We start from the raw sequence: 57,671 nt of genomic DNA, 5'->3' as shown, positions 1-57,671 counted from the left end.
TACTTTATGTGATTCTTTTTGTCATGGGGTATTCACTCGGACAACTTGACGATCTTGCTAGTAAATTACCCATTATTGCACTTTCAGCATTAACTTTTGCGTTTATCACTCAAGGGCTTAATTTTGTGGGGTTATTGATTTACGATAAACTTTCGCCTCGACCTTTAATTCGCTTAGGCAAAGATCTTCCCCCTCGCTGGCGATTATTACTTGATTCTTTCAAGCTATGCAGTATGGTGATTCTCGGCTTTCTAGTTGGTTTTTTTGCTAAGAATATCTTTTTATTACCATTAAATGCGAGCACATATGTCCTCATTACGCTTATCTTTTTTGTCGGTATACAATTACGCAATAATGGTATTTCACTACGTGAGGTATTTTTCAATAAACGAGGCATTTACACTGCAGTCATCGTCATTGTGACGTCTTTACTCGGGGGCGTTATCGCAGCCTTAATCTTGAATCTCCCTATTACTCAAGGTCTTGCCATCGCAGCAGGTTTTGGCTGGTATTCTTTATCTAGTGTAGTATTAAACGATGCTTGGGGAGCGGTATTCGGTAGTATCGCGTTTTTTAATGACTTGTCACGAGAAATTATTAGCTTATTTATTGTGCCATTTTTTATGCATCATTATCGCTCCACCGCTGTTGGTATTACAGGCGCTACTGCCCTTGATTGTACTCTACCTATTATTCAACGATCAGGTGGAATGGAAGTGGTACCATTGGCCATTAGCTACGGTTTTATTATTAATCTTGTTGCACCGATTTTACTGGTCTTTTTTGCTTCAATCCCAATTTAATCACGAGTATAATTTATTAAATTTTACAAAATCGACCGCACTTATAGGATAATTATGACTGAACAACATAAACTTGATCCCGATACCGCCATTGACTTGGCTTATGATATTTTTCTAGAAATGGCACCTGAAAATCTTGACCCAGCAGATATCCTCCTGTTCAATTTACAATTTGAAGAGCGAGGCGCTGTGGAAATGGTCGAAACCGCTGATGATTGGGATATGCATATCGGTACACTAATCGATCCCGATGCTTATGCTGAAGTGTGGATAGGTTTAGTAAATGATAACGATATTATGGATGATATTTTCGCTAAGTTCCTCATTTCCCATCATGAAGAAAATCGGGAATATCATGTAATTTGGAAAGAATAAAATCAGGAGACACCATGAACGGTTTACTTTCCCTTGAGCAAGCGCTTGATTTATTAGATAGCCAACTCCCTTTGCCAGAGGGTAATCACATTGAATGTTTAAATTTAACCCATGCGCAACATCGCATTTTAGCTGAAGATGTCATTTCACCGATTAATGTCCCTTCGTTTGATAATTCTGCGATGGACGGATATGCGGTTCGATTAGCTGATTTAAAGAATTCACTGACCTTATCTGTGGCGGGCAAATCTTTTGCTGGTCAACCTTTTGAACAAGAATGGCCGGCACAAAGTGTCGTACGCATCATGACAGGCGCAATGATTCCAGCCGGAACCGATGCCGTCGTTATGCAAGAAGAAGTCACGATCAATCCTGATGGTACAGTAAGCTTTAAAGCATTACCCAAAGCAAATAGCAATATTCGCCGTATTGGTGAAGATGTCAAACAAGGCGAAGTCATATTAAAAAAAGGGGCAAAATTAACCGCACTTTCTTTGCCTCTACTCGCGTCATTAGGTATTGAACAGGTTAAGGTTTTTCCACGTTTAAAAGTGGCTATATTATCCACTGGTGATGAACTCGTCCCCGTTGGACAGCCCCTGCAAACAGGACAAATTTATGACACAAACCGTTTTGCAGTAAAATTAATGTTAGAAAAATTAGACTGCGAAATCTTAGATTTTGGGATTTTGCCTGATGATGAAGCCCAATTTGAACAAACATTTTTAGCGGCACAAACCCAAGCTGATCTCGTCATTACGAGTGGTGGTGTATCTGTTGGTGAAGCTGATTTTACCAAAACGGTGCTAGAAAAAATTGGACAAATTAATTTTTGGAAATTAGCGATAAAACCGGGCAAACCTTTCGCTTTCGGCAAACTTCCCCAAGCTTGGTTCTGTGGTTTACCTGGTAATCCTGTTTCTGCACTCGTTACCTTTTATCAATTAGTTCAACCTATCATTAAAAAGTTACAAGGTCACACTGATTGGAAAAAACCGCAGAAAATAACCGCACTTACTACAACCGATCTTAAAAAAGCGCCAGGCCGCTTAGATTTCCAGCGTGGTTTTTATTCGGTCAATGAGCAAGGACAGACCGTTGTGCAATCCGTTGGTTTTCAAGGTTCGCATATGTTTAGCGCTTTTGTGGCAAGTAACTGTTTCATTGTACTTGAACGTGAACGCGGGAATGTTTCTGCGGGTGAAACAGTCACTATTGAGCCATTTAGTGATTTATTAGGATAAATATGGCAGAACTAAGTTACCAAGAAGAATTACGCTACAATCGCCAAATTGTATTAAAGTCTATTGATTTTGAGGGACAAGAAACCTTAAAAAGCTCTCGTATGTTAGTAGTGGGATTAGGGGGCTTAGGCTGTGCCGCAAGTCAATATCTCACGACTGCGGGTATAGGTCATTTAACGTTATTAGATTTTGATACCGTATCGTTATCGAATCTACAACGTCAAGTATTACATAATGACAGTCGGTTAAATATGCCAAAAGTCGAGTCAGCTAAGTTGAGTTTAACCCAATTGAATCCTCATATTGATATTCAAGCCATTCACCAACATTTAGATGAACCACAACTTATACAATTGGTCTCCGATTTTGATGTTGTGCTAGATTGTACAGATAATGTTGAAACCCGCAATCAGTTAGATCGCGCTTGCCAACTCAAAAAAATCCCATTAATTTCTGGGGCAGCGATCCGTTTAGAAGGGCAAGTTTCAGTATTTACTTATGAAGAAAATACCCCAACTTATCATTCTGTCAGCCAATTATTTGGTCAAAATACCCTAAGCTGCGTTGAAGCAGGCGTTCTCTCCCCTATTGTAGGCATAGTCGGGACGATTCAAGCCTTAGAAGCCATTAAAGTGCGGTTAAATATTGGCAAGAATTTATGTGGACGTTTATTGATGATTGACGGAATGAATATGGCTATTCGTGAAATAAAATTACCGACCTAAAAAATGGTGGGCATTTATCTGCCCACCATGCAATTTTCTTATAACGCAGATACATTCAAAGTTGAACCACCTACAATACGAACACGACGACCTACAGTCAAAGAGGCATCATATTTTTGCACGACAACGATTTCTTGACCGTTATCTTTTTTAATCACTAATTCTAATGAATTTACTTGGCTTGCCTTTTCTTCTACTTTACTACCGATTACCGCACCGGCAACAGCACCCACCGCAGTTGCAATAGCCTGACCAGTACCGCCACCGATACCAGAACCTGCGATTCCACCTAACACACCGCCACCAACAGTACCAATCACACCTTGATTGTCAGCTTGAATTTTTACTGGACGGCTAGAAACGATTGTTCCATAGCTAATAGAACGCGCTTCTTTGGCTTGATTGCCTTCATAAACATTTCCGCTATAAATATCAGTATTCGCACAGCCAACTAAACCGACACTCGTCATAATTGCTAAAGCTAATGTCATTTTTTTCATCATGATAAAACCTCAATAATTTTTTTAATAGAATAAGGGTGAACCTTAATTGTACAATGATTTTGCGGATCCATAAGGCTCACTGCTATAGATGGATTAGGTAATTGTTCCCCTTCCGCCTTTGGTTCGCTCACTTTGACCTTAAGTTGATTCAAATGGTTCCACGAATATGTCGATTTTATCCGATCCATCCATTCAACTGTTGATTCTTTGAACAAAAATGGCATTACCACTTCAATATGTTCCCAACTTTCTTTGGGGTATATTTTATTCTTAGGATAAGGCAACTCAATAATTCTAACCTGTTGTTCAAAAAATACCAATGGTTCTTCTAATTCAAATAAATAAATTGGCCGCCCATTGATTACATTCTGACTTAATACATGACCGCACTTTCCTAGCAAGGTTGTCCACTGCTCTGCGCTCACGACACTATTTACACGCAACGCGAGATGATCAATTTCATAATCAGCCAAAGATAACTTCATTGCGGTTGCTAATTGTGCTATTTTCTGTTCAAAAACGATAAAATCCTGCAAAAGCGCTGGATTTGTTTCAAATAGTTTATGGTTTTTATTCAAATTTTGCATTTTTTATCACTCTATCTTTTCTGAAAAGCAAATCCCTAGTATCATAACAGATTATTGATTTTATGTGATTTCAAACAAGGTATTTCTTTCCGTGAATATTCAAACCCTTTTATCTAACAACATTCAACAAGCTATGGTTGCGGCTGGTGCAGATGTCACATGTGATGCACTTATCCGTCAATCAGGCAAACCCCAATTTGGTGATTACCAAGCCAACGGCATTATGCCTGCGGCGAAAAAAATGGGCCTTAATCCACGTGAATTTGCTCAAAAAGTGCTTACCCATATTAACCTTTCAGGCATTGTGGAAAAATGCGAAATTGCAGGGCCGGGATTTATTAATATTTTCTTAGATAAGAACTGGTTAGCACAACAAGCTAAAATAGCATTACAAGATCCGCATTTAAATATTAAAAATAATGACAAACAAACTATTGTAGTAGATTATTCTTCGCCTAATGTCGCCAAAGAAATGCATGTCGGGCATTTACGTTCGACGATTATTGGAGACTCTGTTGTACGCACATTAGAATTTTTGAACAATCATGTTATTCGCGCCAATCATGTTGGCGACTGGGGAACGCAATTTGGCATGCTTATCGCCTATTTAGAAAAAATGGAAAATGAGCAAGCGTCCGAAATGCAATTACATGACTTAGAGGCGTTTTATCGTGATGCCAAAAAGCATTATGACGAAGACCCCGTATTCGCAGAAAAAGCCCGTAATTATGTCGTCAAGTTACAGAGTGGCGATGACTATTGTCGCCAAATGTGGCAAAAATTAGTCAAAATCACAATGGAACAAAATCAACTGAACTATAATCGCTTAAATGTCACGCTGACGGAAAAAGATGTTATGGGGGAAAGCCTATATAACCCTATGCTACCGGGTATTGTTGCCGATTTAAAAGCGCAAGGTTTAGCGACTGAAGATGATGGTGCGTTGGTTGTTTATCTTGATGAATTTAAAAATAAAGACGGTGATCCAATGGGGGTTATCGTACAGAAAAAAGACGGCGGTTTCCTTTATACGACGACAGATATTGCTGCGGCTAAATATCGTTATGAGACATTAAAAGCCGATCGTGCCTTAGTGTTTTCTGATACTCGCCAAAGCCAACATATGCAACAGGCGTGGCTAATCACACGTAAAGCCGGCTATGTGCCTGACACTTTTAGCTTAGAGCATAAAAACTTTGGCATGATGCTGGGCAAAGATGGAAAACCGTTTAAAACGCGTACTGGCGGTACGGTAAAATTAGCGGATTTACTTGATGAAGCTATTGAGCGAGCCGATAAACTTATTTCAGAAAAAAATACCGCACTTTCTGAACAAGAAAAAGCAGCCGTTGTCGAAGCTGTCGGGATTGGCGCGGTAAAATATGCAGACTTATCAAAAAATCGTACCACAGATTATGTTTTTGATTGGGATAACATGCTCAGTTTTGAAGGGAATACAGCGCCTTATATGCAATATGCTTATACGCGTATCCGTTCTATTTTTAATCGCAGTAATGTGTCAGAAGATACATTAAATCAAGCAAATATTCATCTCATTGATGAAAAAGAGCGGTCGCTTTCATTAAAATTATTACAATTTGAAGAGGCAGTTCAAGTGGTTGGCAGAGACGGTACACCACATGTCTTATGTGCTTATCTATATGAGTTGGCAGGGATTTTTTCAAGTTTTTATGAGCATTGCCCAATACTTAATCAAAGTGACGAGGCAATAAAACTTAGCCGCTTAAAATTAGCCAAACTGACTGAACGTACGTTAAAACAAGGATTAGATTTGTTAGGCATCAAAACTGTAGAAAAAATGTAATATATAGCCCCATTATTGGGGCTTTTTCATCTATAAAAGGGGTTCATATGTCAAGATTTTCACTTACTCTACTCACATCTCTTATTCTGCTTACTGCATGTAATGACAAAGAAATTAATGCGTTAACTGAAAGACTGCAACAAAGTGAACAAACTGTAATACAGTTAAAAAGTGAGTTAGATAAGAGCAATAATCAACTTATCCAACTCAAAGCCGATATGGATAAATCCAAGCAAAACGAGACCTTGCCTCGTACATTAGTCACAAAGCCTGTCGTTGTTTTTCAAAAGGAAGAACGCATTAAATTTCCCCCTCTACAAGCTCAGGAAGACGAAGACAAAAACCAAGACCAAGCTTCCGCTGAAACAGAAACAAGAGAAGCGTTTATACAATATGATATCATCGCATTAACTACCGGCGTAGAATGGCTAGATAATATTTTATACAATGATTTACTCGCCCAACTGACCCTAAACCACCGCAACGATGATCCGGATAATACGGCCCCAAAACCCAATATTCCAAAGTCATTAGCAGATAAAAAGACCGTATTACAAACCCAATTAGCGCAACATTATGCCGATGACTTAGCGGATTTAATACAAGATGAACTTATTGGTATAAGGCTAGCATATGAAATCAATTATGTTGGGCAACACCATGATCTCGCATTATTTCGAATTTTCACGGATAACTACTATGGCGGCGCTCATGGCTTATATGCTACAGAATATTTAAATGTTGATATGAAAGGGAAAACGGTTATTACGTTAAATGATTTATTGCCTCTGAAAAATATCAATGAAGTGGAAAATCAATTATGGGAGGCTTATCAAGCATATCTTGAACAGACAGAACTCGATCCTTTTATTGAGCGAGAAGATTTTGAATTACCAAAAGCATTTTATATTGATACGCTCAATCGTCGCATCGTCTTTGTCTTCCCATTATATGCTCTCGCGCCTTATGTAATGGGAGAAGTTGAGCTCGCATTGTCTTGGGAGGAAATTAAACCTTACCTCAATTCAAAATACCAAATGCTTTTTGATGATCTACCACGTTTAAATTCTACCTTTTAGGTCTTCCATTAAAAATGGGCAACTTCTGTTGCCCATTACGCGATTATATTTATTTAAAATTGGTAATTGATTCCAACTCGGAAAGTGCGACCAATACCCGGCAAAGTCTCACCACGTTGGCTATGTGGATAATAGAATTTATTAAACGCGTTATCTAATGCAAAATTAATATTTAGATTGTCATTATCTAATGGTTTCCAGTTAGCATAAAAATCATGTACTGTATAACCGTTGCGCTCTACTATTGTGCCACTATCACGCTCACGAACTAGCACTGAACCGTGCCCATCTTGTACAGTACGATTACGCCAACCAATTTCTAAATTAGGATTGGTAAAGCGATAAGCCAATCCCATTGTCCAAGTACGCCCTGCTTGTACTGCAAATTCAGGATTAGAACTTAATAAATTATCTGGGTGGGTATCATAAATACGTGGTTTACTTTCTGACACTCCTAAGCGTGCGGTAAAGCCATTTAAACGGTATGCTGCGTTAATTTCATAACCACGATTTTTAATAAAGCCTGCATTGGTTGTTTCTCTCACACCAGAAATAGGATTACCGGCGGCATCATGACGTTGTTGTGGATTCGCAACGGCATCGTTGATACGCTGCCAAAAATAACTAGCATCCAATGAGAAGCCACCATTTTCATAGTTAAATCCAATCTCGGTGTTACGCGCGCGTTCAGCGACTGTACCGTCTGCAATAGAAACAATACTTCTTGCGCCGTGTGTCATTAATGCATCATATAAACGTGGACTACGAGAAGCATAGTTGTGGTTAACACTGAAACTTAAATTTTCTGTAGGCTGATAAATCACGCCAAAGCTTGGATTCACTTTCGCATCAGAGACGGTTTTACCATCCATTGCTTTCACTTTAAAGTAATCGTAACGAAGACCCGCTGTTAATGTAAAATCCCCTACCGCGCTGATAGCTTCAAGATATGGACCAATGTCTGTTTTCTTTGGTTCATTTAAACGATGGGTTTGACTTAAGAAAGCATGCGGTGTGACTTTTTGATCTCGGTAGTTGATACCATATTTAATTAATACATGCTCGCCAAGCATAGAATCAAAATTAACGTTAGCGCCACGTGTCGTAATTTTAGTATTTGTTGGACCTGCTATACTTCCACAATAACCACAACCACTGTCATCAGCAGAATAACGTTTGTTTTTCATGATATACGCATTCGCAGTGAGTTCATTAATGAAGCCTAGATTTTTCCCAGTATATTCAAGATTCGTATTGGTTAATGTAGTTTCTCGATATGCTGGTGACTGACGTTGTAAGGAAAGTCTTCCGCCTGTTACGGTGAATTCCTCACGAACTAAACGAGTGCCTCGATGTTGATCTTGGAGATGGCTTAATACGATACGATGATCACCAAACGTCGCCCCGATTTTACCTAAAAAATTACGTTTATCTAAACCACTGTAAGGGACTTTGTTCCCACCATCAATATTTTGATAACCTTTACCTGGTTTATAGTCTTCTTCATCTGTGCGGTTATAAGAAAATAACGCATCAAAATTACCCGCTTGTCCAAAAATAGCTGCACCATAAGAATGCCCACCATTACTTGCATAGCCTGTATTTAATTTCGCGCCAAAATTTTTACCCGAATTTTCTAATAAATCTTTTGCACTTACTGTCTTCGCAATAATTGCACCATTGGTTGCACCAATACCCGCACTCGCTGATCCTGCGCCTTTTTGTACCGATATACTTTTTAGTAACGATGGATCAATAATAAAACGACCTTGATGATATAAAATTTGACTATCTGAATAAGCATTGTCCACTTTAATATCAACAGAGTTTTGCCCCATGCCACGTAAAGTTAAAAATTGCGATGTACCATTACCGCCACCAAAATCAATGGAGGCATCTTTAGATAATAAGCCACGTAAATCTGTTTCCGTGCTTTCATTTTGTTCTTTTAATGTAACAACATTACTTTGAATTTTTGTCCCTTGACGGTCTGCCGAAACAACAATTTCATCTAACATCTCCATTTTATTGGCGTTCGTATTTGCTGAAACAGAAAGGGAGCTTAATGCGCCAAGTACAACAAGGCTAATATAAGTAGGTGTGAATTTATTAGACATCTTCATGCTTTTACCTTAGGTTATTAAATTTTATTAAGAATAAAATTGACAACTCTTATAATTGTTTACAAAAGAAATCAAAAACCGATCAACACATTACAATAATATGTAAGGCAAACTATATCATTTTCTTAACACACAAAGCAAATGATATTTGTTATCATTTGCTAAAAAATATATAAAAAAATAACCGCTCTTTTTATTAAAGTGCGGTTATTTCTAAAGTATTTTATCAAGCGCTATAAGTGATTTATTCGCTTATGCGCTAAGATTTAGATATTCAAGAAAATTACTTATCCACATCTAATGGAGACACATGCCAAATTTTCTCAGCATAATCCATCACAGTACGATCAGAAGAAAAATAACTCATATTGACAATATTCTGTAAAGTACTATTAATCCATGCCTTTTGATCACGATATTTCTCATCAACTTTAGCTTGTGTGTCTACATAACTACGGAAATCCGCAAAAGCTTGGTAATAATCATGGAACTGCAAGGCGCTCAGTAAATTTTGATAACGATTAGCATCACGCGGAGAGAACCAGCCTGAATTTAATTGATCCATAACTTTACGCAATTGTTCATCTTTCTGATAATAATCAATTGGATAATAGCCATCACGACGTAATTTTTCCACTTGTTCTACCGTATTACCAAAGATGAAAATATGCTCCTCGCCCACATTTTGTAAAATTTCTACGTTAGCGCCATCAAGGGTACCAAGTGTAAGCGCACCATTCAGAGCAAACTTCATATTACTAGTCCCTGAAGCTTCTGTTCCTGCCAAAGAAATTTGTTCAGAAATGTCAGCTGCTGGAATAATTAATTGCGCCAAACTCACACTATAATTAGGAATAAAAATCACCTTTAAACGGCCTTTTAAACGTTCATCATTGTTAATTACCGTGGCGACATCATTAATCAAATTGATAGTATCTTTTGCTGCGGTATAAGCAGAAGCCGCTTTCCCTGCTAAAATAAATACTCGCGGAACCCATTCTTTTTCCGGTGCCTCTAGCATAGCATTATAGCGGGCCACAATATGTAATAAGTTCATGATTTGGCGCTTATATTCATGGATTCGCTTAATTTGTACATCAAAAAGCGCGTTAGGATCAACTTTAATTCCTAATTCTTGCCAAATGTAGTCAGCTAATTTGACTTTATTTGCATGCTTAATCTCCGCAACCGCTTTTTGTAACTCAGGCTTATCGATGTGTGCTTTTAGCTCGGTCAATAAGCTCAAATCTTTACGCCATTCAGTGCCAATGTATTGATCAAATAAAGCCGAAAGCTCTGGATTTGCCACTGCAAGCCAACGACGCGGCGTGATACCATTTGTGACATTAGTAAAACGATCCGGATAAATTCGAGCAAAATCTGCAAAGGTTGAAGACACCATCAAATCTGAATGAATTGCGGCTACTCCATTTACCTTATGTGAACCAACAACAGATAACCACCCCATACGCACTTTACGAGCATGGCCTTCACCCTCTTCAATTAATGATACTCGGCGAATAAAATCCACATCTGTAGTCACATACGTTTTTACATATTCTAAGAAATAGTCATTAATTTCAAAGATCATTTGTAAATGACGTGGCAAAATTTTACCCATCATATCAACAGACCATGTTTCTAAAGCCTCACTCATTAAGGTATGACAAGTATAGGAGAAAATACGGCGTGTCATGTCCCATGCTTTTTGCCATGCGATACCTTCTTGATCCACTAAAATATACATCAGTTCAGGAATGGCTAATGCTGGATGCGTGTCATTAAGGTGAATAGCGACCTTATCTGCTAAATTTTCGATGGAACCGCCGTTTTGCCACTTATGACGACGAATAATATCTTGTAGTGAAGCCGACACTAAAAAATATTCTTGGCGTAAACGTAACTCTCGTCCATTCCAAGTTGAATCATCTGGGTATAATACACGTGAAACATTCTCGGATTCATTACGCTCTTCAATCGCAGCAAAGTAATCGCCTTTATTGAATTTCGCCAAATCAAAGGTATCACCCGCATTTGCGCGCCATAAACGTAAGGTCGCTGATGCCGCAGTATCATAACCTGGAACGATTTGATCATATGCTAATGCTGTAATTTCCTCAGCGCTTTCCCAGACACATTTACGACCTTCAAAATGGATATGTCCCCCAAATCGAATCGCATAACGCTTTGAAGGGCGTTCGAATTCCCAAGGTGTGCCTTTTTCTAACCATGCATCTGGCTTTTCAACTTGACGGCCATTTTCAATGTGCTGTTGAAACATGCCATATTCGTAGCGAATACCATACCCCATACCAGGCAAGCCTAACGTTGCAATGGAATCCATAAAACAAGCGGCTAAACGGCCTAATCCCCCATTACCTAATCCGGGATCCACTTCTTTTTCTAATACATCTTCTAAGTTGACACCAAGTTCGTTTAAAGCTTCTTTTGCTAAATCATACACACCTTCAGCAATTAACGCATTAGACAAAGTTCGTCCCATCAAAAATTCCATAGAAAGATAATAGACACGACGTGCTTTGGTATCTCTAGCTTCTTTTGCGGTTGAAATCCATCCTTCTGTCACTAAATCACGCACCGCATACAGTGTCGCATTTAACCAATCACGTTGGCTTGCTTCTTCTGGTGAACGTCCAATTAAAAAAATCAATTTATAAACGATAGATTTTTTAAAAGCATCAACGGACTCTTCTGGTCTGTTATACACGAATGGTGAGTGGTTTGAACTGCTCATTAGCATTAAACTCCTATGTGTGTCTTAATTAATATAAAATCTTTTACATTCAAGCTATTTTTAATAGCGCTGATATTTCCTTACAAGGAAATATCCTTCTTTTGTTTATTTATATAAAGCTTAGCCTTTCATATAAACGCTGATAATTTTCCGCAGAGATTCGCCAACTAAAATCCTGTTCCATTGCAACCGTGCGAACACTAAACCATAAGCGTTGCTTATGCCATAAAGCGAAAGCTTCTTTAATCGCACCACTTAGCGCTTCGGGACTTGCATGCTCAAATACAAACCCTGTTGCTTGACGAGCTTTAATATTTTCTGCCGTGCTATTTACCACAGTATCCGCTAGCCCACCTGTTGATCTCACTAAAGGCAATGTGCCGTATTTTAAACCATATAGTTGTGTTAATCCACAAGGCTCAAAACGGCTTGGCACCAAAATAACATCTCCTCCGGCGATTAATAAATGGGATAGCGCTTCATCATAACCAATACGTACACCAATATGCTGTGGATGTTGCTCCGCTAAGTATTGTAACCATGCTTCTAAATGCGGTGCACCAGAACCTAAAATAATCAGCTGTCCATTTTGCTGTATAATTTCGCCGACACTTTCTAGCAATAAATCCACGCCTTTTTGTTCTGTCAATCGGGTAACCATGACAAAAACCAATCTATCTGGATCTTGTGGTAAATGAAATTCAGCTTGTAATTTTGCCTTATTTTTTTTCTTACCCGCCATAGATTTTAATTTGTAATGGTCTTGAATGTAGTTATCCACCTCTGGATTCCAAATCCCATCATCAACCCCATTTAAAATACCGACTAAACGCCCTTCATAGGCTCTAGTTTGCAACAACCCTTCTAAACCATAACCAAACATCTCTGTTGTAATCTCTTTAGCATAGGTTGGGCTCACTGCTGTTACGGCATGTGAATAATATAGACCCGCTTTTAAATAAGAAATTTGTCCATATAATTCCAATCCATTCACATGAAAAAGCTCAGTGGACAGACCAATTTCAAATAAATGGTGATAAGAGAATTGCCCTTGATAAGCTAAATTATGAATCGTAAACACCGCTTTCGCTGGATATCCCTTTTGATATAAATATGCCGCAGTTAATCCAGCATGCCAATCATGAGCATGTACAATCTCAGCCCGCCACCAATTATCTAGCCCTGTAGATAACTCTGCGCCAATCCATGCTAATAAAGCAAAACGTTTATAGTTATCGCCATAGTCCTGATAATTGCTATCATGGTAAGGGTTGCCATGTCGATAATATAGATGAGGCGCATCAATAATATACACGCCTAATCCATTGTAATAACCAAAACGTAATGTGACAAAGCCTGCAGAAGTATTAAACGCATTAACAATAACCGTTTCAGGGATCCCCTCTAAAATCGCAGGATATCCTGGAATTAATACACGAGCATCCATGCCAATTTCATTTTGCGCAAAAGGTAAGGCTCCCATCACATCAGCCAACCCACCTGTTTTAATCAGAGGATACATTTCTGAACAAACATGTAATACTTTCATTTAATGATTTTTTCCTTGCATAATAATAACTGAATTCTGACCGCACTTTTAGGCGCTCTCTAATACGAATTGGGAGATAATGCCATCTGACTACTCAAAATTAGACTTGGGCGCATGTATACGCCCATGCCTACTATAAGATGCCAATATCTGTTTTAAACCGCCATTAATCTAAATGCTCTTCTTTTTCCACAATTTCACCACGTAGCGCTTTCAACATCGCTGGAGTCACTAATGTAATACGCCCTGAACTACTTACACGAAAACGCTTACGATCTTCTTCAATATCGACGCCAATTTGCATACCATCAGGAATAATACAATGACGATCAATAATACAATTTTTTAAAACACAATTTTTGCCAATGGTGACTTGTGGCAATACCACTGCATATTCAATATTCGAACCTTCGTTCACTTTAATATGATCGAATAATACAGAATTGCTAATTCCGGCATCTGTAATCACGCATCCCCCACCAATTAGAGAATTATCTACGCTTTTCTTGTGTTTTTTATAGAAAAATTTCGATGGATAAGTTTGAGTTGGATTACCTCTAATCGGCCAAGTTTGATCATAAATATCTAATTGAGGCTCTTCAGATACTAAATCAATATTCGATTGCCAATAACTATCTAATGTTCCCACATCTCGCCAATAAATCGCCCCTTCAGTATTACGTCCCATACAAGAACGTTCAAATGGGTGGGCATAAAGTACACCATCTTCTAAAGCCATAGGCAGCACGTCTTTACCAAAATCATGGGACGTATTTTCATTATTGACCGTGCGTTCCAAAGCTTCATACAAATATTCTGAATCAAATACATAAATTCCCATTGAAGCAAGAGAAGAATTCGGCTTACCAATCATCGCCGGTGGATCTTTAGGCTTTTCAACAAATGCTTTCACTTTCAAATTTTCATTAACCGCCATTACACCGAACTCAGTGGCTTCTTTACGTGGTACTTCAATAGAACCAACCGTACATTTGGCACCACTTGTCACATGATCTAATAACATTTGGCCATAATCCATTTTATAAATATGATCACCAGCTAAAATTAATACATATTTAGGACGATAATGGTCTCGAATAATAGCCATGTTTTGATAAACAGCATCCGCCGTGCCACGATACCAAGTTGAGTCATCAATTTGCTGGCGCGCTGGTAACATATCAATAAATTCATTGCGCTCTTGCGGCAAGAAAGACCACCCTGTCTGCAAGTGGCGCAAAAGTGAATGCGCAGCATATTGCGTAACAACGCCAATGCGATTTAAATTAGAGTTAATACAATTTGATAATGCAAAATCAATAATACGACGATTTCCGCCAAAATATACCGCAGGCTTCGCGCGTTTATCTGTTAATTCATGTAGACGTGAACCTCGTCCCCCAGCAAGAATTAAAACGAGAGTGTCTTTTGCAATGTCATACTTATTGATTTGTTTAGATACTACGCTATTCATACATTTCTCCAATAAAATAAAAAAATAAAATTTAGAAGCCTGTGTATCTTTGCTCATGCTCCCACGAACAATAACGCTGAAAAATCATCGCCTCCTTACATTTAAGTTATGCCATAGCCTGACATAAGATACGAACGCCTACCCCCTTAAACATATAATAGCCGTTAATCACATTATGATATTTTGACTCGCAATATTCTCGCCAACTACCTGGCGGCAAATGAAATTCTTGCTCCTGATCTTTTCCATTGATTAACAACAACCACTGCTGATCTAGCTGGACCTGTAAGGCTTTGGTGTAATAATTTTGCCAATCCGCAGTTTCCATCAATTTGCCCTGCACACTCAACCATGTGACATTGTCACTAGACCACCATTTATCCGTCTGCAAACTTTGAATTTTTTTACGTAACGCAATCGTTTGCTTTGTTAAAAATAACAATTTTTCATTTTGATTTTGCCAATCTAACCAAGCGATTTCATTATCTTGACAATACGCATTATTATTACCGTATTGTGTATTACCAAACTCATCACCGGCTAATAGCATTGGCGTACCATTTGATAATAACAAGGTTTGCAATAAGCTTACAGAACTAAAAAATCGCTGATTTTCTACCGCGCTTGGAATATTCTCAATCCCTTCAATGCCGTGATTGTAACTATAATTCTCATTACGTCCGTCACGATTTTGTTCACCATTCGCTTCATTATGTTTTTGGTTATAGCTGACTAAATCACGTAAAGTAAAACCATCATGAGCTGTAATAAAATTAATAGAATGATGCGGCAATCGATTTGCACCAAATATGTCACTGGAGCCAGCCAAACGATCCGCAAATGCACCAAGCTCCCCGCTTTTCCATAACCAAAAACGACACATGTCATCACGATAACGATCATTCCATTCCGCAAAATACGGTGGAAATTGGCCAAGTTGATAACCATATTCACCAATATCCCAAGGCTCAGCAATAAACTTACACCCTTGCAAACTGGATTCTTGAGCAATATCTGCAAAAAGCTGAGCTTGCGGGTTAAAATAAGGTTCTCGCCCTAAATTTGTCCCTAAATCAAAACGAAAACCGTCTACATGACACTCTTCAACCCAATATTTCAAGCAATCAATCACCCAACGGCGACCATTTTCATTGGCAATATTCAACATATTGCCACAACCCGTCCAATTGACATAATGGCCCTGTTCGTCATGCCAATAATACTGATGTTCATCAATCCCGCGATGGCAATAAGTTGGATGATGTTTTTCTGATTCCGCTGTATGATTAAACACGACATCCAAAATCACTTCTATCCCAGCTTGATGTAAGGCCTTCACCATCGATTTAAATTCAGTCAATGGTGTTGTTCCTGGCTCACCTGACCAGTAATCAGCCTCCACCGCAAACATGGTGACTGGGTTATAACCCCAATAATTTTTTAATCCTAATTGTTGCAGATGAATTTCATCTAAATGGTAAAAAACAGGTAATAATTCCACCGCACTTATTCCTAACTCCTTAAGATAGGCTATTGTTGTCGGATGAGCTAATCCTGCATAGGTTCCCCGCATGTTTTCAGGCAAATCCTCTCTTAATTGAGTAAAGCCCTTAACATGCAATTCATAAATAATGGTATTGGCCCAAGGTGTCTGTAAGGGTTTATCATCTTGCCAATCAAAACTTAAATCCATGACTACCGATTTTGGTGCAATCTCCGCATTATCTCGTTCATCTTGTAAGGAAAACCAAGCCTGTTTCTCTGCTGTACTACAATCAGGTTTGCCCATTACCCCTTTGGCATAAGGATCCAATAATAATTTTTGAGGATTACTGCCTTCACCATACACTCTAAAACCATAAGCCGTATTCAACGGGAGATCTTGAATCCAAATATGCCAATAATTATCGGTACGATACAACGGAAAACGTAATTCCTCTTCTTGTATAAACAAACACAAATCAACGGCTTGCGCTTGTGTTGAAAAAAGCGAAAAGTTTATCCCTTGTCGTTCTTGGTGATTCTGTATTGAATAACCAAGCGGAAACGCTACACCTTCAGTAAATTCAAATTTCATAGTCTGAGCATACCATATTAAAAAGAAAGAAAACTTGCGCTACTTAACACTTTTATCCAAAACATCAAGATATTTCAAATAAATTGTGGCCAATGGTGGCACACTGATAGAAATTGATTGAGCTTTACCATGAGACTCAATGTCTTCCGTTAATATCTCGGCTAAATTACTCACATTACTCCCGGCATAAACATCCGCATCCGTATTTAAAATTTCTTGGTAACGCCCTACTTTATTCACCCCAAATCGATATTCATGATGAACCACCGGAGTAAAATTACTCACCACAATAATGCGTTCTCCATTACGATCACGACGTTCAAATACAAAAATAGAACGTTGATAATCATCTACAACCAACCATTCAAATCCTTTAGGATCTGTATCTAGCTGATAAAGTGCGGTATGTTTTTGATAAGTTTTATTTAAATCTTTAACTAGCTGATGTACTCCTTTGTGCCATACACCACCGATATATTCATCAAGCAAGAACCAATCCAGGCTTTCTTTGTAATTCCATTCGCGCCCTTGAGCAAATTCATTTCCCATAAACAATAATTTTTTGCCTGGATATGCCCACATATAACCATAATAAGCTCGCAAATTGGCAAATTTTTGCCATGCATCCCCTGGCATCTTATCGAGTAACGATCCTTTACCATGCACAACCTCATCATGAGATAGTGGCAATACGAAATTTTCACTATAGTTATACATCATGCCAAATGTCATTTGGTCATGGTGATATTGGCGATAAATAGGATCCCGTTTCATATAAGCAAGGGTATCGTTCATCCACCCCATATTCCATTTAAAGTGGAAGCCTAATCCCCCCTTTTCAGGCGGCAAAGTCACTCCCGCAAATGACGTCGATTCTTCTGCAATCGTTATCGCCCCTTGCATTTCTGAACCTATTTTCCAGTTAGTATGTTTTAAAAATTCTATCGCCTCTAAATTTTCTCTTCCACCGTACTGATTCGCAATCCACTCACCATCTTTACGGCTGTAATCACGGTAGATCATAGAGGCTACGGCATCAACCCTTAAACCATCTAAACCAAAACGCTCAATCCAATACAACGCATTACTTGATAAGAAATTACGCACCTCATGACGGCCATAGTTGTAAATTAAAGTATTCCAATCTTGATGATAACCTTCACGTGGATCCGCGTGTTCATATAACGCGGTTCCATCAAAAGAGGCTAAACCATGCGTGTCACTTGGAAAATGTCCAGGTACCCAGTCTAAAATCACATTAATACCGGCTTCGTGTGCTTTGTCGATAAAACGCTTAAAACCATCTGCTGTACCAAAACGGCTTGTAGGCGCATAAAGACCCAAAGGTTGATAACCCCATGAGCCATCAAACGGAAATTCTGAGATAGGCAGTAATTCGATATGGGTAAAGCCCATTTCTTTGACATAAGGAATCAACTCATCAGCTAATTCATCATAATTCAACCAATAATTATTTTCTAAATTACGTCGCCACGAACCTAAATGCACCTCATAAATGGAAATCGGCTGATCGACTTGATTCGCTTTTGCACGCTTTTGAGTCATTTCTACCACCTCAGGCAACGCGCTAATTTGTGAGGCGGTGTCTGGGCGAAGTTGTGCGGAAAAAGCATAAGGATCAGATTTAAGACGTAATTGATTATTACAATCGACTAGCTCAAATTTATATAATTGCCCCAGCGCGACTTTAGGTAAAAACAGTTCCCAAATGCCACTTTCAATATGTAAACGCATAGGGTGACGACGACCGTCCCAATAATTGAAATCACCAACAACAGAGACACGTTTAGCATTCGGAGCCCATAATCGAAAAGTAACACCAGACACATTATCACACTCCGTAAAATGAGCGCCGAGTTTTTCATAAGGTCGCAAATAGGAACCTTCGGCAAATAACCAATTGTCTAATTCATTTAACATGGGGTGAAAACGATAAGGATCTTCTACTAATTGTGACTCATGTCCCCAAAAAACCTGTAACTGATAAACAAAAAATTCGCGTTTTTCAGGTATGACAGAAGCAAAAAAACCCCGTTCATCTAAACAATCTAATTCACAGATAACTTGATGGCTTTCTTTATCCAATATCAATACACGTTGCGCATCTGGCATTAACACACGTACTTCAATCCCTTTTTCCGTTTCATGCATGCCCAATACAGAAAAAGGATCACCATGCCAACCATCAAAAAATTGTTCAATAATGTCTTGTGAAACAAGCTTATCCATTTTCTTACTCCTTATTCCGACTTTGATTAATAGTATGTAACATGTGCTGGATACGAGAGTCTGCAAAAATTTGTTCTAACGATAATGTTAATTTATTCCGCCAGTTTGGATATTCTGTTCCAGTACCCGGTAAGTTAAAAGAAACCTCTTGATTCAATAAATTTTCTAATTGCACGCCGATTAATCGACTACGACTTTCCGCTAAATATTGATGAATCACTAAATTTAAATGATCATGCATGGCCATACTTAATGCATCACCTTCATAATGAGGGGGTAAATAGCCATCACGATGTAATGAATCTAATAATGCTTGCTTATCCTCTACTCGCTGAGCATATTTCTGTGCAAGTATTTCGCCTTGTAAAATGCCTAACTGAGCAAACAACTCTAAATCACGACAATGCCAAAAGCTTTGTAATGATGGAACATCATGTGTACCAACAGTCGCAAAAGCATGTTGAGGATAATGATTACCATGAGGAAATTGACCATTGCGTTGCTCAAAATACAGCACAAAATAAGAGAAAATTTGCAACTCAAATAATTTTGAGCGAACTTCATCGGGTACCGTTCCCAAATCTTCTCCTACAATTAAGCATTGGTTACGTTGGCTTTCTATCGCCAACACGGCCATCATGGCATCAAAAGGATAATGGACATACACGCCATCAGACGCCGTTTTATCTTCAGGAATCAACCACAAACGAAATAATCCCATAACATGATCAATGCGCAATACTCCAACATGCTGCATATTTGCACGTAATAAATCAATCCACGGTTGAAAACCACGACGTTGTAATTCACGTGGGTTCATGGGCGGTAAATTCCAATTTTGTCCAATAGGCCCTAATGGATCGGGAGGCGCACCTACAGAGGCATTAACACAATAAAGCTCAGGATCACACCAAACATCCGCCCCGCCTCGAGAGACACTCACCGCCAAATCACCATACAGCCCCAATTCTAGGCCAATCATTTGACAATACTGCTTAAGCTCAATCAGTTGACAATGTGTTAACCATTGCAACCAAACATAAAAATCCACTGAAGTGCGGTGCGTTTTTAACAAGTTTTTACGCTGCGTTTTATTTACATACTGCCATTTTTCAGGCCAGCCTAACCAACCTATATTTTGTTCGTTAACTTCCTGTTGCAAGGTTTGATGAACTTCCCTATCTAACACATCAAATAGACCTTGATAAATCAAATCATCACCTTGTTCACGAACAAATTGAGCAAAGTCCTGGCGACGTTGAACAATTTCGGCAGATTTGCCCGTTAAAAAATAGCGATAGAGCTTTTCCAATGCAATAAGTTTTAATGCGCTAACACCTTGATAATCTACTTGCTCTGCTTGGCGTAAGTGTGCTAATTGCTCTTGAGTTTCTGTGGATTTCCACCAATTTTGTACGGCTCGACTTAACCTAAATTCCGGCAATGCGTTAATATCTAAATATACATAATTCAGCCAACGACGAGAGGCCGAACTATAGGGACTCGCCCATTGAGGTACTGCGCCAAACATGGCGTGTAACGGATTAACCCCAACAAAACTTGCGCCATACTTGACAGCTTGTTCAATAAGAGCGCGTAAATCTCCTAAATCCCCCATTCCCCAATTATTTGCCGAACGTAAACTGTATAATTGCGTATTAATCCCCCAAGCTTTATGTTGCTGTAAAGAGGTGGGCTGATAACTTGTTTTTGGGGTAACGAATAAACGAATAAAATAAGATTGTTTTGCACCACAAAGTTGAAGTGAATAATAACCAAAAGGCAAAGGATCTAAACGAAGTGAGGAAGAGGAAGAAGATAAGGATTTTGAAAAAAGCAATTGTCCAATTTCATCAAAAAGTTGATATTGTATAATCGGCTCAGACAGGGAAAGATGGGTAAAAGTATAATCAATAGGCTCATTTTCCCGATAAACAGCTGTATCCCGAAAATCCGTTTTACTGGGTTTCCCTATAGGATCAAACAGCTTGACAAAATACGCCAAACTCTCTTCTTTAGCATAAACTAATTGCCCATCAATACTATAATGAGAAGGAGAAATGCCTAATCGTTCAGCGCTTTGATATAAATCATTTAGTTCATTCATAGTATCCCTAATAATTGAGTATCTATTGATCTAATCTATTATTGTATGTTTATTAGATTGTACTCGAAAGCGACAGGAAAACAAGGGCGTTTTTTCAGCTTTTTTCGGTAATTTTTTGTCCTCTGAAACCTTTTAAGATTAAAATTGATTTTAATTGGTTTGAAACGGTATAATGCCCACCAAATGTCATTATAGAGAATCATTATGTCTACAGAATTATCTACTAAACAGAAGCAATTTTTAAAAGGTCTTGCCCACCATTTGAACCCTGTCGTTATGCTTGGGAGTAATGGGCTTACAGAGGGAGTACTTGCGGAAATCGATCATGCCCTATCTCACCATGAATTAATCAAAGTGAAAATTGCGGGGGCTGAGCGTGAAACAAAACAGCTGATTATTAACGCTATTGCGCGTGAAACCGAAGCTTGTATAGTGCAAACTATTGGACATATTCTCGTATTATATCGCCCTAGCGAAGAAAAGAAAATTCAGCTCCCACGCCGATAAAAAAGAATCTGCACCAAAATTCCGTATTATCCTATTTTGCGTGCAGATCCCAATTCATTATCTCTTATTGTCTTTACAGACAGTTCTTTTCGCCTCTTGATAAACTAATCAAACCCGAACGAACAATTTCAATAATAGATGTTTCTTGTTTCACAGCCTCAATAAATGCATCAAGTTTATCTTTGGTACCCGCTAACTGTACAGTATAAGATTTCGTTGTTACATCAACAATTTGTCCACGAAAAATATCCGCTAAGCGTTTTATTTCATCGCGAGTTGCACCTTGTGCTCTAATTTTCAATAACATCACTTCACGTTCAACATGTTCGCAATCACTTAAATTAATGACCTTAAAAACATCCACTAATTTATGTAATTGTTTCTCAATCTGCTCTAGTACTTGTTCTTCTCCATAAGCCTCAATAGTCATACGAGACAAAGTCGGATCATCAGTTGGAGCAACTGTTAAGCTATCAATATTAAAAGCGCGCTGAGAGAATAACCCCACAACTCGAGACAAAGCCCCAGATTCATTTTCTAATAAAACTGATAAAATTCTACGCATTATACTCTCTCCGTTTTGCTTAAAAACATTTCATTCATTGCCCCACCACGCACTAACATTGGATATACATGTTCTGTTTCATCAACATTAATATCCACAAAAACCAATTTATCTTTAATAGAAAAAGCCTGAGTGAGTTTTTCTTCCAATTCATCTAAGGTGTTGATTTGGATCCCTACATGCCCATAAGCTTCAGCTAATTTGACAAAATCTGGCAAAGAATCCATATAAGAATGAGAGTGACGGCCTGAATAAATCATATCTTGCCACTGTTTTACCATTCCTAAAAAGCGGTTATTTAAACTGATAATCACAACTGGAATACCATATTGCTGCGCGGTGGATAATTCTTGAATATTCATTTGAATACTCCCATCTCCCGTAACACACACAACCGTTGCGTCAGGATAAGCAAGTTTTACCCCTAATGCCGCAGGCAAACCAAATCCCATTGTTCCCAAACCACCAGAGTTAATCCAGCGACGTGGCTTATCAAACGGATAATGTAATGCAGCAAACATTTGATGTTGTCCTACATCAGAAGCGACATATGCCTCACCATCGGTGATACGGTAAACGGTTTCGATAACCTGTTGTGGCTTAATCACTGATGAAGTGCGGTCGAATTCCAAACATTTTTTCGCTTTCCAGCCGTCAATTTGTTTCCACCAATCTTCTAAAGAAGACTGAGATTTACTTAAGTTCTCTTCTTCTAGTAATGCTAAAAATTCCGTTAAAACGCTCTCTGCACTCCCTACAATCGGAATAGAGGCTGGAACATTTTTAGAAATGGAGGTAGGATCAATATCCACATGGATAACTTTTGCATTTGGACAATATTTCGCTAAGTTATTCGTTGTACGATCATCAAAACGTACACCAATCCCCAAAATTAAATCACTGTGATGCATTGCTGTGTTTGCTTCAAAAGTACCATGCATACCAAGCATACCTAAAAACTGCTTATCTGTTCCAGGATATGCGCCTAACCCCATCAATGATGACGTCACCGGCAAATTTAATTGTTTCGCGAGCTGGATGAGTTTATCACTACAGTTTGCTGTAATGACACCGCCACCCACAAATAACACCGGTTTTTCAGCCACTAACAACGCTTTTAACGCTTTCTTAATTTGACCTTTATGTCCATGCACCGTAGGATTATAAGAACGCAAACTAATCTCTTCCGGATAATGATAAGGAACTTTGATTGCCGGATTCATCACATCTTTTGGAAGATCAATGACTACCGGTCCAGGGCGTCCAGTTGAAGCGATATAAAACGCTTTTTTCACAATAGCCGGAATATCTTCTGCATTTTTAACAAGGAAACTATGCTTAACCACCGGACGAGAAATCCCCACCATATCACATTCTTGGAAAGCATCACTTCCAATAAGGTTACTCATAACTTGTCCTGAGAAAATAACAAGGGGAATGGAATCCATATATGCCGTTGCAATACCTGTGATTGCATTCGTCGCACCAGGACCAGAAGTAACAAGCACACACCCAACTTCTCCCGTAGCTCTTGCATAGCCATCAGCCATATGCACTGCACCTTGTTCATGGCGAACTAAAATATGCTCAATTCCGCCTAAAGTATGAATAGCATCATAAATATCTAAGACAGACCCACCTGGATAACCAAATACAAATTTTACGCCCTGATCACGCAAGGACTGTACCACCATTTCTGCACCAGATAATTTTTTCATTATTTTCTCCTTACCCCACTTTTTCCTTTAATATTTTCCAGAAAGTGCGGTCTATTTTTCGCAATTTTTATTTGCTGTAGTTTTACCTAAAGTCATTTGATTTGTCTAGCTAAATTTTTAGCTAGCAAAATGAAATAAATAGAATAAAACACTAAAAATAAAATTTATTTAGATTTTTATAAACAATAACCAAGATAAAAAACAAAAAATGCGACAATATGTCGCATTTTATAAATATAACAAAATTAAATTTTTTCTTAAAATTTGTGCATTACATCACATATTTCTCATTAGTTTGTGCTTTCTTTCTAAAAATCACAATTAATATAGCCAACACAACGGCTGTTGTAATAAAGCCTAAAATCCCTGAACGCGTAAATCCTAACACAATATATCCACAGACAGTTGCCGCTGCCACACTCATGGCATAAGGTAACTGTGTGGTCACGTGATCCATTAAACCGCATTTTGCGCCAGTAGAAGATAAAATCGTTGTATCAGAAATAGGTGAGCAATGATCGCCACAAACAGCACCCGCCATGACTGCAGATAGACATGGTAAAAGTAACTCAGGCGCTGCGTTGGCTGCAATTGCCGCAGCAATAGGCAACATGATCCCAAACGTTCCCCAGCTGGTTCCTGTTGAAAACGCCATAGCCGCACCCAACACGAACAATAATGCAGGCAATAATTCAATACTCAAATTACCTGAAACTAATGTAGAAAGATACTCCCCTGTTTTCATATCGCCAACCACGTTGTTAATCGTCCACGCAAACAACAGAATAAGTATGGCTCCTAACATAGATTTCATACCTAATAGCCAAGCTTTAAAATACGTTGGAATATCTACGTGACGACCAGCAATAATACACAATGTTAATACCACAATGGCCGACACGCCACCCACAACTAAAGATATCCCAACAGTCGTATTTTCAAATGCGCCCAACACACTAAATGGCAGTCCTTCTTCTGCTAAAGCTTGATTACCCGTATACATCATCATAAAAACGGTTGCAGCAATCAAGGTCACGATTGGAAAAACCAAATTACGCATACGGCCATTCACAATAATAGTTTCCGCTTCTTCATCCGGTTTAGCTAAGGCTGCGGCTTCGTGACGAGACATTGAACCAAGATCTAACGAAAAATATGCCACACAAAATACCATAATGATAGAAAAAATAGCATAAAAATTCATCGCACTCATGGCCATAAAAGCGCCAATAGGTGAATAACCAGTGATGGAATGTGTTGCTAATAAACCTGCAATCAGGGTAATAATATAGGCTCCCCAACTGGAAATTGGCATAATGACACACATAGGTGCAGCCGTAGAGTCTAAAATATACGCTAATTTGGCACGTGACACTTTAAATTTGTCCGTAACAGGGCGCGCAATCGCTCCAACCGCAAGACTATGAAAATAATCATCAATGAAGGTAAAAAAGACTAATCCGGCGGCCATCATTTTGGCTCCACGACGCCCTTTAATTCTTTTTTGTGCCCAATTAGCAAATGCTTGATTGCTACCTGATGCCGTTAATAACGCAGTTAAGGCGCCTAATAATAATAAGAATAATAAAATATTCACATTATTTGTATTTAATTCATGTGCTTGTGTATCGTAAACTAAGGAAAATACATTATCTTTAAGATAAACGAATGATGTTGCAATGTCGCCTCCTCCTAGCATTAAAGCACCGATGATGATCCCCACACTAAGTGATAATAATACTTTGCGCGTAATCACGGCTAATACTAATGCCAAAATTGGCGGTAAAATTGACCAAGCTGATGTGGAATAATTAATAAGTTCCATGACCTCTACCAAAAATTAAGGGAGATCTACTGAATTAAAATAATCGAAAGAGATTGATTTAAGAGGTTGATTAAAGTGAAACAACCTAACAGTAGCGCTCCATAGTGAATAATAAGTAATACTATGGCAGTGACGTACCTTTTCGATAACGCCCCCAACCAATTAGAATGACTTCTAACTGATTTCGGCAAACATTCCTTTCTTTTCTCCTCATCGCTATCCACTCAGAAAAAATACTTATAATGCTTGCGCCTCTACATATGTAGGAGAAGTGCAAGATTACAATAATCCGCTAAGCTTGCCAATAGCACGCCCCCATATTTCATAAAAAAATACTCTCTATAGCTAAAGTGCGGTTATTTTTTCTCTATTTTTTGTCTATTTAAAGATATAAGTTAAATAATTTATTATTATTTTACTTTTTCATACTGATATTTTTTCATTACTTATTGCTTCAATGAAACATTCTATTTATACTAAACTGGCTTTTCATTTAATATATGATTGAACTTGAGGAATAAAATGAACAATATCGCGAAAGTATTAAATAATCTTCGTAGTTTACGTACAATGGCAAAAGATCTTTCTCTTGAAGAATTAAAATCAATGCTAGAAAAATTAACGCTTGTTGTTAAAGAAAAACATCAAGAAGCTGAAGCTCAACAATTAGCTCAAAAAGAGCGTTTAGCTCGTCTTGAAAAATATCGCGCATTATTAAAAGAACAAGGTATTACGCCAGAAGAACTTGCGGAATTACTCGACTCAACATCAGAACAAAATAAAAAACGCGCACCTCGTCCACCAAAATACCAATATACTGTGAATGGCCAAGTAAAAACATGGACAGGACAAGGGAGAACGCCTCTCGCGTTACAAGCAGAATTAGATGCGGGTAAAACATTAGCTGATTTTGAAATTTAATTATCCATTTTCATTAGTATAAAACCCATCTTTCATGGGTTTTATTTATTTTAGGTATTTATATTATATGATTGAAAATAAAATTTTATTAACCGACTGTCCTGATGATAAAGGATTAATATCAAAAATAACCAATATCTGTTATAAACACCAACTCAATATTAATCATAATAATGAGTTTGTCGATTTTGAAACAAAACATTTCTTCATGCGTACTGAATTAGAAGGTATATTTAATGAAGAAACCTTACTCACTGATCTAAAATCTGCTTTACCGCAAGGTGCAAATTGTCGTTTAATTAGTTCTAAAAGAAAACGTATTGTTATTTTAGTGACAAAAGAAGCACATTGTATTGGCGATATTTTGATGAAAACTTATTATGGTGGATTAAATGTTGAAATTGCAGCCGTAATCGGTAATCATGATTCATTAAGATCACTCGTAGAACGTTTTGATGTTCCTTTTCATTGTATTAGTCACGAAAACTTAACACGTGTTGAGCATGATAAACGATTAGCAGACAAAATTGATGAATATCAACCTGATTATATTGTGCTTGCAAAATATATGCGTGTCTTAAACCCGGAATTTGTTGAACGTTATCCAAATCGTGTTATCAACATTCACCATTCATTCCTACCCGCATTTATTGGCGCGCGCCCTTATCAACAAGCTTATGAGCGTGGTGTAAAAATTATTGGTGCTACTGCACATTTTATTAATAATGAGCTAGATCAAGGACCAATTATTATGCAGAATGTTATCAATGTGGATCATACTTACAGTGCTGAAGCCATGATGAAAGCGGGGCGAGATGTAGAAAAAACCGTTCTTAGTCGTGCCTTAGATTTAGCCTTACACGATCGTATTTTTGTATTTCAAAATAAAACTATTATTCTGTAAAACAGATAAAAAAAAACACTGCTTGAGCTATTTAAGCAGTGTTTTAACTTTCCCTCTTAGACATACTTTATTCATAGCATATTTATCTTATTATATTCCTCTGCTAAAAAACGCATAAAAAATCTCAATAGCATGATCTAAATCACAAAATTTACTTTTATCCCTTTTCTCCGATTTTCTTTCTACCTATCGAGTGTTAGAATTTATCCAGTTATTCATATTTAGCTGAGGTAAATATATGGCATTTCGTATTGAAAAAGACACTATGGGCGAAGTTCAAGTTCCAGCAGACAAATACTGGGCTGCGCAAACTGAGCGTTCTCGTAATAATTTTAAAATTGGCCCTGAGGCTTCTATGCCACACGAAATCATTGAAGCATTCGGCTTTTTGAAAAAAGCAGCAGCTTATGCTAACCACGATTTAGGTGTATTATCGGCAGAAAAACGTGATTTAATCGCGCAAGCCTGTGATGAAATTCTAGCGCATAAACTTGATGATCAATTCCCATTGGTCATTTGGCAAACGGGGTCAGGTACACAATCTAATATGAATCTCAATGAGGTTATCGCAAACCGTGCTCACGTTTTGAATGGGGGTAAGTTAGGTGAGAAATCGATTATTCACCCAAATGATGATGTGAATAAATCTCAATCATCGAATGATACTTATCCTACCGCCATGCATATTGCCGCCTATAAAAAGGTTGTTAAAGTCACTATTCCGGCGATTGAACGTTTACAAAAAACGTTTTCTGCCAAAGCGGAAGCGTTTTCTGATGTGGTCAAAATTGGGCGTACTCATTTGATGGATGCAACTCCCCTCACATTAGGACAAGAATTTTCTGCTTATGCCGCTCAATTACGATTCGGCTTAATTGCGCTGAAAAATACCTTACCACACTTAGGCCAACTTGCCTTAGGTGGCACAGCTGTTGGTACTGGGTTAAATACTCCAAAAGGCTATGATGTAAAAGTCGCTGACTATATTGCAAAATTCACTGGATTACCATTTATCACCGCTGAAAATAAATTTGAAGCGTTGGCAACTCACGATGCTGTAGTAGAAACTCATGGAGCATTAAAACAGCTAGCCGTCTCTTTATATAAAATCGCCAATGATATTCGTTTATTAGCTTCGGGTCCTCGCTCTGGTATCGGTGAAATTTTAATCCCAGAAAACGAACCGGGTTCTTCTATTATGCCAGGTAAAGTGAATCCGACACAATGTGAAGCATTAACTATGGTATGTGCGCAAGTATTAGGAAATGATACAACTATTTCTTTCGCAGGCTCTCAAGGCCATTTCCAGTTAAATGTATTCAAACCTGTTATGGCTGCAAACTTCTTACAATCAGCCCAACTGCTTGCGGATGCTTGCATTTCTTTTGATGAACATTGTGCGGCAGGAATTGAACCAAATTATGCTCGGATTAAACAACAATTGGATCAATCTCTCATGTTAGTTACGGCATTAAATACCCATATTGGATATGAAAATGCGGCTAAAATTGCCAAAACTGCTCATAAAAATGGCACGACATTGAAAGAGGAAGCTATCAATTTAGGCCTAGTGACTGCTGAACAATTTGATGAATGGGTTAGACCTGAAGATATGGTTGGTAGTTTAAAATAAAATTTGTTGAGATAAATCAAAAGAGTGGTTAAAAAGCCACTCTTTTTTATTTTCTTGAGTTTAATCAGTAAAATAACTTAAAACAATGTTATATAATACCAAAAGTAAAAACACTTTTTATTTTTTCACTTAGGAGCTATCTATGTTTCTTATTCAATTTGCTATCGTGCTGCTTTGTATTTTAATTGGTGCACGGGTTGGGGGTATTGGTCTCGGTGTATGGGGCGGTGTCGGTCTTGCTATTTTATCTTTCGGATTTGGTCTAAAGCCTGCTGGACTGCCTATCGATGTCATGTTTATGATTATGGCTGTTGTCGCAGCAGCAGCTGCAATGCAAGCTGCGGGCGGTTTAGATTATATGATCAAAATTGCGACAAAAGTATTGCGCAAAAATCCTAAATATATCACATTCATCGCACCGGCTGTCACTTGGACTTTTACAGTATTAGCTGGGACAGGCCATGTTGCTTATTCTGTCCTTCCTGTGATTGCTGAAGTATCACGAGTCAATGGAATTCGTCCTGAACGCCCATTATCTATGGCGGTAATCGCTTCACAATTCGCCATCGTAGCAAGCCCAATTGCTGCAGCAGTTGTTGCCGTTGTTGCATTTCTTGAACCACAAGGCATTCATTTAGGTGATATTCTATCTGTCACTATACCTGCCACATTACTTGGCATTGGTTTAGCTTGTGTATTTGTGAATAAAATGGGTAAAGAATTAAAAGATGACCCAACCTATCAACAGCTATTAAAAGATCCTGACTATATTCGCACAAGTAGCGTCACTTCCGTAGAAGATGAAAAAGAAATCGGTCCCAAAGCTAGAATTTCTGTAGGCTTATTCCTATCCGGTGCTTTACTTGTTGTCTTAATGGGTGCGATGCCAAGCGTACACCCTCAGTTTACCGAAATTGTTAACGGTGTAGAGAAAACCTCTCCAATGGGTATGGCCCATACCATTGAAATCGTCATGCTTTCTATTGGTGCTTTAATTATTTTATTCTGTAAACCAGATGGTAATGCGATTACAAAAGGTTCGGTATTCCATGCAGGTATGCGCGCTGTTATTGCTATCTTTGGTATAGCTTGGCTGGGCGATACGCTTATGCAAGCGCATACCACAGAAATTAAAGAAATGGTTTCTGGTTTAGTTGAAGTGGCTCCATGGGCATTTGCTTTAGCACTGTTTATTCTCTCTATTCTTGTAAACAGTCAGGGGGCGACGGTTGCTACCCTATTCCCATTAGGTATTGCCATTGGTATTCCACCTGAAGTATTAATTGGGGTATTTGTCGCCGTAAATGGTTATTTCTTTATTCCAAATTACGGCCCGATTATTGCCTCTATTGATTTTGATACCACAGGCACAACACGTATTGGTAAATTCATTTTTAACCATAGTTTTATGATTCCAGGATTATTAAGCATGGTGTTTAGCTTAATCTTTGGTCTTCTTTTCGCTAGCTTTATTATTGCTTAGCATTACAATACGGACAAAGTCTACTTTGTCCGTATTTTCACATAAAATACAAGATTTCTTTCCCTAACTTAGCACGTATTGATCTAACTTATAACTAAAAAGCATTTTAACTTTTTTGATTTCCCGATAAGATGGCAAATCTTCACTTATCATATATAAAACTGGGAAAATCCATGCTTTTTATTAATTTAATTATTTTTGTTGCCACTCTCTTCATATTGAATGCAATTTTTCGCCGTAGCCAAAAACTTGGCATGACTGTTTTTATCGCCTTGCTACTTGGGCTGGCTAGCGGTGCATTATTACAACAATTCAGTGACAAACCTATTCTTGATACTACATTAGATTGGATCAACCTAGTGGGTAATGGTTATGTTCGTTTATTACAAATGATCGTTATGCCGCTTGTTTTTGTCTCTATCCTATCAGCCGTGACACGTTTAAACCAAGCTGGCGCATTAGGTAAAATTAGCTTTAGTGTCTTATCGGTTTTATTAATTACCACTGCTATTTCTGCGGCTATCGGTATAGCAATGGTTTATTTATTTGATTTATCTGCTGAAGGATTAGTTGCTGGAGAACGCGAAATCGCAGCACAAGCCCGTGTTGAAGGCCGAGTTGAACAAGTAAGTAATTTAAGCATTCCAGCTATGCTACTCTCTTTCATTCCGCGCAATCCATTTGCTGAACTGACCGGCGCAAATCCAACATCCATAATCAGCACCGTTATTTTTGCTGCTCTTTTAGGTGTCGCAGCATTAAGTTTACGCAAAGAGAACGAAGAATTAGGTGAGCGTATTGCACAAGGTGTGGACAGCTTAAATAAACTGATTATGCGTTTAGTCCGTTTCGTTATTCGTCTCACCCCCTACGGCGTATTCGCACTAATGATCAAGATGGCTGCGACATCAAAATGGGCCGATATTATCAACTTAGGTAATTTCATCGTGGCTTCATATTTAGCAATTATCCTAATGTTTATTGTGCATGGTTTATTATTAGCCCTTTCAGGGATCAACCCATTTAATTATTTTAAACAAACTCTACCGACTTTAAGTTTTGCGTTTACATCGCGTTCAAGCGCGGCAACGATTCCATTGAACATTGAAACGCAAACCAATAAACTCGGAGTCAACCCAACAATCGCTAACTTTTCAGCCACATTTGGCGCAACTATCGGACAAAACGGTTGTGCAGGAATTTACCCAGCCATGTTAGCCGCAATGATTGCTCCAACTGTCGGCATCGACCCATTTAGTATGGAATATATTTTAACCCTTATTCTTATCGTCGCGATTTCTTCATTTGGCATTGCGGGAGTAGGCGGTGGAGCAACCTTTGCAGCTATCGTCGTTCTTTCTACGTTGAATTTGCCATTAGCATTAGTGGGATTATTAATCTCTATTGAACCACTCATTGATATGGGACGTACCGCGCTAAATGTTAACGGAGCAATGGTCTCTGGCACATTAAGTAATAAATGGTTAAAAACAAACTAACCATTTAAATATAATTAAAGGGTGGCTAAATCCTATCTGCCACCCAAATTTTTCTTATTAAATCTGCTTAATTCGACCAAATAACTCATCATTTTCTTTCGACATTTGCAGATAAAACCCATGTTGTCGAATATGATCTAACACAACATCATTATCGACTTGTGCCAATTGCTTTTCGCCAAGCAAATTAAATAACATCACAAATTTAGGGCGACCAAATGCCTCCATTAGTTCATGAGGCACACAGTCAAATTGCTCTCGTTTCGCTATATATAAATACATTCCTGCTTTTTTATTACTTTTATAAATTGCGCATAACATAAAATTGTCTATAATCTCCAATTTTTCAAAAATTTTATTGCTGATCTTACCTGATTTTACTAATATAAACAGTATTTCATCTCGTTTATTTTATAATTATGGCTAACGATATTGTAGAACTCCGCACGGGACAATTTTCTTCAGTGTTTCTCACCTTGAACAGTTCAAGTTTAACTGTGATTAAGCGAGCTTTGGCAAAAAAAGTGAAAAAATCCCCATCTTTTTTCCAAAATGTGCCTGTGATTTTACAACTCACAGATGTCTTACATAAAGTCAATCTTAATGACTTACAGCATTTACTTGATGAATTTGGTATTCGCTTAATTGGCGTCAGTGATTGGCAAAATAGTTTACAGAAAGAGCTTATTTTGACAGCGAATCTGCCAATCGTCGGTAAAAGCCAGCAATTCGATGAAATATTGCCAGAATATGGTTATTTACCACCTAAAATTATTGAAACGAATATTGAAGCAAACCAATCTATTTATGCGAAAAATTGCGATTTAATTATTCATGGCGATGTTCATTCTGGAGCTGAAGTTGCTGCAGAAGGAAATATCCATATTTATGGTAAATTGCAAGGACGCGCAATGGCTGGTGTGAATAGCTTAATTGGGTCCATTTATACTCAATCCCTAGAAGCCGAGTTTTTGTCTGTATGCAAACGCTCCTTATATAAAGAAAAAATTCCAACAGAATATCTGTTCAAAGCAGTAAAAATTACCCATAATAAAGACAATTTAATCATTTCACCTTTTTAAGTTCGGTATCGTTATGGATAAACTTAATGCTATTTCTGTATTCTGTCGCGTAGTGGAGAGCCAAAGTTTTACCCAAGCGGCTGCTCAGCAAAATATTTCTGTGGCAATGGCAAGTAAATTAGTCTCACAACTAGAAGAGCAGCTGAAAACCCGCTTGCTTCAGCGTACCACACGAAAAATAGTTCCCACTGAAGCTGGTCTGATTTATTATCAACGTTGCCAAGTTATTTTAACCGAACTTGACGAAGCCGATTCAAGCATCAGTAATCATGCCACTTCGTTACAAGGTAACTTAACCGTGTCTGTACCTCGTGATTTTGGTTTATTATTTATCACCCCAAATCTATCTCAATTTGTAAAAACACATCCCAATTTACATGTTAATATTGAGTTCACCGATCGCAAAGTCGATCTTGTTGCAGAAGGCTACGATCTAGCTTTACGAATCGGACAGCTTACAGAAAGCTCACTAGTTGCCAAAAAAGTGGCCAGTTCAACTATGCATGTTGTCGCCTCCCCTGCATATTTAGCTGAAAACGGCATACCTGAATTTCCCGAAGCTCTCCAGAAGCACCAATGTTTAATCTATAACTCCCCTCACAATTTTACTTGGGAGCTCACGAAAAATAAGCACACTCACCGTGTAAAATTACAATCTAAATTAGTGAGTAATAATGGCTTAACTTTGACAGAACTTGCAAAGTCAGGGATTGGAATTATCAACTCCCCACGTTTTCTGATTGAAAAAGAACTCCAATCAGGAGAACTTGTAGAAATTTTTGCCGATTATCAACAAAACAAAATCGATCTTAATGTACTTTACCCACACCGCCGCTATTTAGCAGCTAAAGTGCGAGCATTTATTGATTTTCTCTCCGAGTTAGATCTATGCAAAAATTAAAATCCTGGATCCTAATCACTGGTGCTGGCAAACGCATTGGCTTTGAATTAGCTAAGCATTTAGCCTCTCATGGACAAAATGTGCTAATTTCCTACCGCACTTTCTATCCACAAATAGAAGAGCTGACAAAACTCGGTATCATCGCGGTTATGGCTGATTTTAGCACTGAACAAGGCATTGTAAATTTTGCAGAACAAATACATCACCACTGCCCTAAACTTCGAGCAATTATTCATAACGCCTCTGATTGGCAAAGTGAAAGCACTGAAAATTTAACCGCGCTTTCAACACTTTTTGATAACATGATGCAAATCCATGCTAAAGTTCCTTATCTGCTCAACCAGGCTTTATTACCTTTATTGCTTAAAAATGACGAAATACCAAGTGATATAATCCATATTAGCGATTATATTGTTCAAAAAGGTAGTGACAAACATCTCGCCTATACAGCCAGCAAAGCCGCAATGGAAAGCTTAACTCTCAGTTTTGCTAAAAAATATGCGCCTCATGTTAAAGTCAATACTATTGCCCCAGCACTGATTGCCTTTAATGAGCAAGATGATGAAACTTATCGCCTTCAAGCACAACAAAAATCTCTCATGGCCAAATGTGGCGGTTATCCAGAAATGCTCGCTGCAGTGGATTACTTGCTTCAAAGCAAGTATGTCACAGGAAGCTGCCTCACCGTTAATGGCGGTCGCCACTTAAAATAAACACAAAAAGGAAAGAAAATGAAAAAAGAAGAAGCTATTTTTGCCGGTGGTTGCTTTTGGTGCATCGAAGCCGTTTTTAATCAAATTCAAGGTGTAGAAAGTGCAATCTCAGGCTACATCGGAGGCATGCGCCCAAACCCTAGTTATGAACAAGTATGTACTGGTGCAACAGGTCACGCAGAAGCGGTAAAAGTGCGGTTCGATTCAGAAAAAATTTCCTATGAACAACTACTAAACATTTTTTTCGCCATTCATGATCCAACTCAATTGAATCGTCAAGGGAATGACATCGGTACACAATATCGCAGCGCAATTTTTTATTTGAATGCACAACAAAAACAACAAGCAACCCAAAAACTCATCGAAATTCAACCGCACTTTATAGAAAAAGTAGTGACAGAACTTACTGAAGCCACAACATTTTATCCAGCGGAAAATTACCACCAGGGTTATTTTTTACAAAATCCTAATAAAGGCTACTGCCAACTTGTTGTCGCACCAAAATTCTTAAAAGCCAAACTGCAATTTGAGACACTATGGAAATCATAATCTACACAAAGCAAATAACCATTGATAAAACGTCTCCCATAAAAAACGGCCTACGTAAAATCATGATTTACTTTGATGATTTTCATAGTTTTTTATCGTATTTTGAGATTAAATAAGTATATGTTTATTACTTATCCCCCAAAAGCCGCCGAAAAATCCCCCTATACTGCTCAAACACAGGCGGATTGGTTTGTGTTTTGGCTTGCGTTAAAGCCACAAATAGCTCAAACATACCGTATAAATCCAACGTAATATGCGGATTGACTTGCTGTTTGCCCTGCTCGTTCAAACCAAGATAATGCCCTGCAATATTTTTTAAAGACGCCATTGCCAAAAGCAAGGCATCGGCGCGCATTTGTGGACTAAAATCATGGGACAAAATATAACGCAGCAAGGCATTCTTGGCATCTATAAACGCCAGCACCGCCCTGCTGTCGCTTGATTTATGGAACACGCTGTCTGAGCGATGGCGATAAAAATAAAACACTTCACTGCTTTCAGCCATTTTGCAATCTTGACAAGAAAGCGCCTTGACGAGAAATAACAAATCTTCGGCATAGGCAAGTGTTTCATCAAAAAAGATCTGATTGGCTCGCAGATAGTCTGTTTGGAAAATATAGGTCCATAATTCCACACCAAAATGCTCACGGTTTAAGGCGTCCATATACTTTGATGATGTGGTGAATTGCACATGATGGCTGCGCTGAACTTTGTTTTGATAAATGTTATAAAACGCTTGCTTAGGTTTATCCAAAACAGGCGGCAACACCTTATACGGCAAGCGTTCCCAATAGGCGCAGCCTTTTAGCAAAGCAAGATTGTTGTTTTTTAAAATGGATACATAGGTAGCAAACGGCACATTTTGAATCAGCATATCGTCCGAATCAACAAAATAGACATACGCGCCTTTCGCCAAGCGCAGTCCTGCATTGCGTGCGGCAGATACCCCTTTGTTTTCTTGAGTAACGATACGGATAAAATCATGCTGTGCGGCATAGTCTTTTAAAATGGCAAGACTATTATCGGTGGAGCCGTCATCAATCACAATAATTTCTTTATTGATTTTTTGATTGATTATGCTGCCCAAACATTGCGGCAAATATTGAACGGTGTTATAGACAGGCACAATAAAGGTTATATCATAATTTGCTTGCTTGCTTGCTTGCTGGAGATTGTCATGTTTTTCTAATCCTTGATACAAGTGGAAATTTTATGATAAAGCAGCGTATTCTAGCAAAAAGGCAAGCCATATGAAAGCAAATTCAAACGGCTTTCCATCATCACCCATCAAAACTATCCCCGCTCCCGTCTCACCCCATCTTTGACAATCGTCCACAGCGTTTTGTACGCCGAATAATTTGGATTGGCGGGTTTGCCTTGTCCCAACAGGTGCAGCTGCTTGGTGTACCAATAAATTTCCAAAAGTCCGCCAAGTCGTTTATCAATCGCCTTAATGCCGGTGCGTACAGGCGGTGTGGCGATGTGCGTTAAGCTGCCTGATGTGAGTTTGTCTGCCACATCCGGCATGACGGCATAAGGTTTTGCCATGCCGATCATGTCCGTGCTGCCATCTGCTAAGGCGTCGTTCATCGCCGCCATACTTCTAAAGCCGCCGGTGATGACAAGCGGCACATCGCCAATCACCGCACGGGCTTTGTCAGCATAGTCCAAAAAGTACGCTTCACGCTTTTTGGTGCTATCTTTGACACCTTCCATCATCGCAGGGCTTTCGTAATTACCGCCTGAAATTTCCAGCAAATCCACGCCAAGCGCCGCCATTTTTGCCAGCACCTGCACCGATTCGTCTTCGCCAAAGCCGCCTTTTTGAAAATCGGCGGAGTTAAGTTTTAACGCCACGATAAATCCATCTGACGTTTGGCGGCGGATTTCGTGATAAATTTCCACCAAAATACGCATACGGTTTTCAAGGCTGCCGCCCCAGTTGTCCGTGCGGCGGTTATGGTGCGGCGATAAAAACTGGCTGAGCAGATAGCCGTGTGCTGCGTGGATTTGCACGCCTGAAAAGCCTGCTTTTTCGGCGATTTTGGCACTTTGCCTAAAGCGGCGGATGATGTCAAAAATCTCATCTTCAGACAGCACACGCGGCGGATTAAACAGCGCCGATAATTCTTTGGACAGCGGCACGGCACTTGGGGCGACAGGCTGTTTATTGACATTTTTGGGAATTTGCTTGCCCGGGTGGTTAAGCTGCATGAGCAGTTTCGTACCGTTTTGTGTGCCTGCCTGTGCCCACGCCTGCAGTATCGGCAAATCACGCTCATCGTCCACCGCCGTGGTGTCAAAATTGGCACTAAAACGGCGGTCAATCATCACATGACCCGTTACCAGCACCGCCGCACCGCCCTTTGCCCAGGTGTCGTACAGGTGCACCAGCACTTGGCTGGGCGTGTTGTTGGGCGCAAGCTGCTCGTCCATCGCCGCTTTGTACAGGCGGTTTTTTAACACCGCACCGTTTGATAGGGTGAGCGGCGTGGAGATGTTTGGAGCTGGGTTTGATGGGTTCATGGGATATTCCTAAGCAAAATTAAAGTATGTAAGTTGGGTAAAATCAATCCTTGGTAAGCGGCGGAAAATACGCTTCTAACGCTTCTGTCAAGGCTTTTAGCCGCTGAATTGGACAAGGATTTTGCTCGTTATAATCACGGTTAATCGCATAAAAACGCTCATTGCCCGCCTGCGCCACACGAACGATGTCCGCCTGCTTCATCAGCTTTAAATGGTGCGATACGGCAGGACGAGACAGCGGCATAAGCTCGGTAATACGGTTGACATTAAGCTGTCCATGCTTAGCAAGCAGCAGCAAAATCGTCTGGCGGTGCGGATCGCCCAAGGCGTTAAACAGCGGCAGGCAGGCGGCAAGCTCATTTTGGATAGATGGTGTGTTCATAGGTTTAAAAGTTTGAATGTTTAAAAACTTAAACATAGTTTATAGCGTTAATGGGAATTTAGCAAATTGGTTTTTGTGGTGGGTTTGTAAAGGGAAGTTGTGGTGGGTTGTTGTAATTTTTAGACAAGGGAATGCTGTTTGAAAGATTTTTCAGACGGCTTTAAATTTCCTTTTTGCACACTATAATAATTAAACCACCATCTAAAACACAAGGATACACAATGAAAACCATCAGACTGCTATACCCCGATTTCGTCAGCGGCGGGCTGGAAACCTACCATTTCGGGGCGAATTTGCTCGCCCACATCCTGCCTAAAAACCCCAACCAACCGCTAATTAAAGTGGATGTTGCCGCACCAAGCGGGCAGCAATATTCCGTTACCGACGGCATTTACGCCAAAGAACAAGTGATTGCCGGCATTCAAAATGCGATGGCGGCGATTGAAACGGAAGCCCCCGATAAAATCATCACCATCGGCGGCAACTGTATCGTTTCGCAAGCCCCGTTTGATTATCTGCACGGGCGTTATGAAAACGTCGGTATTATTTGGATTGACACCCACCCCGACGTATCCGCACCGAAAGACGGCTACCCGAACGCCCATGCGATGGTACTGGCTTCCCTGATGGGCGGCGGCGATGAATCGCTGACTTCCCTGATGAAAAACAAAAGATTCTCTGCCGACCAAATCTTGTATGTCGGCTTGCAGCCGCTGCACGACTACCAAACGCAATTTTTAAACGAACACGGCGTGCAGTACAAAATCCAAGACCAAGCATTTTTATCCGATGAAGAAATCAAAGCCTTCACCGACCGTTTCGATCATATCTTGGTGCATTTGGATATTGATGTGTTAGACGAACATTTCTTCCATTCTACTTATTTTGCCAATCCAGAGCTAAAAGGCGACGGAAGCGGCGGCGGCAAGATGACGATGGCTAAATTAACCGAAATTCTTACCGCTCTTTCCGCCAACGCCGATATTGTCGGTTTCACTGTCGCAGAATATTTGCCGTTTGACGAACATCGCCTGCATAAGATGTTTAAACAAATTCCGTTGTTTAATGAATAGTGCTTTGTAAAAAAAAAATGCCGTCTGAAAGTTAAGTTTCAGACGGCGTTTTTATATCCGCAAGCGATTGGGTTTTGCGAAAAATCTGCAAATTTTTTCTTCAACTGACACCTATGTGTCAGGTCGTTTTTAAAAACTCCCGTTAAACTGACCGCACTTTCACCCAAAACCCACAGGAGAACATGATAAACCTTATCAAAAAAGCCGCTTTAACCGCCGTGTTTGCCGCCTTAGCCGCCACCGCTTCTGCCGAAAATTTCGTGCATACGGTCAAGCTCACCGTCGATCCGGCACAAGCCGCAGTCTTTCAGACGGCATTGGCGGCGGAAATCAAGGAAGCGGTACGCACCGAGCCGGATTTTTTGGCGGCGTTCGCTTCGCAAGACAAAGCCAATCTGAACCAGATTTATCTGTTTGAAATTTTTAAAAGTGCCGAAGCGATGAATGCTTACCATGCCAAACCCCGTTTTGCCGCCTTTTTAAACGCCCATCTGCCCAAGGTGCAAAACCGTGAAGCGGTGGAATTAACCCCGATTGAGTTCCAAACCCAAAAGGATTTTTTAAAGAAAATGGATAAATAAGTGGAAGCCGTCTGAAATTCATTTTTCAGACGGCTTTTTCACACCTTCAACCGCTCACCAATTCCCGTTTTTTCAATACCAGCGACACGGCAAAAAATACCACAGCCAACAAGGCAAATCCCCAGCCTGCCCACAGGCTGCTTTGTATGCCGAAGTTTGAGATGAACCAACCGCCCGACGCTGCGCCGACGGTTACGCCGACATTGGCAGCCGAGACAAACAGACTGGTGGCAAATTCCGGAGCTTCTTCGGCAGATGACGACACCCAAAACTGGCTGACCACCAAGCCGCTGATGTGTGCAGCACCCCACACGGCGCACAGCAGCGCCATCACGGCAATGTTTGGGCTGGCGAAGGCATACAAGGCGGCATAGGCTAAAGCAAGCACAAAGGGATAGGCGACGGCAGTCAGCTTGATATTTTTTGCCAATGCGCGCCCTGCGATGACATTGCCTGCTAAACCGCCGATACCGAACACCATCATCAAAAGGCTCACGGTGTTTGCATTCATGCCCAGGCCCAGCAGATATTCGGTGGCATAGCTGTACACGCCGAACATGGACGACAGCACCGCCACGGTTGCCAGCAAACCCAGCCACAAAAGCGGCTTTTTCAAAATCACCAAAGCGTCCGCCGTTTTGCCCTGCTCGTTCTGCTTGCTGTCGGGCAAACGCAAAAGCCCTGCCGCTGCAATCACGCAGACCGCCGCACAAAATAAAAATGCCGTTTCATAAGAAAAAGTATGGGCAAAAAACAAAATCAGCGGCAAACCGAACACCAGTCCGACACTCTCGCCCATCAGCGCCATAGACGTGGCAAAAGCGGCTTTTTGCGGCGGATACAATGCCACCGCTGCTGCAAACGCCAACGAGAAAAACACCGTCAACATCAAGCCCGGCAAGGCTCGCAGCACCATCAGGGTTTGATAGTCGGGCGCCCATGCCGACAACACACAGCACAGCGCAAAAATCATCAGCGAGCCGATCAGCACCCGCTTGCGTGAGTATTTCGCCAGCCACAGCACCATTAGCGGCCCACCGATGGCGGCAAACAGCGCAAATACGCTCACCAGCATACCCGCCTGCGCAACGCTCACGCCATAACGCTCCACCACCATCGGCAGCAGCCCAATGACGCTAAATTCAACCGTAAAGACGCCAAATAATCCCAAAGCGATAAAAAAGAGTATCAAATTCGGATGTTTCATGGTTTTGTTCATTGATAAATTCACTCCAACTGATGGGGTTGCCCGATTGTTTATGACGCTTTTAGCAAAAATTAGCAAAAATTCGGACAAATCCCAGACAAATCAAATAGGTGGCTATGTTAATTGATTTATCAATAATGAAAAATAGGCTATAATTCATTTTTAAAGTGAATAAATTTCATCAATAACGAGAATATACGATGGACATATTAAGCGGCGTTCAAGCCTTTGTGCTGGTTGCCGAAAACAAAAGTTTTGCCGCTGCCGCTCGCCATTTGGCATTGTCGCCGTCTGCCATCAGCAAGCTGATTGCCCGCTTAGAAGATCATCTGGGCGTCAAACTGCTGCACCGCAACACCCGCAGTATCAGCCTGACCGCCGAAGGTACGCAGTTTTTGGTGCGCTGCCGCCATATCCTTGGCGAATGGGACAATGCCAAAAACGAGCTTTCTCAAACCCACGCCGCCCCCAGCGGCAAATTGCGTGTCAGCCTGCCGGATTTGGACGGATTTTTCCTGCCGGTCATCAGCGGATTTACCGACCAATTTCCCGACATCTGCTTGGAAGTGGATTTTAGCGACCGCTTGGTGGATATTATTGAAGAAGGTTTTGATGTCGTGGTGCGCACTGGCAAAGCCGCCGACAGCAGGTTGACTGCCAAATTTCTCACCCATTACCGTATGCACCTGGTCGGCTCGCCTGCGTATTTTGCCAAGCACGGCGTGCCGATGACGCCGTCTGACCTAAGATACCACCAATGTATCCAATACCGCTTCGCCCACAGCGGCAAAACCGAAATCTGGCCGCTCACCGACAGCGAACGCACGCCGCCTTTGACCCAAAGCGTCATCTGCAACAACACCGAAGCCCGCCTGCAACTGGCTTTGATGGGCAAAGGCATAGCCTGTATCCCCGACTTTCTTGCCGAACCCCACATCCGCCAAGGACGGCTCGTCAGCGTGCTGCCTGAATATCTCAACTGGCAAGGCACTTACCAGCTCCTATGGGCGGCAAATCCCCACCAAAGCCCCAAACTTCGGGCGTTTATTGATTATTTTGCCCAATATGCTTTTAGGCGGGCGGATTGATGTGATGGTAAAAAGTTTGAGAAAATTGACCGCTTTTTTATGAGAAGTTGAAGAAATGCCGTCTGAAAACCCAATTTTCAGACGGCATTCCCCCTTTCTCAATCCCCCACACTCCCCACCACCAGCTGCCGAAACCACGCTAAGGCTTTGTCCGTTTGTTTGCGTTCGTGCCAGAGCATAAGGTACGCCACTGTCGGCAAGTCGGCAGGCGGTGCGAATGTCGCCAATGTCGGATAGGCGGATAAGTCGTCCGCCATACGCGACGATACGGTCAAGAGCAAATCGCTGTGCACCAGCAAGGCGAGCGCGGCATTCCAGTGCGGCAGGGCAATCACGCTGCGCCATTTTAGTCCGGATTTTTGCAGATGATTGGCGATTTCTTCACGGCTGTCCGCCTGCAGCGACAGCGAAATGTGCGGCAGCTTCGCCCAATCTGCAAGCCTAAGCGTTTGATAATTAGGCAGGTTTTGCTTGTCGGTCATGCAGACAAAATGTTCGTCAAACAAGGTTTGCCTGCACACTTCGGCAGGCAGGTTTTCAAACACGCCGAACGCCATATCAATCTCGCCGCTGGCAAGCTGCGCCAGCAAATGCGCACGGCTGGACGGCTGATTGACGAGCAGGCGGATATTGGGTGCGGTATGCCGCAGGCGGCGGACGATTTTGGGCAAGACGACACGACTGGCGTAATCGCTCATTGCCAAGCGGATATTTTGTTTATGACTGGCAGGGTCAAACTCCGTACCGCCGAGCAGCTCGTCCAAACCGCCCAAAAGCTCGCCCAGCGGCGTATGCAGGCTTTGGGCGGTGGCGGTCAGCGTCATACGTCCGTGTTGGCGGAACAATAACGGGTCGGCAAAAAACGTCCGCAGCTGGCTTAGGGCGTGGCTGACGGCAGGCTGGCTTTTGTGCAGGCGTTTTGCGGCACGGGAAACGTGTTTTTCTTCCAACAGCACATATAACACCAGCAATAAGTTCAAATCCAGTTGGCGAAGTTTATTCATATCACGAATAATCCATATACTGATAAACGATTGGTATTATTATAATAAATAACCTAAAATAGCGCCAATTGGATTTGCCAAAGAGAGAAAAAACATGAATACCAACTTTATTTTCGCCCTGCTCGTGGGCATGATTGTTCCTTTGCAAGCGCCGCTCAACGCCTATGTCGCCCGTTCGCTCGGCTCGCCGCTGTGGGCGACTTTGGTGTCGCTGTCGGTGAGCGTGATTGCCACCGTGCCGCTGCTTATGCTGTTTAAGGTTTCTGCGCCGCAGTTTGGCAATCTGGGGCAAGTGCCTTGGTACGGCTGGTTGGGCGGCTTGTGCGGCGTGGTGTTTGTGGCAAGCTCGGTCATTCTTGCGCCCAAAATCGGCATTGCCAACTTTGCCGTACTCGCCATTGCAGGGCAAATCATCGGCGCATTGGTGCTTGACCATTTCGGCTTGTTCGGTCTTGCCGTCAAACCGATCAACTGGTTTAAAATCGCAGGCGTTGCCGTGATGGTCGGCGGCATTTTATTGGTGCAATACGGCAACAAAGTGCCGGCAGGAGTATCGTCATGAATTTATATGTCTTGGCAGCGTGTCCGTTTTGCCATCGGGTGCTGCTTGCGATGTTGTGGGCAAAACGCAGCGACATCAATGTGGTTTATGTCAATGATTTAAAAGATGAAAATGGTCATTTGACCTTAGATGACGAGCCGCTGTTCGGTGCAAAAACCATGCCCGAATTGTACGAAAAAGTCGGACAAAACGGCTCTAGCGTACCGCTGCTTTTGGATAAAGATGGCACATTTGTCAGCAATTCGTCCAAACAGATGACGATGGATTTATTAAATCAAGAGCCGCAACTGTGGGCAGGCTTGGACAATCGGCAAATGAGCGAGGTGTTAGACGGCATTCACGACAAGCTAAACCGTGCCGTTTACGGTGTGATACAGGCGGCAGATCAAGACGAATACGAACGCAAAGCAGGCGCAATCTTTGCCTATCTGGACAATTTAGACGGCAAATTGGCGACACAAAAATTCGTACTGGGCGACGAGCCAAGCCTTGCCGATCTGTTCGTGCTGCCGACCCTTATGCGATTTGACAAAGTGTACCACCGCATTTTCGGGTGCAGCCAAAAACGCCTTGCCGATTACGCCCACCTGTCCGCCTACCTAAACCGCATGAGCGGCATTGCAGGCGTGGCGGGCACCTTTGACGGGCACAAAACGCTGACCCATTATTACCTGAGCACCTTTGCCGTACACGGCGTACAGACCAGATTGCACCCGCTGCCGTTTTTGCCGGTGTTTGGGTAGGAAGTTGGGGGAATTGACCGCTGTTTTATGAGAAGTTAAACAAAAGCCGTCTGAAAGATTTTTCAGACGGCATTTTTATGTTTTATAAGCGGTCCAATCTTCCGAAAAATTTGCAAACCGCTCTTTTGCCCAATCCACGCAAAACTCAATATAAGTCCGTACAATCGCCGACGGGTTACGGTGGGCAGCATACAGCAAATGCACAGGCATGGCGGTGTGTTGGTTTGGCTTAGAATGCGGCTATTATAGCACATTTAGCTATAGCTTATGAGACTTTAAAAAGCAGGGCAAGTGGCGTATAATCGGATAAATTTGTGCTGTTTTTAACAAAATTATCAAGTGGTACTGGCAATTTGCCGAACAATACAATCAGCGCACTGCACACACTCGGATTTAAATCACGTATGAAAAAAGTCTTATTTCTCTCCCATGAGCTGTCCGCCACAGGTGCGCCAAAAATGCTGTATTATGCAGCACTTGCGGTTAAAAACAGCGGCGGCTTTCCCACGGTGTTCTCACCCATAGATGGTGTCATGCGCCAAAAATTGACGCAAGCGGATATTCCTGTCGTGATTAACCAGCGTATCAGCTTGGAACTTGTGCAAAATTTTGAGGTGGTGGTTGTCAATACCGTCATACAGGCTGCAATGGTGCGGGCTTTGGTGAAAATCCCCGGCCTAACCGTTGTGTGGTGGCTGCATGAAAGCCAGCTTTTGACAAGTGTCTTGGGCAATAACAAAGATTTGGCGGACAGCAATGTGCGGATTATCTGTGTCAGCGAATATGCCAAATCGTTTATGCCTGTTGGCTTTCATGCCGAAGTTTTGTTAAACGGCATTCCTGATGATGTGCCGCCTGCCGCCCCTGATAAATCATGGCTGGGCGTTTATTGCAAGCAAATACCGCCTTCTGGGAAGCGGCATACGCCCCTGTTCGGGATTTTAAAGAGGTCAGCTATGTAGGGTCGCTGCACCCTGATGAAGTCTCTGCCGTCATTGGCGCATCTGATGTCATCGTTTGCTGCTCACGAGACGAATCATTTTCTTTGGTATGCGTTGAGGCAGCAAAATATCAACGTGCTGTTTTGTTAAACGATCATGTCGGCGTGGCAAATATCTTTATGCAAGAAGGCAGCTGCCTGGCATTTGATGTTGGCAATGCCCAATCTTTGGCAAATGCGATGTGTTTTGCTTATGAAAATCCTGAAAAGGTGGAAATGTTGGGCGTAAAGGCAAGAAACACTTTTGAGCAGTATTTTAGCTTTGAGCAATTTGCAAAATCATTTTTAGCGCAGCTGGATTGATTTTTAAAAAAAGCAGTGCGGCGCAATTAGAGCGTGTTGAACTTTTGTTCGCCGGTCTCGGCTTGGGCGAATACAAAAACCACGAAACCACGCTCAAACAATGCAAAGAATGGCACGCCTGCATTGATATTCACGGCAAAGAGTTCCGCTTAAATCCGAATTTGGACGAAGGATTTTTGCAAAAAGTTGGTCAAAATCAACCGCTCTTTTATGAAAAGTTAAACAAATGCCGTCTGAAAATTTTCAGACGGCTTTTTTACACCCCATAAAAATGCTAAAATCATCAACAATCTGATTTAAAAACAAATCATTGGAATAATCAAATGACACAAAGCGAGCTAATTCGGGCTTCTGCGGTGGAATATCTCACTTTTATCGCCGCCACCGGCGAAGGCGGGGTGAATGCGGTCTATGCCGATGAAAACATTTGGCTGTCGCAAAAGATGATGGCGGCGTTGTACGGCATTGATGTCCGTACGATAAATTATCATTTAAAACAAATTTTTGCAGATAGTGAGCTGGAAGAAAATTCAGTTATCCGAAAATTTCGGATAACTGCCGATGACGGCAAAAACTACCAAACCAACCACTACAACCTTTCCGCCATTATTGCCGTCGGTTACAAAACCAACTCCGAGCGGGCGGTGCAGTTTCGCAAATGGGCAACGCAAATCATCCAAACCTTTACCATTAAAGGTTTTGCGATGGATGACGAACGCCTGAAAAACGACGGCACGATTTTGGGCAAAAAATACTTTGAAGAACAACTCGCCCGCATTCGTGAAATCCGCCTGTCTGAACGCAAGTTCTACCAAAAAATCACCGACATTTACGCCACTTCCCTCGACTACGACCGCAACGCTAGCACCACCAAACGCTTTTTCGCCACCGTGCAAAACAAGCTGCACTGGGCAATCCACGGACAAACCGCCGCCGAAGTCATCTACCACCGAGCCGACGCCGAGCAGCAAAATATGGGCTTAACCAGTTGGAAAGACGCACCGCACGGCAAAATCCAGCAATTTGATGTGGTTGTCGCCAAAAACTACCTGACCGAAAGCGAAATGGCGCAGCTGCAACGTCTCGTCTCCGCCTATCTGGACATCGCCGAAGATATGGCAACCCGCCAAATCCCCATGACCATGGCAGACTGGGAAAACCGATTGAACCGTTTTTTAGAATTTACCGACCGTAAAGTGCTGCAAGACGCAGGACAAATCACCGCCGAAATCGCCAAAGCCCACGCCTTAAGCGAGTTTGAGAAATATCGGGTGGTGCAGGATAAGCTGTTTGAAAGTGATTTTGACCGGTTTTTGGGTGGAAAATAAAACTACATGGAGAACAGTATGTATAGTGAAATTATTGAAAGCATTAATACTGATATTAGTGCTTATACAGATCCCTATGAATTAATGCACTATTTTTTCCGAAATAAAGAAAAACATGCCATATACCAATTATTAGCAAATGTTTGCTCATATCAAATCAATGCCGATGCTGCAAGTTTATCTGATTCTTTAAGTAAAGGCGTATTATCTAATGATCTAAAAGATGAAGACATAGCTTTGTTAGATAATATTATTGTTTTACTCAAACATAAAGAGCTAAAAGCCAAGATTTATCACTTATTATATTTAAATAGAAATATTAGAAAAATAAGCGACTTAACTCAAGCGATGGAATGTTACTTTGTTGATTTGTCGGACGATGACTCCTTTTATTTTTCATTAGAAAAACTTTCATTAATACTGCTATTAGGCAATTTAATCCGTCAAACAAGTCATGTTAGCTATATAAATTCAAAAGAATTGTTAGTGCGTTTACTACAAGAAAATAAAGATAATAATCCATCTAATGCGCTTAACATATTACACATTATCAATAAAAGAAGGGTTGAATCAAAAAATAATGTGATTTTATGGGCTGAGGAAATATCTGATAGCCTGATTAGTAAAAAAGAATATTTACAAGCAACTTTATCACTAGGCATTGCTTTAGATAACCTACATTCTTCGAAAAAAGAAAAAATTAGTAATATTAATAGGATAATTGCAGATTGCTATATAAAAACAGCAAGAACTGATAAAGGCTTTAGAGCTGCTCATTTTTTACTTAGTGCAATAAACACTCTTGCAAAAATAAAAGATACACGACAGGAAAGATTAGAGCTATATGAAGAAATGAGAGATTATCAAATTGAGTCAATTCTAGATTTAGAATTAGTTGAAACTAAACCTGTTAATATTACACCCTTGCATCAAAGGGTTGAAGCTGTACTTAACAATAGCAAAGACTGGTTTGATATGCTTTTTAGAACAGCTTGTTGTATTGCTAATATTGCTAAATTTGATGAATTGAAGCAGCAGACAATAAGTGAAGGTCAAAGTTTATCAGATATACTTTTTGGTAATAGGGTCTATATTGATCATGATGGTATGAGCACGGCTGTGGGAGATGTACCTAGCATTGCTGATTTAGGTAATATTCCTGAGCAAGAAAAACAACGGTTATGGTCAAAAATTATAGAAAGAATGAAAATCCATCATCAAATATCATGTGTTTCAATTGTTAAAGCTATTGATATTTTAAATATAACTTATTCTATATCTTATGCTGAAATCTTGAGCTTGTGTACAAATAATCCATTTATCCCCCAAGGACACGAAGAGTTTTTTGCCAAAGGTATTTACAATGGTTTAAAAGGCGATTTTTTGACAGCAAATCATCTTTTAGTGCCACAAATAGAAAATTCATTAAGACATTTACTTAAGCTTCGTGCAGAAGAACCGACCACTCTGCATGGTAATAATGAACAAGAAAGAGATGGGTTAAGTTCATTATTGGATAATACAGAAATTATTGAAATGCTGGGAATTGACGGTGTTATTCATATCAGGACAATTTTACTTGATAAACGATATCCGAGTTTAAGACATTCTATTGCACATGGTTTTGTAGATTCTAATTTATTTTTAGGAACGGGATCTATATATATGTGGTGGTTAATCCTTCGGTTTGTGATGATTTCTTATAAGGATTATTGGGAAAATAAATATATGAATTGATGGTTTATTTAAGCCGTCTGAAAAATCTTTCAGACGGCTTCTCCTCCCCCTCCCATACACCTTCCCGTAAATACTCCGCCGTAACAGACTCTTCACCCACCAACATCTCCTGCGCCGTGCCGCTGAATATCACCCATCCACCTTGGCTGCCGCCGCTTTCGCCCATTTCGATGATGTAATCGGCGGCGACGATGAGTTCAAGGTGGTGTTCGATGATGATGACGGTGTTGCCGCGTGCGGTTATTTGTTGCAGGAGTGCGAGCAGGCGGGCGATGTCTTGGTAGTGCAGGATAAGGTGTTTGAGAGTGATTTTGATCGGTTTTTGGGCGGTCAAGATAGCGTTTAGGCTAGTAAAAAGCCCGCCAAAATCAACCGCTCTTTTATGAAAAGTTAAAGAAATGCCGTCTGAAAACACAACTTTCAGACGGCATTTTTACCCACACCCTTAACTGATTTTATGTTTAACCGCCGCATAGCACCCTAAGGCAAGCAGGCTGCCGATGACGATCGCTACGCTCGTGGCGATAAAAATGTTGCCGATACCCACCAGCGGCGAGACCACCGCACCGAATACGAACATCAAAAAGCCTAACAGTGCCGAAGCACTGCCCGCCTGCTCACGCTCTGCGTCCATCGCCAAGGCGGACAAGGCAGGCAGCATAAGCCCAAGGGTAAACAATTGGATTAAAAATCCCGCTTCCACCAGCCAAACGCTGCTTTGCGTTACCAAATTCACCGTCAGATACACCGCCGACAGCAGCGTGCCGAATACGCCCAGTTTTACCGCCAAGCGGTTGTTCAATCGTCCGCCAATGTTGGTGCCGACAATCAGCGCCAGACCGTTTGACGCAAAAATCAAACTGAAGGTCAAGCTGTCCAAGCCGTAAAACGATTGGAAAATAAACGGCGACGCAGCGATATAGGCAAACATACCTGTGGTGGCAAAGGCTTCAATCAGCACAAACAGCATAAAGTTGCGGTTTTTCATCACGCTAAGCAAACCTGCAAAACTGGCGGCAACTGGCACATTCAGGCGTTTTGCCACAGGCAGCGACTCGCGGAAACGGACTGTGGCAAACAATACCGCCCCGCCAAGCAGTGCCAAAAAGACGAACAGCCCACGCCAATCTGTCCATTTGAGTAATACGCCGCCCAGCACGATGGATAAAATCGGTGCCAGCGTGTTAATCGTCATCAACGCCCCAAAAAAGCGGGTCATCTCTTGACCGTGATACAAATCCGCCACCACCGCACGGGAAATCACCACGCCTGCCGCCGCCATAAAGCCTTGCACCAGACGCAGCGCAATCAGCGTTTCAATATTTGGCGAAAACACAATCAGCACCGTTGAAAGCAAATAGACGATAAACGCCAAGAGCAGCGGCATTCTGCGGCCGTATTTGTCGCTCAGCGGCCCGAAAAACAACTGCCCGACCGCAAGTCCGAGCATACCGGTGGTCAAGGTCATCTGCACCATTGATGTGGACGAGTTAAAAAACTGACTAAGCTGGGGCAGCGCCGGCAGATACAAATCCACCACAAACGGGCCGAACGCCGACAAAATCCCCAAAAACAAAATTAAAAATACACGGCTGTTTTGTTGCATACCATTTTCCTACTTAAATAATGACAAATACCATCAAGGCAAGCCTTGAAAATTAATATGAGCTTATTATAATAAACACAAAACAGCGTAAGCAGCCCCGAAAACTGTTTTGAAGATTAAGTTAAACTAATGCGAGAGTGCCATGATAGATGTCAAACCCTTTATCGCCTTTGCCGAAGTGCTGGAAAAAGGCTCAATGAACCTTGCCGCCCAATCGCTGGACATTACGCCCTCTGCCGTCAGCCAGCACATCAGCCGCTTGGAGCGGGACTACCAAGTCAAATTGCTCAGCCGCCACGCCCGCAAAATCACCCCCACCGACGCAGGGCTTGCCCTAGCCGAGCATTGCCAGCGGCTACGGCACAGCCTAAAAGACATCACCCAAACCCTTGAAAACCTAAAAACCGAAGCCGTGGGCGAGCTGCACATCGCCTTGCCGTCAGGTTTTGCCACATCGCCCAAGTTCACCCAAGCCCTAAACCTTTTGGCGGCACGCCACCCCAATATCCGCTTGCAGCTGCATTTTGACGACACCGCCCAAGATTTAATCGAGCGGCAAATCGATCTGGCGATTTTGCCCCAGTACGAGCTGGACAAAGCCAGACATCTCATCGCCCGCCGCCTCGCCCGCTGGCAACAGCAAATTTGTGCCAGCCCCCGCTACTTAAGCCGACACACGCCGATTGCCAGCCCTGACGATTTGTACCACCACAACTGGATTTACGACGAACCCATTCATCTTACCCTGCAAAAAGGCAGCCACACCCACGCCCTACGCATAACCGACACCACCCACTGCAACCAAGCCGCCGCCGTGCAAGCCCTGACCGTCGCAGGCTTGGGGCTGTCGGTGCAATTAAGCGGTGAAATCGCCGGCAAAGTCGCAGACGGACAACTGCAAATCGTCCTGCCCGACTGGCAACTGCCGTCCATGGATTTTTATCTGGTTACCCCTTATCGGGTGCAATCGGCAAAAACCGAAGCGATGATTAAAATCCTGATGGAGTGTTTTTTGGAAAGTTAGAGATAATAAATGGATTGATGTGATGGTAAAAAGTTTGGGGAAATTAACCGCTCTTTTATGAGAAGTGAAAGAAAAGCCGTCTGAAAATCAAACTTTCAGACGGCTTTTTCATCACTTAAATCAAGCTTATTTCAACATTTTTGCAATCTGCTCGTCCAATTCTTGACGATACGCCACCGACTGTGGCAAATCAGGAGCAAGCTCATCAAAGCCGTGATGGACGTTTGGCATAACGCTAAGACGGATTGGCACGCCTGCCTGTATCAGGCGGTTGGCATAATCAATGTCTTCATTGACGAACAAATCCAAATCGCCCACCATCATATAAGTGCGTGGCAAACCACTCACATCTTTGGCAAAGGCCGGCGAAAAATACGGCATATCGCTGTCTTGGATAGATTGTCCGCCACGCAATTTGTTCCAACCAAATTGATTGCTGATTGGTGTCCACACAAATTCGCCTGCATAAGGATTGTTATAAGGCGACTGCGGTGAACCTGTGCGGTAATCCAGCATAGGATAAACCAAAATCTGACCGACAATCGGCACATCGCCTTTATCACGATTATACAGGGCAAGACGCGCTGCCAAGCCACCACCTGCACTGTGTCCCATCACGATGATTTTATCAGGATTGATACCCAATTTGTCTGCATTGGCGTGAATGTATTTTAAGCCGTGATAGGCATCTTGCACATCGGCAGGAAATGGAGCTTTGGTGGCAAGGCGGTATTCTACACTCACCACTTTTACATTATTACGCTCGGCAAGCGCTTGCAAGGTTTTGCCATACTCGGTGGCACTGCCCTGCACATAACCACCGCCGTGTGTGTAATAAACCGTCGGCAAAGTTTGATTGTCCGTGCCTTTTGGGGCATAAACATACAAATCCACCGCAGGTTGGTTGTCTTGGGCAGGGGCTGTCCATTTGTCGGTATAAGGAAAGCTAAACCCTGCCAACAGTTCGGCTTGCTGTTTGTTGATTTCGGCAAGTTTTTGGTCGCTGTCAATGTCAAAACTGACCATTTTGGCGTAGCTTTGCAAGGCCGGTGGCAAACGGTCATAAGTTTTAAATTCGCCAGCTTGGGCAAACGCCGTGCCAGTCGCATCATTCATTACTTTTTTCATAATTCTCTGTATTATTCATTAATAATTTTAATCATCTGTTCTATCGCCGCTTTGCCCTCGGGGATAGGCAGCTGCGGATAGACGTGTATCATATTTTCGCCGACAATAAAATTGTGTTCCAGCCCCAAAGCGGTCAGCTTGTCAGACAGCAGCTTGTTGTCAGGATACAGGATTTCCCGTGTGCCAATAAACTGAGTGATTTTACCCATTTTGGCAAAGTGCGGACTATGAATTGGGCTGACCTGTGGATTTTTATAATTGCTCTCGTCCACCGCCCAATATTTCGCCAAGGTTTTGAGCAGCAAAATCGTCAAAATATCTTTGTCGGCATACTTTTGCATATCGGGATTATTAGAGGCAATATCCAGCCATGGCGAACTTAAAATAATATCCTTCGGCTGTGGTAAATCACACTCCACAAGGCTATGAGCAAGCCCCAGCGCCATACCGCCACCAGCACTATCGCCCATGATGGTGATTTGGCGTGGGTCATTGACTGATTTCACGGTATCTTCATAAATTTTTAGCAATTTGAAAAAGCTGTGCGTATAGTTAAATGTAGGCAACAAGGGATACATCGGGGCGATGATTTTAGCGTCCAAACGCTCGGCAAGGGTTGTAAGCAGGTTAATTTGAAAATTATCCAGCTGGGCAATATAACCGCCACCGTGCGTATAGAAAATCACACGCTGATTTTTGTCCTGCTTGTCGTTCCACGCAATCACTTGCATACCGTGAGCGTAATAATTTTGCACATTTTGTCCGTCAATTACAGGCGGCGTAACAGGGGCGGTGTTGCCTTGCCCCATTTTGGCAATCATGGCGTGCATTTCATCTTGATTGTCTTTTGGAATGTTTACCAAAAGACTTGCCGCTTTTGCCAATAGTTTGCTTTGGATAGATTGTGTCATGGCGTTCTCGTGTGGGTTGATTGGGTTTATCGTTTTAAAAACGCTTAAAGCAAGGAGGTTTTTCTAATTGATAAGCTTAAAATCGTTTTTATTAAACAATGAAAGAATACGATTTATTTTAATGTTTTTTATTTCAGATACAACCAATAATATCCAAAAATCTGTGTTAATATACATACGATTTTTAATTTTTGTATGCTTATCAGTACAAATCAGGCTAAATCAGTTAGCTGCCAGTTGGGAGAAAATATGGATACCAAAACCGATTTGCGTGTGGTCAGAACCCACAATGCCATTCGTCAGGCGTTTGTCAGGCTGCTTGGCGAGCAGGATTATGCCAACATCAGCATACAGGCGATTTGCGAGCTTGCGCCGGTCAATCGGGCGACTTTTTATAAATATTATTCGGGCAAAAGTGATTTGGCAGGCAAGATGATTGCCGATTTTAAGCAGCAATTCACCCAGATCATGAGCGAGCGCCGAAAAGGCATGAGCGTGCGGCAATTTATGCAAGAATGTGTGCCACAAATCGAACGCCAAAGCGAGCTGCTGCTGGCACTGTGGAAAATCCGCACCCCACGCCACCACCTGTACAATGATATGCAAAACATCGTCAAGCAGGCAATGACGGCATTTGCTGCCAAGCACGGCGGCGTGTCCGATTATCAGGCGCATATGTTTGCCGTCATCGGTATGGAAAGCCTACGCTACCATTTTGAACGCCGCCTCGCCCTGCCAAAAAACGGTATCGCCAAGGATATTTGTGAAGTGATGGAGATGGGGGAGTTGGAGGGATAATTTTTCAAAGACAACCCATCATTAAGAGAAATTATTTTTTGACATCAAATATAACACATTGATAGATAATAAATTTTTATTGCTAAAAATTAGTCTATTATCCACAAAATTAGAGAGAAAAATGGTAATATATCTATATAATTAGCATTAACAGGATTAAGTATGGGAAACAGAATCAGCATTCTTGAATTAAACCATGAAGCGGCAAAGCAGTTTTTCTTAAAGCATGAAAGTTACTGCAATATTGATTTGCCAAAATACTTTTCATTTTCTAAGCTGCTGCAAGAATTGTCTGATTTTTTAGAAACTCGAAAGCCATCCGAGCTAATCAACTCCAAAACAATGAATTCTCTGGAAAATTTAAACCATTTTATTTATGCAAATAAAGACGGCAAACTATCTTGGCGTCCTTTTCAGCTTATTCATCCATTCTCTTATGTTATACTAATTAAAGAAATTACCCAGCAGGACAACTGGAATAAAATAAAAGACAGATTTAAAGTATTCCAAAGTAACAAGCAAATACGTTGTTTAAGCATTCCTGTAGAATCCACAAATCAGCAAACGGACAAAGCCCAGCAAATTTCACAATGGTGGGAAAATGTTGAACAAGAGTCCATCTTATTATCTTTAGAATATAATTATATTTTTGACACCGATATTGCTGATTGCTATGGTTCTATTTATACCCATTCTATCGCTTGGGCTTTAGAAGACAAGGGTACAGCCAAAAATAAGCCGCGTGATCAAAGTTTGCTCGGCAATAAAATTGATAAACAACTTCAAGAATTACAAAACAAGCAAACAAATGGTATTCCTCAAGGCTCTGTGGTTATGGACTTTATCGCAGAAATATTATTGGGATATATCGACAAACTACTATCAGAAAAACTAACGGCAGATGATATAACAGAATATCAGATTTTAAGATATAGAGACGATTATAGAATTTTTGTTCAGGACAATATTACCGGTGAAAAAATCTTAAAAACACTTTCGGAGATTATGATTCCTTTTGGGCTAAAAATTAACTCCAGCAAGACTTCAGAAAGTTCAGATATTATTACAAAATCTATAAAAGCAGATAAGCTATCTTGGTTAAAAATATCTCAACCAAGTCCAAGTTTACAAAAACAATTGTTGCTAATTAGAGAACATTCAATTAAACACCCCAATTCAGGAAGTCTAAATACAGCATTGAATAAATTTGATAAAAAAGTAGCTAAATCCAAAAGAATTATGCATCCAAATCAGTTGATTGCCATTTTAACCGATATAGCTTATAAAAATCCAAAGACAATTTCTATTTGTTGCTCCGTAATAAGTAAGCTTATTGATAGATCGGATAAGCCGGAGGATATATCAAGGAAAGTTTTTGATAAACTAAATAATATGCCCAACTCTGGATTTGCCCAAATTTGGCTTCAAAGAATGCTAAAAAAAGATGTTGACAACTATACATTTAAAGAAAAATTATGTTTGATAGTTACCGACCCCAAAGAAGAGATTTGGGATAATTCCTGGATAACCAGTTCCAAAGTTAAGAAAATATTTAAAACAAATAAAGTTTACGATAAGGAAATTTTCGATTCATTGGATTCAATTATATCCAACGATGAAATAGACTTATTTGCATATTAGGCGCAAAAAAGCCGTCTGAAAAGTGGTCAGTTTTCAAACGGCTTTGCGCTTAATCGTCAGGTCTTACTTCAAATTCGCCTTATAAAACGCTTCAAATTTATCAAACGGAATTTTACCAGATTGTTTGTCGTATAAATCCACGTGGGTCGCACCGGGCACAATCACCAATTTTTTGTTTTTACTGCCCAATGCACCAAACGCATCTTCGCCGAAGTAGCGTGAATGGGCTTTTTCGCCATGTACGACCAACACCGAGGTTTGCAGTTCATCGGCATATTTTAAAATTGGTATAGTAATGAACGAAAGTGCGTTGGTCGTGGTCCATGCGCTGTTTGAGTTCACGCTGCGTGGGTGGAAACCACGTTTTGTTTTATAAAAATCGGCATATTCACGCACAAATTGCGGCGTGTCGGCGTTGTGGGCAGATGGCGGCGGCAAATGATCGCTCGGATTGCCCAATGCAATGTGTCCTTCTTTTGCCGCTTCGGTACGGGCTTGATTTAAAGTTTTTCGCATTTCATAACGAGCGTTTTTATCCACGCTATCATTGTAGCCGTTTGCCATCACACGGGTCATATCGTACATCGTGCTGACCGCCACGGCTTTGACACGAGTGTCCATAATGGCATTGTTCAAAGCAAAACCGCCCCAGCCGCAGATGCCTAAAATGCCGATTTTTTCACGATCGACAAACGACTGCAAACCTAAAAAATCTACTGCCGCACTAAAATCTTCAGTATTGATTTCAGGGCTTGCCACGTTGCGCACTTCGCCGCCGCTCTCGCCGGTAAACGAGCCGTCAAATGCCAAAGTTACAAATCCACGCTCTGCCAATTCTTGAGCATAAATACCGCTTGTTTGTTCTTTTACCGCACCGAAGGGACCGCTCACCGCAATCGCAGGCAGCTTGCCTTTAGCGTTTTTCGGCACATACAAATCGCCAACCAAGGTAATGCCGTAGCGGTTTTTAAACTGCACCTTTTGGTGGTCAACTTTATCGGATTTTGGGAAGATTTTGTCCCATTCTTGGGTGACGGTTACGGTTTGGATATTGTTCATCGGTGTTACCTTAATTTGTGCAAATGTGGAAGTTGATGCGGCAAGCAGTGCTGCAAGTGCGGTCATTTTGAGCAATTTTTTCATCATTCCTCCAAGTGAATGAACGTTTGTTGAACGGGTGTATTGTAAGGAGAAGATTGTTTCTATACAATTTGTAATATTGGATTTTAGAATTTCTGATTTGGAAATAATCA

Annotated in this window: 53 protein-coding genes and 1 riboswitch (1 of these 54 only partly in view); of the genes, 30 read left to right on the top strand and 23 right to left on the bottom strand. The window is 41.0% G+C overall.

What is annotated here, in order from left to right; translation table 11 throughout:
* The 4 genes in view from CVP05_RS00825 to moeB are tightly spaced (at most 54 nt apart) and all read left to right on the top strand, a layout consistent with a single transcriptional unit that may run on beyond the window.
* Positions 1-803 carry the 3' portion of a LysO family transporter gene (locus tag CVP05_RS00825; protein ID WP_100287662.1) on the top strand. The gene continues 106 nt to the left of window position 1, outside the view, so the window shows 803 of its 909 coding nt (coding positions 107-909); its start codon lies beyond the left edge, outside the window; the stop codon is at positions 801-803.
* A gap of 54 nt (positions 804-857) precedes the next feature.
* Positions 858-1,178: an HI1450 family dsDNA-mimic protein gene (locus CVP05_RS00820; RefSeq protein ID WP_100287661.1), complete on the top strand. Its 321-nt coding sequence runs from the start codon at positions 858-860 to the stop codon at positions 1,176-1,178.
* Between the two features lie 14 nt (positions 1,179-1,192).
* Positions 1,193-2,422, top strand: a complete 1,230-nt coding sequence (moeA, locus tag CVP05_RS00815) for a molybdopterin molybdotransferase MoeA (RefSeq protein ID WP_100287660.1) — start codon at positions 1,193-1,195, stop codon at positions 2,420-2,422.
* Positions 2,423-2,424: 2 nt separating this feature from the next.
* Positions 2,425-3,147: a molybdopterin-synthase adenylyltransferase MoeB gene (gene moeB / locus CVP05_RS00810; RefSeq protein WP_100287659.1), complete on the top strand. Its 723-nt coding sequence runs from the start codon at positions 2,425-2,427 to the stop codon at positions 3,145-3,147.
* Positions 3,148-3,185: 38 nt separating this feature from the next.
* Here the strand turns inward: moeB and CVP05_RS00805 are convergent, their stop codons facing one another.
* The gene (locus CVP05_RS00805; RefSeq protein ID WP_100287888.1) at positions 3,186-3,647 is read right to left on the bottom strand and encodes an outer membrane lipoprotein; all 462 of its coding nucleotides are present in this window, start codon (positions 3,645-3,647) and stop codon (positions 3,186-3,188) included.
* Positions 3,647-4,237: a VOC family protein gene (locus CVP05_RS00800; protein ID WP_100287658.1), complete on the bottom strand. Its 591-nt coding sequence runs from the start codon at positions 4,235-4,237 to the stop codon at positions 3,647-3,649. Before CVP05_RS00800 ends, CVP05_RS00805 begins: the two co-directional genes overlap by 1 nt.
* Positions 4,238-4,328: 91 nt before the next feature.
* On the opposite strand from CVP05_RS00800, the gene argS reads away from it, so the two are divergent.
* Together argS and CVP05_RS00790 are read left to right on the top strand one after the other, a co-directional pair.
* Positions 4,329-6,062, top strand: a complete 1,734-nt coding sequence (gene argS, locus CVP05_RS00795; RefSeq protein WP_100287657.1) for an arginine--tRNA ligase — start codon at positions 4,329-4,331, stop codon at positions 6,060-6,062.
* A gap of 47 nt (positions 6,063-6,109) precedes the next feature.
* Positions 6,110-7,141, top strand: coding sequence for a DUF3298 domain-containing protein (locus CVP05_RS00790; protein WP_100287656.1), 1,032 nt, complete (start codon positions 6,110-6,112; stop codon positions 7,139-7,141).
* Between the two features lie 53 nt (positions 7,142-7,194).
* Here CVP05_RS00790 and CVP05_RS00785 read toward each other — a convergent pair whose 3' ends face one another.
* From CVP05_RS00785 to malQ, 7 genes are all read right to left on the bottom strand, one after another.
* Complete coding sequence (locus CVP05_RS00785; RefSeq protein WP_207761336.1) at positions 7,195-9,264, bottom strand: TonB-dependent siderophore receptor; 2,070 nt, start codon at positions 9,262-9,264, stop codon at positions 7,195-7,197.
* Positions 9,265-9,547: 283 nt separating this feature from the next.
* Positions 9,548-12,019: a glycogen/starch/alpha-glucan family phosphorylase gene (gene glgP / locus CVP05_RS00780; protein ID WP_423739117.1), complete on the bottom strand. Its 2,472-nt coding sequence runs from the start codon at positions 12,017-12,019 to the stop codon at positions 9,548-9,550.
* Positions 12,020-12,128: 109 nt separating this feature from the next.
* Positions 12,129-13,568, bottom strand: coding sequence for a glycogen synthase GlgA (glgA, locus tag CVP05_RS00775; RefSeq protein ID WP_100287654.1), 1,440 nt, complete (start codon positions 13,566-13,568; stop codon positions 12,129-12,131).
* 166 nt (positions 13,569-13,734) lie between these two features.
* Entirely contained in the window at positions 13,735-15,042 is a 1,308-nt protein-coding gene (gene glgC, locus CVP05_RS00770) for a glucose-1-phosphate adenylyltransferase (protein WP_100287886.1), read from the bottom strand.
* 106 nt (positions 15,043-15,148) lie between these two features.
* The gene (glgX, locus tag CVP05_RS00765; RefSeq protein WP_100287653.1) at positions 15,149-17,119 is read right to left on the bottom strand and encodes a glycogen debranching protein GlgX; all 1,971 of its coding nucleotides are present in this window, start codon (positions 17,117-17,119) and stop codon (positions 15,149-15,151) included.
* Positions 17,120-17,158: 39 nt separating this feature from the next.
* A complete protein-coding gene (glgB, locus tag CVP05_RS00760; RefSeq protein ID WP_100287652.1) occupies positions 17,159-19,369 on the bottom strand; it encodes a 1,4-alpha-glucan branching protein GlgB in 2,211 nt (736 codons plus the stop codon).
* A 4-nt stretch (positions 19,370-19,373) separates the two neighbouring features.
* Positions 19,374-21,476, bottom strand: coding sequence for a 4-alpha-glucanotransferase (gene malQ, locus CVP05_RS00755; protein WP_100287651.1), 2,103 nt, complete (start codon positions 21,474-21,476; stop codon positions 19,374-19,376).
* A gap of 204 nt (positions 21,477-21,680) precedes the next feature.
* Between malQ and yhbY the strand changes: the two genes are divergently transcribed.
* Positions 21,681-21,983, top strand: a complete 303-nt coding sequence (gene yhbY, locus CVP05_RS00750) for a ribosome assembly RNA-binding protein YhbY (protein ID WP_100287650.1) — start codon at positions 21,681-21,683, stop codon at positions 21,981-21,983.
* Between the two features lie 73 nt (positions 21,984-22,056).
* Here the strand turns inward: yhbY and ilvN are convergent, their stop codons facing one another.
* The 3 genes from ilvN to CVP05_RS00735 all read right to left on the bottom strand — a co-directional run bounded on the left by ilvN (position 22,057) and on the right by CVP05_RS00735 (position 26,091).
* Positions 22,057-22,548, bottom strand: coding sequence for an acetolactate synthase small subunit (ilvN, locus tag CVP05_RS00745; RefSeq protein WP_100287649.1), 492 nt, complete (start codon positions 22,546-22,548; stop codon positions 22,057-22,059).
* Positions 22,548-24,266: an acetolactate synthase 3 large subunit gene (locus CVP05_RS00740; RefSeq protein ID WP_100287648.1), complete on the bottom strand. Its 1,719-nt coding sequence runs from the start codon at positions 24,264-24,266 to the stop codon at positions 22,548-22,550. Before CVP05_RS00740 ends, ilvN begins: the two co-directional genes overlap by 1 nt.
* 271 nt (positions 24,267-24,537) lie before the next feature.
* Positions 24,538-26,091 carry a Na+/H+ antiporter NhaC family protein gene (locus tag CVP05_RS00735; RefSeq protein ID WP_100287647.1) on the bottom strand — a complete coding sequence of 518 codons (1,554 nt, stop codon included), beginning with the start codon at positions 26,089-26,091 and terminating at the stop codon, positions 24,538-24,540.
* Between the two features lie 84 nt (positions 26,092-26,175).
* Positions 26,176-26,356: riboswitch (Lysine riboswitch) on the bottom strand.
* 257 nt (positions 26,357-26,613) lie between these two features.
* On the opposite strand from CVP05_RS00735, the gene CVP05_RS00725 reads away from it, so the two are divergent.
* The 5 genes from CVP05_RS00725 to CVP05_RS00705 all read left to right on the top strand — a co-directional run bounded on the left by CVP05_RS00725 (position 26,614) and on the right by CVP05_RS00705 (position 32,531).
* Positions 26,614-27,012, top strand: coding sequence for an H-NS family histone-like protein (locus CVP05_RS00725; protein WP_100287646.1), 399 nt, complete (start codon positions 26,614-26,616; stop codon positions 27,010-27,012).
* A gap of 67 nt (positions 27,013-27,079) precedes the next feature.
* On the top strand, positions 27,080-27,916 hold the full coding sequence (gene purU / locus CVP05_RS00720; RefSeq protein WP_100287645.1) for a formyltetrahydrofolate deformylase: 837 nt from the start codon (positions 27,080-27,082) through the stop codon (positions 27,914-27,916).
* A 238-nt stretch (positions 27,917-28,154) separates the two neighbouring features.
* Positions 28,155-29,549, top strand: coding sequence for a class II fumarate hydratase (fumC, locus tag CVP05_RS00715; protein ID WP_100287644.1), 1,395 nt, complete (start codon positions 28,155-28,157; stop codon positions 29,547-29,549).
* Positions 29,550-29,691: 142 nt separating this feature from the next.
* Positions 29,692-31,032 carry an anaerobic C4-dicarboxylate transporter gene (locus CVP05_RS00710; RefSeq protein WP_100287643.1) on the top strand — a complete coding sequence of 447 codons (1,341 nt, stop codon included), beginning with the start codon at positions 29,692-29,694 and terminating at the stop codon, positions 31,030-31,032.
* Between the two features lie 173 nt (positions 31,033-31,205).
* Positions 31,206-32,531, top strand: coding sequence for an L-cystine transporter (locus tag CVP05_RS00705; protein ID WP_100287642.1), 1,326 nt, complete (start codon positions 31,206-31,208; stop codon positions 32,529-32,531).
* 57 nt (positions 32,532-32,588) lie between these two features.
* On the opposite strand, the gene CVP05_RS00700 is transcribed toward CVP05_RS00705, so the two are convergent.
* On the bottom strand, positions 32,589-32,852 hold the full coding sequence (locus tag CVP05_RS00700; RefSeq protein WP_100287641.1) for a YcgL domain-containing protein: 264 nt from the start codon (positions 32,850-32,852) through the stop codon (positions 32,589-32,591).
* Between the two features lie 98 nt (positions 32,853-32,950).
* Here CVP05_RS00700 and minC point away from each other — a divergent pair, with 98 nt between their 5' ends.
* Genes minC through msrA form a run of 4 tightly spaced genes read left to right on the top strand, consistent with a single transcriptional unit; the run spans position 32,951 to position 35,776 of the window.
* Positions 32,951-33,613 carry a septum site-determining protein MinC gene (gene minC, locus CVP05_RS00695; protein ID WP_100287640.1) on the top strand — a complete coding sequence of 221 codons (663 nt, stop codon included), beginning with the start codon at positions 32,951-32,953 and terminating at the stop codon, positions 33,611-33,613.
* 13 nt (positions 33,614-33,626) lie between these two features.
* Positions 33,627-34,514, top strand: a complete 888-nt coding sequence (locus CVP05_RS00690; protein WP_100287639.1) for a LysR family transcriptional regulator — start codon at positions 33,627-33,629, stop codon at positions 34,512-34,514.
* The gene (gene folM, locus CVP05_RS00685) at positions 34,502-35,227 is read left to right on the top strand and encodes a dihydromonapterin reductase (protein WP_100287638.1); all 726 of its coding nucleotides are present in this window, start codon (positions 34,502-34,504) and stop codon (positions 35,225-35,227) included. The genes CVP05_RS00690 and folM overlap by 13 nt, the downstream gene beginning before the upstream one ends.
* Before the next feature lie 18 nt (positions 35,228-35,245).
* On the top strand, positions 35,246-35,776 hold the full coding sequence (gene msrA / locus CVP05_RS00680; RefSeq protein ID WP_100287637.1) for a peptide-methionine (S)-S-oxide reductase MsrA: 531 nt from the start codon (positions 35,246-35,248) through the stop codon (positions 35,774-35,776).
* A gap of 127 nt (positions 35,777-35,903) precedes the next feature.
* Here msrA and CVP05_RS00675 read toward each other — a convergent pair whose 3' ends face one another.
* The 3 genes from CVP05_RS00675 to CVP05_RS00665 form a co-directional block, all read right to left on the bottom strand.
* Positions 35,904-36,977 (bottom strand): glycosyltransferase, encoded by a 1,074-nt coding sequence (locus CVP05_RS00675; protein WP_100287636.1) that lies wholly within the window; start codon positions 36,975-36,977, stop codon positions 35,904-35,906.
* Positions 36,978-37,069: 92 nt separating this feature from the next.
* Positions 37,070-38,302: an NADH:flavin oxidoreductase/NADH oxidase family protein gene (locus CVP05_RS00670; protein ID WP_100287635.1), complete on the bottom strand. Its 1,233-nt coding sequence runs from the start codon at positions 38,300-38,302 to the stop codon at positions 37,070-37,072.
* A gap of 43 nt (positions 38,303-38,345) precedes the next feature.
* A complete protein-coding gene (locus CVP05_RS00665; RefSeq protein ID WP_243389182.1) occupies positions 38,346-38,720 on the bottom strand; it encodes an ArsR/SmtB family transcription factor in 375 nt (124 codons plus the stop codon).
* A 185-nt stretch (positions 38,721-38,905) separates the two neighbouring features.
* Between CVP05_RS00665 and CVP05_RS00660 the strand changes: the two genes are divergently transcribed.
* Both CVP05_RS00660 and CVP05_RS00655 read left to right on the top strand, forming a co-directional pair.
* Positions 38,906-39,757, top strand: a complete 852-nt coding sequence (locus CVP05_RS00660; RefSeq protein ID WP_100287634.1) for an arginase family protein — start codon at positions 38,906-38,908, stop codon at positions 39,755-39,757.
* A gap of 182 nt (positions 39,758-39,939) precedes the next feature.
* Positions 39,940-40,338: a putative quinol monooxygenase gene (locus tag CVP05_RS00655; protein ID WP_100287633.1), complete on the top strand. Its 399-nt coding sequence runs from the start codon at positions 39,940-39,942 to the stop codon at positions 40,336-40,338.
* A gap of 46 nt (positions 40,339-40,384) precedes the next feature.
* On the opposite strand, the gene CVP05_RS00650 is transcribed toward CVP05_RS00655, so the two are convergent.
* On the bottom strand, positions 40,385-41,557 hold the full coding sequence (locus CVP05_RS00650; RefSeq protein WP_207761335.1) for an MFS transporter: 1,173 nt from the start codon (positions 41,555-41,557) through the stop codon (positions 40,385-40,387).
* A 188-nt stretch (positions 41,558-41,745) separates the two neighbouring features.
* On the opposite strand from CVP05_RS00650, the gene CVP05_RS00645 reads away from it, so the two are divergent.
* On the top strand, positions 41,746-42,633 hold the full coding sequence (locus CVP05_RS00645; protein ID WP_100287631.1) for a LysR family transcriptional regulator: 888 nt from the start codon (positions 41,746-41,748) through the stop codon (positions 42,631-42,633).
* 98 nt (positions 42,634-42,731) lie between these two features.
* On the opposite strand, the gene CVP05_RS00640 is transcribed toward CVP05_RS00645, so the two are convergent.
* On the bottom strand, positions 42,732-43,637 hold the full coding sequence (locus tag CVP05_RS00640) for a LysR family transcriptional regulator (RefSeq protein WP_100287630.1): 906 nt from the start codon (positions 43,635-43,637) through the stop codon (positions 42,732-42,734).
* A 94-nt stretch (positions 43,638-43,731) separates the two neighbouring features.
* On the opposite strand from CVP05_RS00640, the gene CVP05_RS00635 reads away from it, so the two are divergent.
* The 8 genes from CVP05_RS00635 (at position 43,732) to CVP05_RS00605 (ending at position 49,310) form a co-directional block, all read left to right on the top strand.
* Positions 43,732-44,199, top strand: a complete 468-nt coding sequence (locus tag CVP05_RS00635; RefSeq protein ID WP_100287629.1) for a DMT family transporter — start codon at positions 43,732-43,734, stop codon at positions 44,197-44,199.
* On the top strand, positions 44,196-44,942 hold the full coding sequence (locus CVP05_RS00630; RefSeq protein ID WP_100287628.1) for a glutathione S-transferase C-terminal domain-containing protein: 747 nt from the start codon (positions 44,196-44,198) through the stop codon (positions 44,940-44,942). The genes CVP05_RS00635 and CVP05_RS00630 overlap by 4 nt, the downstream gene beginning before the upstream one ends.
* Positions 44,943-45,019: 77 nt before the next feature.
* On the top strand, positions 45,020-45,175 hold the full coding sequence (locus CVP05_RS12550; protein ID WP_165773103.1) for a hypothetical protein: 156 nt from the start codon (positions 45,020-45,022) through the stop codon (positions 45,173-45,175).
* 81 nt (positions 45,176-45,256) lie between these two features.
* Entirely contained in the window at positions 45,257-45,904 is a 648-nt protein-coding gene (locus tag CVP05_RS00625) for a hypothetical protein (RefSeq protein ID WP_100287627.1), read from the top strand.
* Positions 45,817-46,245 carry a glycosyltransferase gene (locus tag CVP05_RS00620; protein WP_100287626.1) on the top strand — a complete coding sequence of 143 codons (429 nt, stop codon included), beginning with the start codon at positions 45,817-45,819 and terminating at the stop codon, positions 46,243-46,245. Before CVP05_RS00625 ends, CVP05_RS00620 begins: the two co-directional genes overlap by 88 nt.
* Positions 46,242-46,514, top strand: a complete 273-nt coding sequence (locus CVP05_RS12715; RefSeq protein ID WP_207761334.1) for a hypothetical protein — start codon at positions 46,242-46,244, stop codon at positions 46,512-46,514. Before CVP05_RS00620 ends, CVP05_RS12715 begins: the two co-directional genes overlap by 4 nt.
* Before the next feature lie 54 nt (positions 46,515-46,568).
* The gene (locus CVP05_RS00610; protein ID WP_100287625.1) at positions 46,569-47,573 is read left to right on the top strand and encodes a virulence RhuM family protein; all 1,005 of its coding nucleotides are present in this window, start codon (positions 46,569-46,571) and stop codon (positions 47,571-47,573) included.
* 18 nt (positions 47,574-47,591) lie between these two features.
* The gene (locus tag CVP05_RS00605; protein WP_165773102.1) at positions 47,592-49,310 is read left to right on the top strand and encodes a DUF4209 domain-containing protein; all 1,719 of its coding nucleotides are present in this window, start codon (positions 47,592-47,594) and stop codon (positions 49,308-49,310) included.
* A 4-nt stretch (positions 49,311-49,314) separates the two neighbouring features.
* Here the strand turns inward: CVP05_RS00605 and CVP05_RS00600 are convergent, their stop codons facing one another.
* Positions 49,315-49,725, bottom strand: a complete 411-nt coding sequence (locus CVP05_RS00600; RefSeq protein WP_100287623.1) for a hypothetical protein — start codon at positions 49,723-49,725, stop codon at positions 49,315-49,317.
* Between the two features lie 30 nt (positions 49,726-49,755).
* Positions 49,756-50,916 (bottom strand): multidrug effflux MFS transporter, encoded by a 1,161-nt coding sequence (locus tag CVP05_RS00595; protein ID WP_100287622.1) that lies wholly within the window; start codon positions 50,914-50,916, stop codon positions 49,756-49,758.
* A 142-nt stretch (positions 50,917-51,058) separates the two neighbouring features.
* Here CVP05_RS00595 and CVP05_RS00590 point away from each other — a divergent pair, with 142 nt between their 5' ends.
* Positions 51,059-51,940, top strand: coding sequence for a LysR family transcriptional regulator (locus CVP05_RS00590; RefSeq protein WP_100287621.1), 882 nt, complete (start codon positions 51,059-51,061; stop codon positions 51,938-51,940).
* A 126-nt stretch (positions 51,941-52,066) separates the two neighbouring features.
* Here the strand turns inward: CVP05_RS00590 and CVP05_RS00585 are convergent, their stop codons facing one another.
* A complete protein-coding gene (locus CVP05_RS00585; RefSeq protein WP_100287620.1) occupies positions 52,067-53,068 on the bottom strand; it encodes an alpha/beta hydrolase in 1,002 nt (333 codons plus the stop codon).
* 11 nt (positions 53,069-53,079) lie between these two features.
* Positions 53,080-53,979, bottom strand: coding sequence for an alpha/beta hydrolase fold domain-containing protein (locus CVP05_RS00580; protein ID WP_100287619.1), 900 nt, complete (start codon positions 53,977-53,979; stop codon positions 53,080-53,082).
* Between the two features lie 249 nt (positions 53,980-54,228).
* Between CVP05_RS00580 and CVP05_RS00575 the strand changes: the two genes are divergently transcribed.
* Together CVP05_RS00575 and CVP05_RS00570 are read left to right on the top strand one after the other, a co-directional pair.
* A complete protein-coding gene (locus CVP05_RS00575; RefSeq protein WP_165773101.1) occupies positions 54,229-54,777 on the top strand; it encodes a TetR/AcrR family transcriptional regulator in 549 nt (182 codons plus the stop codon).
* Positions 54,778-54,939: 162 nt separating this feature from the next.
* Entirely contained in the window at positions 54,940-56,418 is a 1,479-nt protein-coding gene (locus tag CVP05_RS00570; protein ID WP_100287617.1) for an RNA-directed DNA polymerase, read from the top strand.
* 63 nt (positions 56,419-56,481) lie between these two features.
* Here CVP05_RS00570 and CVP05_RS00565 read toward each other — a convergent pair whose 3' ends face one another.
* Complete coding sequence (locus CVP05_RS00565; protein WP_100287616.1) at positions 56,482-57,561, bottom strand: alpha/beta hydrolase; 1,080 nt, start codon at positions 57,559-57,561, stop codon at positions 56,482-56,484.
* Positions 57,562-57,671: the final 110 nt, after the last annotated feature.

Origin of the sequence: Conservatibacter flavescens, assembly GCF_002795425.1 — a bacterium.
In the GTDB taxonomy this organism is placed as follows: domain Bacteria; phylum Pseudomonadota; class Gammaproteobacteria; order Enterobacterales; family Pasteurellaceae; genus Conservatibacter; species Conservatibacter flavescens.
Note: the sequence above shows the minus strand (reverse complement) of the source record. Positions and strands in the feature narration are given on the sequence as shown.

Coding starts and splice junctions, on each gene's coding strand:
- CVP05_RS00820 (WP_100287661.1), top strand. CDS start 858: ATGACTGAACAACATAAACTTGATCCCGATACCGCCATTGACTTGGCT.
- moeA (WP_100287660.1), top strand. CDS start 1,193: ATGAACGGTTTACTTTCCCTTGAGCAAGCGCTTGATTTATTAGATAGC.
- moeB (WP_100287659.1), top strand. CDS start 2,425: ATGGCAGAACTAAGTTACCAAGAAGAATTACGCTACAATCGCCAAATT.
- CVP05_RS00805 (WP_100287888.1), bottom strand. CDS start 3,647: ATGAAAAAAATGACATTAGCTTTAGCAATTATGACGAGTGTCGGTTTA.
- CVP05_RS00800 (WP_100287658.1), bottom strand. CDS start 4,237: ATGCAAAATTTGAATAAAAACCATAAACTATTTGAAACAAATCCAGCG.
- CVP05_RS00790 (WP_100287656.1), top strand. CDS start 6,110: ATGTCAAGATTTTCACTTACTCTACTCACATCTCTTATTCTGCTTACT.
- CVP05_RS00785 (WP_207761336.1), bottom strand. CDS start 9,264: ATGAAGATGTCTAATAAATTCACACCTACTTATATTAGCCTTGTTGTA.
- glgP (WP_423739117.1), bottom strand. CDS start 12,019: ATGAGCAGTTCAAACCACTCACCATTCGTGTATAACAGACCAGAAGAG.
- glgA (WP_100287654.1), bottom strand. CDS start 13,568: ATGAAAGTATTACATGTTTGTTCAGAAATGTATCCTCTGATTAAAACA.
- glgC (WP_100287886.1), bottom strand. CDS start 15,042: ATGAATAGCGTAGTATCTAAACAAATCAATAAGTATGACATTGCAAAA.
- glgX (WP_100287653.1), bottom strand. CDS start 17,119: ATGAAATTTGAATTTACTGAAGGTGTAGCGTTTCCGCTTGGTTATTCA.
- glgB (WP_100287652.1), bottom strand. CDS start 19,369: ATGGATAAGCTTGTTTCACAAGACATTATTGAACAATTTTTTGATGGT.
- malQ (WP_100287651.1), bottom strand. CDS start 21,476: ATGAATGAACTAAATGATTTATATCAAAGCGCTGAACGATTAGGCATT.
- yhbY (WP_100287650.1), top strand. CDS start 21,681: ATGTCTACAGAATTATCTACTAAACAGAAGCAATTTTTAAAAGGTCTT.
- ilvN (WP_100287649.1), bottom strand. CDS start 22,548: ATGCGTAGAATTTTATCAGTTTTATTAGAAAATGAATCTGGGGCTTTG.
- CVP05_RS00740 (WP_100287648.1), bottom strand. CDS start 24,266: ATGAAAAAATTATCTGGTGCAGAAATGGTGGTACAGTCCTTGCGTGAT.
- CVP05_RS00735 (WP_100287647.1), bottom strand. CDS start 26,091: ATGGAACTTATTAATTATTCCACATCAGCTTGGTCAATTTTACCGCCA.
- CVP05_RS00725 (WP_100287646.1), top strand. CDS start 26,614: ATGAACAATATCGCGAAAGTATTAAATAATCTTCGTAGTTTACGTACA.
- purU (WP_100287645.1), top strand. CDS start 27,080: ATGATTGAAAATAAAATTTTATTAACCGACTGTCCTGATGATAAAGGA.
- fumC (WP_100287644.1), top strand. CDS start 28,155: ATGGCATTTCGTATTGAAAAAGACACTATGGGCGAAGTTCAAGTTCCA.
- CVP05_RS00710 (WP_100287643.1), top strand. CDS start 29,692: ATGTTTCTTATTCAATTTGCTATCGTGCTGCTTTGTATTTTAATTGGT.
- CVP05_RS00705 (WP_100287642.1), top strand. CDS start 31,206: ATGCTTTTTATTAATTTAATTATTTTTGTTGCCACTCTCTTCATATTG.
- CVP05_RS00700 (WP_100287641.1), bottom strand. CDS start 32,852: ATGTTATGCGCAATTTATAAAAGTAATAAAAAAGCAGGAATGTATTTA.
- minC (WP_100287640.1), top strand. CDS start 32,951: ATGGCTAACGATATTGTAGAACTCCGCACGGGACAATTTTCTTCAGTG.
- CVP05_RS00690 (WP_100287639.1), top strand. CDS start 33,627: ATGGATAAACTTAATGCTATTTCTGTATTCTGTCGCGTAGTGGAGAGC.
- folM (WP_100287638.1), top strand. CDS start 34,502: ATGCAAAAATTAAAATCCTGGATCCTAATCACTGGTGCTGGCAAACGC.
- msrA (WP_100287637.1), top strand. CDS start 35,246: ATGAAAAAAGAAGAAGCTATTTTTGCCGGTGGTTGCTTTTGGTGCATC.
- CVP05_RS00670 (WP_100287635.1), bottom strand. CDS start 38,302: ATGAACCCATCAAACCCAGCTCCAAACATCTCCACGCCGCTCACCCTA.
- CVP05_RS00665 (WP_243389182.1), bottom strand. CDS start 38,720: ATGTTTAAGTTTTTAAACATTCAAACTTTTAAACCTATGAACACACCA.
- CVP05_RS00660 (WP_100287634.1), top strand. CDS start 38,906: ATGAAAACCATCAGACTGCTATACCCCGATTTCGTCAGCGGCGGGCTG.
- CVP05_RS00655 (WP_100287633.1), top strand. CDS start 39,940: ATGATAAACCTTATCAAAAAAGCCGCTTTAACCGCCGTGTTTGCCGCC.
- CVP05_RS00650 (WP_207761335.1), bottom strand. CDS start 41,557: ATGAACAAAACCATGAAACATCCGAATTTGATACTCTTTTTTATCGCT.
- CVP05_RS00645 (WP_100287631.1), top strand. CDS start 41,746: ATGGACATATTAAGCGGCGTTCAAGCCTTTGTGCTGGTTGCCGAAAAC.
- CVP05_RS00640 (WP_100287630.1), bottom strand. CDS start 43,637: ATGAATAAACTTCGCCAACTGGATTTGAACTTATTGCTGGTGTTATAT.
- CVP05_RS00635 (WP_100287629.1), top strand. CDS start 43,732: ATGAATACCAACTTTATTTTCGCCCTGCTCGTGGGCATGATTGTTCCT.
- CVP05_RS00630 (WP_100287628.1), top strand. CDS start 44,196: ATGAATTTATATGTCTTGGCAGCGTGTCCGTTTTGCCATCGGGTGCTG.
- CVP05_RS12550 (WP_165773103.1), top strand. CDS start 45,020: ATGTTTTATAAGCGGTCCAATCTTCCGAAAAATTTGCAAACCGCTCTT.
- CVP05_RS00620 (WP_100287626.1), top strand. CDS start 45,817: ATGGCTGGGCGTTTATTGCAAGCAAATACCGCCTTCTGGGAAGCGGCA.
- CVP05_RS00610 (WP_100287625.1), top strand. CDS start 46,569: ATGACACAAAGCGAGCTAATTCGGGCTTCTGCGGTGGAATATCTCACT.
- CVP05_RS00605 (WP_165773102.1), top strand. CDS start 47,592: ATGTATAGTGAAATTATTGAAAGCATTAATACTGATATTAGTGCTTAT.
- CVP05_RS00595 (WP_100287622.1), bottom strand. CDS start 50,916: ATGCAACAAAACAGCCGTGTATTTTTAATTTTGTTTTTGGGGATTTTG.
- CVP05_RS00590 (WP_100287621.1), top strand. CDS start 51,059: ATGATAGATGTCAAACCCTTTATCGCCTTTGCCGAAGTGCTGGAAAAA.
- CVP05_RS00585 (WP_100287620.1), bottom strand. CDS start 53,068: ATGAAAAAAGTAATGAATGATGCGACTGGCACGGCGTTTGCCCAAGCT.
- CVP05_RS00580 (WP_100287619.1), bottom strand. CDS start 53,979: ATGACACAATCTATCCAAAGCAAACTATTGGCAAAAGCGGCAAGTCTT.
- CVP05_RS00575 (WP_165773101.1), top strand. CDS start 54,229: ATGGATACCAAAACCGATTTGCGTGTGGTCAGAACCCACAATGCCATT.
- CVP05_RS00570 (WP_100287617.1), top strand. CDS start 54,940: ATGGGAAACAGAATCAGCATTCTTGAATTAAACCATGAAGCGGCAAAG.
- CVP05_RS00565 (WP_100287616.1), bottom strand. CDS start 57,561: ATGAAAAAATTGCTCAAAATGACCGCACTTGCAGCACTGCTTGCCGCA.